57 protein-coding genes (1 of these 57 cut by a window edge) are annotated in these 54883 nt (G+C 63.2%); 36 read left to right on the forward strand and 21 right to left on the reverse strand.

All coding sequences use genetic code 11. The features are described from left to right. The 5 genes from CXK91_RS07425 to CXK91_RS07445 all read left to right on the forward strand — a co-directional run. The coding region (locus CXK91_RS07425; RefSeq protein WP_146048122.1) for a type VI secretion system Vgr family protein at window positions 1–929 on the forward strand (929 nt) is incomplete at its 5' end. Between the two features lie 3 nt (window positions 930–932). Then, entirely contained in the window at window positions 933–1754 is an 822-nt protein-coding gene (locus CXK91_RS07430) for a DUF4123 domain-containing protein (RefSeq protein ID WP_103455546.1), read from the forward strand. Then, the gene (locus CXK91_RS07435; protein ID WP_103455547.1) at window positions 1751–5524 is read left to right on the forward strand and encodes a hypothetical protein; all 3774 of its coding nucleotides are present in this window, start codon (window positions 1751–1753) and stop codon (window positions 5522–5524) included. The genes CXK91_RS07430 and CXK91_RS07435 overlap by 4 nt, the downstream gene beginning before the upstream one ends. Window positions 5525–5675: 151 nt before the next feature. Beyond that, window positions 5676–6581: a hypothetical protein gene (locus tag CXK91_RS07440; RefSeq protein WP_256055746.1), complete on the forward strand. Its 906-nt coding sequence runs from the start codon at window positions 5676–5678 to the stop codon at window positions 6579–6581. 9 nt (window positions 6582–6590) lie between these two features. Then, entirely contained in the window at window positions 6591–7559 is a 969-nt protein-coding gene (locus CXK91_RS07445; RefSeq protein ID WP_256055747.1) for a hypothetical protein, read from the forward strand. 145 nt (window positions 7560–7704) lie between these two features. Here the strand turns inward: CXK91_RS07445 and CXK91_RS07450 are convergent, their stop codons facing one another. The 6 genes from CXK91_RS07450 to CXK91_RS07475 form a co-directional block, all read right to left on the reverse strand. Then, window positions 7705–9660 carry a DUF4105 domain-containing protein gene (locus CXK91_RS07450; protein ID WP_103455549.1) on the reverse strand — a complete coding sequence of 652 codons (1956 nt, stop codon included), beginning with the start codon at window positions 9658–9660 and terminating at the stop codon, window positions 7705–7707. Further along, window positions 9657–9977: a DUF2388 domain-containing protein gene (locus CXK91_RS07455; RefSeq protein WP_103455550.1), complete on the reverse strand. Its 321-nt coding sequence runs from the start codon at window positions 9975–9977 to the stop codon at window positions 9657–9659. The genes CXK91_RS07450 and CXK91_RS07455 overlap by 4 nt, the downstream gene beginning before the upstream one ends. 43 nt (window positions 9978–10020) lie before the next feature. Then, the gene (locus CXK91_RS07460; protein ID WP_103455551.1) at window positions 10021–10317 is read right to left on the reverse strand and encodes a DUF2388 domain-containing protein; all 297 of its coding nucleotides are present in this window, start codon (window positions 10315–10317) and stop codon (window positions 10021–10023) included. A 120-nt stretch (window positions 10318–10437) separates the two neighbouring features. Beyond that, complete coding sequence (locus CXK91_RS07465) at window positions 10438–10755, reverse strand: DUF2388 domain-containing protein (RefSeq protein WP_103455552.1); 318 nt, start codon at window positions 10753–10755, stop codon at window positions 10438–10440. A gap of 116 nt (window positions 10756–10871) precedes the next feature. Further along, on the reverse strand, window positions 10872–11072 hold the full coding sequence (locus CXK91_RS07470; RefSeq protein ID WP_103455553.1) for a DUF1127 domain-containing protein: 201 nt from the start codon (window positions 11070–11072) through the stop codon (window positions 10872–10874). Between the two features lie 163 nt (window positions 11073–11235). After that, window positions 11236–12036: an AraC family transcriptional regulator gene (locus CXK91_RS07475; protein WP_181003929.1), complete on the reverse strand. Its 801-nt coding sequence runs from the start codon at window positions 12034–12036 to the stop codon at window positions 11236–11238. An 87-nt stretch (window positions 12037–12123) separates the two neighbouring features. Here CXK91_RS07475 and CXK91_RS07480 point away from each other — a divergent pair, with 87 nt between their 5' ends. Further along, a complete protein-coding gene (locus CXK91_RS07480; protein WP_103455555.1) occupies window positions 12124–13113 on the forward strand; it encodes a bile acid:sodium symporter family protein in 990 nt (329 codons plus the stop codon). Window positions 13114–13233: 120 nt separating this feature from the next. Continuing rightward, complete coding sequence (locus CXK91_RS07485) at window positions 13234–13824, forward strand: NAD(P)H-dependent oxidoreductase (RefSeq protein WP_103455556.1); 591 nt, start codon at window positions 13234–13236, stop codon at window positions 13822–13824. Between the two features lie 72 nt (window positions 13825–13896). On the opposite strand, the gene CXK91_RS07490 is transcribed toward CXK91_RS07485, so the two are convergent. From CXK91_RS07490 to CXK91_RS07500, 3 genes are read right to left on the reverse strand one after another with little or no spacing between them, the layout of a single operon-like run. Then, a complete protein-coding gene (locus CXK91_RS07490; protein ID WP_103455557.1) occupies window positions 13897–15333 on the reverse strand; it encodes an NAD(P)(+) transhydrogenase (Re/Si-specific) subunit beta in 1437 nt (478 codons plus the stop codon). A 3-nt stretch (window positions 15334–15336) separates the two neighbouring features. Beyond that, on the reverse strand, window positions 15337–15654 hold the full coding sequence (locus tag CXK91_RS07495) for an NAD(P) transhydrogenase subunit alpha (RefSeq protein ID WP_003284152.1): 318 nt from the start codon (window positions 15652–15654) through the stop codon (window positions 15337–15339). Between the two features lie 13 nt (window positions 15655–15667). After that, on the reverse strand, window positions 15668–16789 hold the full coding sequence (locus CXK91_RS07500) for a Re/Si-specific NAD(P)(+) transhydrogenase subunit alpha (RefSeq protein ID WP_103455558.1): 1122 nt from the start codon (window positions 16787–16789) through the stop codon (window positions 15668–15670). Between CXK91_RS07500 and CXK91_RS22575 the strand changes: the two genes are divergently transcribed. The 10 genes from CXK91_RS22575 (at window position 16782) to CXK91_RS07545 (ending at window position 24957) form a co-directional block, all read left to right on the forward strand. Next, window positions 16782–16991: a hypothetical protein gene (locus CXK91_RS22575; protein WP_146048123.1), complete on the forward strand. Its 210-nt coding sequence runs from the start codon at window positions 16782–16784 to the stop codon at window positions 16989–16991. The two genes, CXK91_RS07500 and CXK91_RS22575, sit on opposite strands and share 8 nt — an antisense overlap. Before the next feature lie 318 nt (window positions 16992–17309). Then, window positions 17310–18824: a type II secretion system ATPase GspE gene (gene gspE, locus CXK91_RS07505; RefSeq protein ID WP_103455559.1), complete on the forward strand. Its 1515-nt coding sequence runs from the start codon at window positions 17310–17312 to the stop codon at window positions 18822–18824. Window positions 18825–18980: 156 nt separating this feature from the next. Beyond that, complete coding sequence (gene xcpS, locus CXK91_RS07510) at window positions 18981–20195, forward strand: GspF family T2SS innner membrane protein variant XcpS (protein WP_103455560.1); 1215 nt, start codon at window positions 18981–18983, stop codon at window positions 20193–20195. 5 nt (window positions 20196–20200) lie between these two features. Beyond that, the gene (gene gspG, locus CXK91_RS07515) at window positions 20201–20635 is read left to right on the forward strand and encodes a type II secretion system major pseudopilin GspG (RefSeq protein ID WP_103455561.1); all 435 of its coding nucleotides are present in this window, start codon (window positions 20201–20203) and stop codon (window positions 20633–20635) included. 3 nt (window positions 20636–20638) lie between these two features. Beyond that, window positions 20639–21208 carry a type II secretion system minor pseudopilin GspH gene (gspH, locus tag CXK91_RS07520; RefSeq protein ID WP_103455562.1) on the forward strand — a complete coding sequence of 190 codons (570 nt, stop codon included), beginning with the start codon at window positions 20639–20641 and terminating at the stop codon, window positions 21206–21208. Beyond that, window positions 21205–21621: a type II secretion system minor pseudopilin GspI gene (gspI, locus tag CXK91_RS07525; protein WP_103455563.1), complete on the forward strand. Its 417-nt coding sequence runs from the start codon at window positions 21205–21207 to the stop codon at window positions 21619–21621. Before gspH ends, gspI begins: the two co-directional genes overlap by 4 nt. Beyond that, window positions 21621–22334: a type II secretion system minor pseudopilin GspJ gene (gene gspJ / locus CXK91_RS07530; RefSeq protein WP_103455564.1), complete on the forward strand. Its 714-nt coding sequence runs from the start codon at window positions 21621–21623 to the stop codon at window positions 22332–22334. The genes gspI and gspJ overlap by 1 nt, the downstream gene beginning before the upstream one ends. Beyond that, complete coding sequence (gene gspK / locus CXK91_RS07535; protein ID WP_103455565.1) at window positions 22331–23305, forward strand: type II secretion system minor pseudopilin GspK; 975 nt, start codon at window positions 22331–22333, stop codon at window positions 23303–23305. Before gspJ ends, gspK begins: the two co-directional genes overlap by 4 nt. A gap of 3 nt (window positions 23306–23308) precedes the next feature. Beyond that, window positions 23309–24442, forward strand: a complete 1134-nt coding sequence (gspL, locus tag CXK91_RS07540) for a type II secretion system protein GspL (RefSeq protein ID WP_103455566.1) — start codon at window positions 23309–23311, stop codon at window positions 24440–24442. After that, complete coding sequence (locus CXK91_RS07545) at window positions 24442–24957, forward strand: type II secretion system protein M (protein WP_103455567.1); 516 nt, start codon at window positions 24442–24444, stop codon at window positions 24955–24957. Before gspL ends, CXK91_RS07545 begins: the two co-directional genes overlap by 1 nt. Window positions 24958–25022: 65 nt before the next feature. Here CXK91_RS07545 and CXK91_RS07550 read toward each other — a convergent pair whose 3' ends face one another. From CXK91_RS07550 to CXK91_RS07560, 3 genes are all read right to left on the reverse strand, one after another. Further along, window positions 25023–26426 (reverse strand): aminoacyl-tRNA deacylase and HDOD domain-containing protein, encoded by a 1404-nt coding sequence (locus tag CXK91_RS07550; protein ID WP_103455568.1) that lies wholly within the window; start codon window positions 26424–26426, stop codon window positions 25023–25025. Window positions 26427–26501: 75 nt separating this feature from the next. Continuing rightward, on the reverse strand, window positions 26502–28574 hold the full coding sequence (gene recG, locus CXK91_RS07555; RefSeq protein WP_103455569.1) for an ATP-dependent DNA helicase RecG: 2073 nt from the start codon (window positions 28572–28574) through the stop codon (window positions 26502–26504). Between the two features lie 4 nt (window positions 28575–28578). Beyond that, window positions 28579–29499: a hydrogen peroxide-inducible genes activator gene (locus CXK91_RS07560; protein WP_103455570.1), complete on the reverse strand. Its 921-nt coding sequence runs from the start codon at window positions 29497–29499 to the stop codon at window positions 28579–28581. 134 nt (window positions 29500–29633) lie between these two features. Between CXK91_RS07560 and CXK91_RS07565 the strand changes: the two genes are divergently transcribed. The 4 genes from CXK91_RS07565 to CXK91_RS07580 all read left to right on the forward strand — a co-directional run bounded on the left by CXK91_RS07565 (window position 29634) and on the right by CXK91_RS07580 (window position 33495). Then, the gene (locus tag CXK91_RS07565; RefSeq protein WP_103455571.1) at window positions 29634–30494 is read left to right on the forward strand and encodes an SDR family oxidoreductase; all 861 of its coding nucleotides are present in this window, start codon (window positions 29634–29636) and stop codon (window positions 30492–30494) included. Between the two features lie 181 nt (window positions 30495–30675). Beyond that, entirely contained in the window at window positions 30676–31848 is a 1173-nt protein-coding gene (locus CXK91_RS07570; protein ID WP_103455572.1) for a zinc-dependent alcohol dehydrogenase, read from the forward strand. A gap of 66 nt (window positions 31849–31914) precedes the next feature. Beyond that, a complete protein-coding gene (locus CXK91_RS07575; protein ID WP_103455573.1) occupies window positions 31915–32433 on the forward strand; it encodes a transcriptional regulator in 519 nt (172 codons plus the stop codon). A gap of 129 nt (window positions 32434–32562) precedes the next feature. Beyond that, complete coding sequence (locus CXK91_RS07580; protein WP_103455574.1) at window positions 32563–33495, forward strand: AEC family transporter; 933 nt, start codon at window positions 32563–32565, stop codon at window positions 33493–33495. A gap of 103 nt (window positions 33496–33598) precedes the next feature. Here the strand turns inward: CXK91_RS07580 and CXK91_RS07585 are convergent, their stop codons facing one another. Continuing rightward, entirely contained in the window at window positions 33599–34546 is a 948-nt protein-coding gene (locus tag CXK91_RS07585) for a methyltransferase (protein ID WP_103455575.1), read from the reverse strand. Window positions 34547–34569: 23 nt separating this feature from the next. Continuing rightward, on the reverse strand, window positions 34570–35991 hold the full coding sequence (locus CXK91_RS07590; RefSeq protein ID WP_103455576.1) for an iron-containing redox enzyme family protein: 1422 nt from the start codon (window positions 35989–35991) through the stop codon (window positions 34570–34572). A 190-nt stretch (window positions 35992–36181) separates the two neighbouring features. Here CXK91_RS07590 and CXK91_RS07595 point away from each other — a divergent pair, with 190 nt between their 5' ends. Both CXK91_RS07595 and CXK91_RS07600 read left to right on the forward strand, forming a co-directional pair. Next, window positions 36182–36391, forward strand: a complete 210-nt coding sequence (locus tag CXK91_RS07595; protein ID WP_103455577.1) for a hypothetical protein — start codon at window positions 36182–36184, stop codon at window positions 36389–36391. A gap of 166 nt (window positions 36392–36557) precedes the next feature. After that, entirely contained in the window at window positions 36558–36899 is a 342-nt protein-coding gene (locus tag CXK91_RS07600) for a PilZ domain-containing protein (protein WP_103455578.1), read from the forward strand. Between the two features lie 24 nt (window positions 36900–36923). On the opposite strand, the gene CXK91_RS07605 is transcribed toward CXK91_RS07600, so the two are convergent. The 7 genes from CXK91_RS07605 to CXK91_RS07640 all read right to left on the reverse strand — a co-directional run bounded on the left by CXK91_RS07605 (window position 36924) and on the right by CXK91_RS07640 (window position 44093). Further along, the gene (locus tag CXK91_RS07605) at window positions 36924–39020 is read right to left on the reverse strand and encodes a flagellar biosynthesis protein FlhA (protein WP_103455579.1); all 2097 of its coding nucleotides are present in this window, start codon (window positions 39018–39020) and stop codon (window positions 36924–36926) included. Then, window positions 39017–40159 (reverse strand): flagellar type III secretion system protein FlhB, encoded by a 1143-nt coding sequence (gene flhB / locus CXK91_RS07610; protein WP_103455580.1) that lies wholly within the window; start codon window positions 40157–40159, stop codon window positions 39017–39019. Before flhB ends, CXK91_RS07605 begins: the two co-directional genes overlap by 4 nt. Then, on the reverse strand, window positions 40152–40931 hold the full coding sequence (gene fliR, locus CXK91_RS07615; protein WP_103455581.1) for a flagellar biosynthetic protein FliR: 780 nt from the start codon (window positions 40929–40931) through the stop codon (window positions 40152–40154). Before fliR ends, flhB begins: the two co-directional genes overlap by 8 nt. Window positions 40932–40952: 21 nt before the next feature. After that, window positions 40953–41225 carry a flagellar biosynthetic protein FliQ gene (locus CXK91_RS07620; RefSeq protein ID WP_014595416.1) on the reverse strand — a complete coding sequence of 91 codons (273 nt, stop codon included), beginning with the start codon at window positions 41223–41225 and terminating at the stop codon, window positions 40953–40955. Between the two features lie 908 nt (window positions 41226–42133). Beyond that, the gene (fliP, locus tag CXK91_RS07630; protein WP_058063368.1) at window positions 42134–42889 is read right to left on the reverse strand and encodes a flagellar type III secretion system pore protein FliP; all 756 of its coding nucleotides are present in this window, start codon (window positions 42887–42889) and stop codon (window positions 42134–42136) included. Next, window positions 42886–43257, reverse strand: coding sequence for a flagellar motor switch protein FliN (gene fliN, locus CXK91_RS07635; protein WP_103455583.1), 372 nt, complete (start codon window positions 43255–43257; stop codon window positions 42886–42888). The genes fliP and fliN overlap by 4 nt, the downstream gene beginning before the upstream one ends. Beyond that, a complete protein-coding gene (locus CXK91_RS07640; RefSeq protein ID WP_103455584.1) occupies window positions 43254–44093 on the reverse strand; it encodes a FliM/FliN family flagellar motor C-terminal domain-containing protein in 840 nt (279 codons plus the stop codon). The genes fliN and CXK91_RS07640 overlap by 4 nt, the downstream gene beginning before the upstream one ends. Window positions 44094–44527: 434 nt before the next feature. Between CXK91_RS07640 and CXK91_RS07645 the strand changes: the two genes are divergently transcribed. The 13 genes from CXK91_RS07645 to CXK91_RS07705 all read left to right on the forward strand — a co-directional run. Then, window positions 44528–45910, forward strand: a complete 1383-nt coding sequence (locus tag CXK91_RS07645) for a sigma-54-dependent transcriptional regulator (protein ID WP_103455585.1) — start codon at window positions 44528–44530, stop codon at window positions 45908–45910. A gap of 20 nt (window positions 45911–45930) precedes the next feature. Then, entirely contained in the window at window positions 45931–46251 is a 321-nt protein-coding gene (locus CXK91_RS07650) for a flagellar hook-basal body complex protein FliE (protein WP_103455586.1), read from the forward strand. 20 nt (window positions 46252–46271) lie between these two features. Continuing rightward, window positions 46272–47948, forward strand: a complete 1677-nt coding sequence (fliF, locus tag CXK91_RS07655; protein WP_103455587.1) for a flagellar basal-body MS-ring/collar protein FliF — start codon at window positions 46272–46274, stop codon at window positions 47946–47948. Continuing rightward, complete coding sequence (locus CXK91_RS07660) at window positions 47920–48987, forward strand: FliG C-terminal domain-containing protein (protein ID WP_103455588.1); 1068 nt, start codon at window positions 47920–47922, stop codon at window positions 48985–48987. The genes fliF and CXK91_RS07660 overlap by 29 nt, the downstream gene beginning before the upstream one ends. 1 nt (window position 48988) lies before the next feature. Further along, window positions 48989–49687, forward strand: coding sequence for a flagellar assembly protein FliH (fliH, locus tag CXK91_RS07665; protein ID WP_103455589.1), 699 nt, complete (start codon window positions 48989–48991; stop codon window positions 49685–49687). A 3-nt stretch (window positions 49688–49690) separates the two neighbouring features. Continuing rightward, on the forward strand, window positions 49691–51025 hold the full coding sequence (fliI, locus tag CXK91_RS07670) for a flagellar protein export ATPase FliI (RefSeq protein ID WP_103455590.1): 1335 nt from the start codon (window positions 49691–49693) through the stop codon (window positions 51023–51025). Continuing rightward, window positions 51022–51447, forward strand: coding sequence for a flagellar FliJ family protein (locus tag CXK91_RS07675; protein WP_103455591.1), 426 nt, complete (start codon window positions 51022–51024; stop codon window positions 51445–51447). The genes fliI and CXK91_RS07675 overlap by 4 nt, the downstream gene beginning before the upstream one ends. 190 nt (window positions 51448–51637) lie before the next feature. Beyond that, window positions 51638–51913, forward strand: a complete 276-nt coding sequence (gene flgM / locus CXK91_RS07680) for a flagellar biosynthesis anti-sigma factor FlgM (protein WP_103455592.1) — start codon at window positions 51638–51640, stop codon at window positions 51911–51913. Then, window positions 51910–52350 carry a flagella synthesis protein FlgN gene (locus CXK91_RS07685; RefSeq protein WP_103455593.1) on the forward strand — a complete coding sequence of 147 codons (441 nt, stop codon included), beginning with the start codon at window positions 51910–51912 and terminating at the stop codon, window positions 52348–52350. Before flgM ends, CXK91_RS07685 begins: the two co-directional genes overlap by 4 nt. A 369-nt stretch (window positions 52351–52719) precedes the next feature. Beyond that, complete coding sequence (gene fliD, locus CXK91_RS07690) at window positions 52720–53988, forward strand: flagellar filament capping protein FliD (protein ID WP_103455594.1); 1269 nt, start codon at window positions 52720–52722, stop codon at window positions 53986–53988. Beyond that, window positions 53988–54383 carry a flagellar export chaperone FliS gene (fliS, locus tag CXK91_RS07695; RefSeq protein WP_015278795.1) on the forward strand — a complete coding sequence of 132 codons (396 nt, stop codon included), beginning with the start codon at window positions 53988–53990 and terminating at the stop codon, window positions 54381–54383. The genes fliD and fliS overlap by 1 nt, the downstream gene beginning before the upstream one ends. Further along, the gene (locus tag CXK91_RS07700) at window positions 54367–54687 is read left to right on the forward strand and encodes a hypothetical protein (RefSeq protein WP_103455595.1); all 321 of its coding nucleotides are present in this window, start codon (window positions 54367–54369) and stop codon (window positions 54685–54687) included. The genes fliS and CXK91_RS07700 overlap by 17 nt, the downstream gene beginning before the upstream one ends. A 143-nt stretch (window positions 54688–54830) precedes the next feature. Then, on the forward strand, window positions 54831–54883 hold the start of the coding sequence (locus CXK91_RS07705; protein WP_256055748.1) for a flagellar hook-length control protein FliK. 967 nt of this gene lie beyond the right edge of the window; 53 of the gene's 1020 nt are visible here — the first part of the coding sequence; it begins with the start codon at window positions 54831–54833; the stop codon falls past the right edge of the window.

The raw sequence follows: 54883 nt of genomic DNA on the forward strand, positions 1-54883 counted from the left end.
ACGAGTACGGCCGCGTGCGCGTTCAATTCCACTGGGACCGCGAAGGCCAGGCCGACGACAAGACCAGCTGCTGGCTACGCGTCAGCTCGAGCTGGGCCGGCGACCGCTATGGCGGCATCGCCATCCCGCGGGTCGGCATGGAAGTGCTGGTCACCTTTCTCGAAGGCGACCCCGACCAACCGCTGGTGACCGGCTGCCTGTACCACAAGGAACACCAGGTCCCCTACGACCTGCCGGCGAACAAAACCCGCACGGTGTTCAAGACCCTGAGCTCCCCAGGTGGTGGCGGTTACAACGAGCTGCGTATCGAAGACCGCAAGGGCGCCGAACAGATCTACATCCACTCCCAGCGCGACTGGGACGAGAACATCGAGCACGACCGGAAGATCCGCGTCGGCCACGAACGCCACGACACTGTCGAGGCCAACAGCTACAGCGAATTCAAAGCCGAAGAACACCGCACCACCCACGCTGACCGTAAGACCGAAGTCCGCGCCAACGACCACCTCACCGTCGGCAACAGTCAGCACCTGAAGATCGGCACCGGGCAGTTCATCGAGGCAGGCAATGAAATTCACCTCTCCAGCGGCTTGAAAGTAGTCCTCGAAGCCGGCAGCGAACTGACCTTCAAGGCAGCCGGCAGCTTTATCAAGCTCGATGCCAGCGGCATCACCATGGTCGGGCCTTTGATCCGGATGAACTCGGGGGGAAGTCCGGGTAAGGGGGCCGGTGCGGCGCCGGTGTTGCCGGGGCAAGTTAGGGCGGCAGATGCGGATGTGCCTGGGGCTGTGCTTGAACATCGACTGAAGCAAGCGAGATTCAGCCATACACCGCTAATCGAGTTGTGTCAGAAGCCTCGGGGCGGTACGCCAATGCAATGCCCGCTGACCAACTGTCCTTGTCGTCATGCCGCCCAGTTAGGGAGCTGATTGATGTCTGTACAGATACTCGCAGGGCTTCCCAATCTTTCTACCCCACTCTTCATGCTGCTCGAATTGGATGAGCCCCTGCTGCAGCGGATTTACCAGCTAGAGCCTGATCCACGACCGGAAGCTCTGTTTGCCAATACCGAGCTGGGCGCTCATGTCGAACAAGGACCTTGGCTAATACAACTGGCGCCGGATAGCCCCTCGTTGTCGGCGTATCGCCAAGCGCCGGAGCAATGGCCTGGCGTGTTGTTGAGTTCCGGGCGGCCAGTTGATGAGCTGTTGGCTCATCTGCGCGCGATGCTGGTCGTGCAGTTTGAAGGTGAGCGTAAGGGGATACTGCGCTATTACGATCCACAGGTGGCCAGTTACCTTTTCGCGGCTACCGAGGCCGTTATCACTTGGCTAGGCCCCATCGAGCAGTTGTTCTGGCATGGCGCCACCTGGGCAGACCGCAGCGAGCACATCAGCCATTGGCGCAGCCTACGGAGCGAGTCGACCAATCATGGGGCGCCGCCGAAAGGCAAGCTGATACTCGACAGAATGCAGATTGCTGCTCTCGAACGGCAGCAACTAGAGGCATTTGCCTATGAGCGCTGGCAGGAGCATTCACAGGCTGAGTTCAACCAGGTTTTGGGCTATCTGCAGCAGGGTCTTGCCTCTGGGTTCGACGACGAGAAGAGCCTGGGCGCATACCTCGAAGCCCGGCTCACTTATCCCCAGCACCTAAGCCATCCCCAAATCGCATCGGGCCAGGTGCAGTTTCGTCTGCAGCAACTGCAATCCTGGCTGGAAGCCACACCAGCCCCCTCGGAGAGTCAAGGATGAATGCCAAAGTAGGGAGTCTGTCCGGCAATCCGGCCTGTGAAGCTGGCAAGCTGATCGTCGAAGTGATTGGCAAAGATCACCCACCGGAACAGCGAGTGGTGATCTATGACGAAACCGATCATGAGCTGCAGGAGTGGCTAACCCAGCAGGTCAAACAAGAGCTTGTAGCTGATTCTCGGCGGAGCAGCACCCTGCATATCTGGGATTGGCAGCAGCAACCCAAGCGCCATCTCTGGCTGGAGATCGAAGCAGAGCGCGGCAGCCCCATCCGCGTGCCGCTGATGGATGACACACGCGCTACCCCGCGCCAGCGTGAGCGGCAGTGGAACTGCATCGTCCCTGCAGTACCCATGAGCACGATGCTCGGTATCAGCGCCAACCACCAGCATCGTGAATACCCCGTGCATGTGCGCCCCGGCTTCATCTACCTGTTCTATCGCGGCAAAGTGTGGCGTGAACTGGAGATTCGTCAGGCTGAGGGGCAGGTGACTTATCACGACGTACGCCTGAGTGACTTTCGCAATGGCGACCGCTTTCGAGATGGCGCCCGCACGGCCAGTGGCAAAGGGCTGAGTGAGATTTGGCTGCCAGCCAGATGGAACAACCGCGCGGCCCCGGATATCGAGATAGGTTATGCCGAGGTGCAATGGCCTGCCGTTCGCCTGAACGCTATGGAGCGCAATGCTCGCCTGCGTCGCGCCCGCTGCAATCGCTTAGGCCTGGCCGTGGCCGAACGCAGCTTCGGTAACACCACTTACCGGGCTTCCAGCCAGCAGCAGGCCTTCTACCTGCAAAATGTCCCCGCCCATCGTCCGCGTGAGCCCGCCCGCGAATGGTTGTTCGATCAACCGCTCAAGTATCTGCACGATCTGAGCGGCCAGTACCCCGTGCAGAGCCAGCAGTATGCTCAGCAGGTTCATCAACGCCACGAGCGCGGCGAATCCAACCCAGGACCAACGCATCCACAGCAAACGCAGGATGACCTACGCCCGGAGACAGGCGCCTGGGCCGTTGAGCTGGGCGACACGCTACAGAACCTCCAGCATGTCTGCAGCGCAACCAACGAACGTGAACACTGGCAGGCCGCTGCGGCTGAAACCGACATGCTGGCCACGGTCAAAAAACGCCATATCGCCGGTGTACTGGTGGTAGATGGCCTCTACCGCATGCGCCACCTGCTGGCGCGCACCAACCAGGCCCAGGCAGTGCTGCAGCTTTGCGCGCAACGGGCCACCTTCCATCCCCATCATGCCTCGGCATTGTTGATTCAGCGGATGATGGTTCCACCCCATATCGGCGGGCAAAGCAACCCGCTGCACCGCTTCATCAGCCAGGTCAGCCAAGAGGGGCGCCAACAGATCGACCTGTGTTCGGGCCAGCATGCTCGCCAGTTGGCCATGACCTGCCTCAAAGCCGCCCAGGACAACCTCGCCGCCTGGCTGGAGCAGGCAGCCAACCAGCATGCGCTGGGCGACCATTTCTGCCTGGAGGGGCTCGACTACGCCGGCGCCTTCCAGCTTTGCAGCCAGCTATTCGTCTGCCTGGCGCGCACGGCCGATCAACAGGATCCATTCCTGGCGGCAGGCGATGCACCCCGCAGAAGCGCCGGTAGAACGCTGCTCTGCAAGATTGCGCAAAGCGCCAGCCAGCCTCTACATCGCATGCTGTGGCCAGAGGCGGACGACGACACCCTGCTCAAGCCCTATCAAGCGGTGCAAACACCGAACAACGGCGAAGGCCATTATCGTGCCGAAGCGTTGAACCAGGTGGCGCAGCTCAATGCACCGCCCGGCGAAGAGCCGGCGACCCTGGAAGGCAACACGCTCGCAGGATTGATGCAACAGCCGGACTTCCTGCTCCTGCCTTCCGCCAAAAGCGGCGCCGCCGCACTGATAAACGTATGGGAGAACCTGACCAGCGCCCAGAAGGAGGCGCAAAAAGGGTTGACCAGCGCCAGCGCAGGACACCAACAGGCTACGACTGAGAGCAGGCGCAGCCGGGTGGAGGCGCATGACCGTGAGGGTGACCTGCGCCACGAGCAAGAGCGCGGCAATGTGCTGAAAGAGGAGCTGGGCAAGGAAGCATTCCCTGCCAAGTACCGAATGTATACCAAGGACCTGCAACTGCTGCGCAGCATGCTGCAGCAGGACTTCGGCGACATGGTGTTCGTGCCCCATAACGCCGTGAACCAGGAGAAATACTACTTCTTCGGTTTGAGCGACCTCCCGGTGTCACCACAGCAAGCGCGGCAGATCTTTGGCAAGCTTTTGAATCTGGAGGGAAGGCTGCTGGGCCTCAGCGATGAAGTCAGGGCCAATAGGGCCGGCATCGACCAGTTCGTAGAAGAGCTGCTGCTATTGGCCATCCCCAAGAACCACCGCACCGCCCGCCTGATACGAGAACTGAACCGGCAGATTGCGGAAGAACTGCGTATCCAAAACGACCTTCAGCAGGCGCGGGAGCGCCGGGAAGCCGCCCGTAGCCGCCTGAGCGAAGCCAACAATACCCTGAAACAGGCGCAAGAGCGGCTGGCCCAACAAGAGCGCGGCTGGCGCCGAAGCTCACGCGGCGTGCCCAGCTCTAAGGCCTTTCCCGCTGGTGTGTTGATTCTGGAGGTTTTTAATGTGCAGGCGGAGTTCGAGGCTAGAGATGCAACAATAAGAAATAAAGGTGAATCTAGGTCTGCTGTGGGACTAATCAGTGCAGCAACTGATTTGCTATTAGCCATGGAGTTTCTAGCCAATAAAGTCGCGCACAACCACCCACGAGTTCAAACATTTCAAAAGCGGATAGTTGATAGGGTGCTCTTCAACCCTGGGTCAGGCCTGCAAAAACTCTTTGGCGGTCGACTGGTAAGCGTGACCGGCAAACTGGCCTTCCAAACCTTTGCCGGCACGCTCTTCATCGGTATCAGCATTTACGACGCCATGCACGAAGCCAGCCTGGGCGATGATGCCGCCTGGGGCTACGGGCTGATGGCCGTGGGCGGCCTGGTCGGGGTAGTTGGCGGCTTCTTTACCGCCAGCGGCGCCACCTTCCTGGGCCTGGGCCCGGTTGGCTGGACTACTCTGCTGCTGATTCTGGCGGGTGGGGCGCTGGTGTGGTGGCTGGACGACAGCCCCATTGAGGAGTGGCTGACCAACGGCCCCTTCGGCAGTAACCGCAGCGCCAAGGTGCCCCACCTCTGGAACGACCCACAGGAGGCCTTCTACCGCCTGGTCAGCCTGTTTGCCGGTATTCGCATCCGCATCGGCGCCAACCCGGAGCAGGCACGCCACAGCGGCGCCATGGGCCTGCTCGACCCCGCCGAATACCATGCGATGCGCCGCGCCAATACCCTGGTGCGTATCGAAAGCAACCTGCCTGGGCTCGCCACCACCTTGGGCAGCGCCAATATCCATGCGCTCAGCCAACTGCGTAGCAGCAACCATCGCCTAAGCCCGAGGGATATGATGCAATCCAGCAGCCATAGCCTGAGCCCCATCCAGCCCCTGGCTCAGCGCCTGTACCCCGATGCCCTGGAACTGTTCTACGAGGTACCGGTTTCGCAGAGCATGCCGCGCACGCCCCCCCATCGATGGCAGACTTACACGCTGGCCGTACGCGCGCAGATAATCGTGCAAGGTGAGAATCAGACTTGGGTGTTTCCGGCGCCAGCGCCGACCGATGTCCTGCGTTACGACTCTGAACGGCATCGCGAACCCGTTTTCAGCCAAGCCAAACAACCCTTCTGGGCCAATGAACAGACCCACCCGGACAGCCAGCCGTAAGGATGCCCCCATGACTGCCCACTACAGCCCCAGCGCCTACCAGCCAGAGCGCATTCCCGACCAGCCGGCAGCGGTCAAGCGCAGTTGGTTGTTCCGCTTTGGCAGCTCGCGCCTGCCCTGGGGCCATACCGAGGATATCGTGCCCCATAGCATGCTGAGCCAGCCATCACCTGCCGGCCTGCGAGATGTTGAACGCTATGAGTCCGCGCTGGAAACGGGGGCGAAAAAGCGCCAGGCATACGAAATGCTGGATTACCACCAGATCATCGATCACGAACGCTATCGACATGCGTCACTCTCCAAACGCAGCCTGTTCTGGTTTTATCTATGGGGGGGGGGACGCTTTGTTTTTTGGGTGATGATGATTATGTCGCCTATAAGCTGGCTGCTTGTGGCTGATGCTCATCCAGAAGGTTTTACTCAAGGCTTAATTAGTGTTGTTCTAGAGACAGCGCCTTGGTTTTTGGGAGTTCCCCTAGCCTGCTGGGCCATAGGCTCCCTAGTCGTCCACAAGCTTACCAACTGGGTCGTTCGCCCTTCCAAAGGTCCGCTCTGGGAGCTCAACCGCCGCACCGGCATCGTTACGTTCTTCGATTACGACAATATGGGTGAGTACAAACGCAGCGGCACTATCGGTGAGTTCACCTGCCCCTTTTATGAGTTCGATGCCTATATCAGCAGTGGTCCTGACCGCCAGGGGTTGATCTGGCATCAACTGCATCTGGTGCATCGCTATCACGACCTGGCCATCGACCTCAGCCCCATCGTTTCCAAAGACTCCAGCATGGCGCCGCACTTCGCCGCCTGGGATTTTCTGCAGAACTACATGGACATCAGCCGCCCCCTGCCGGATATCCCGCTGTTTGAGCAGCACCGCGCGAACGACCCGGTAACGGCAGCGCATGACCGCCGCACGGGCCGCCCCGAGCGCTACTGGCGTGATATGGACGATGAAACCTGGGAAGCGCAACTGACGCAGAATCTGGGCCGCGTCAATGCCTATGACATCACCGGCCGCCTCAACCTGATGGATCGCCATGTGCGTTATGCCGATTGATTGCACCCTATGACTGCCCATTACAGCCCCAGCGCCTACCAGCCGGCGCGCATTCCCGACCAGCCGACAGCGGTCAAGCGCAGTTGGTTGTTTCGCTTTGGCAGCTCGCGCCTGCCTTGGGGCCATACCGAAGATATCGTGCCCCATAGCATGCTGAGCCATACATCCCCCGCCGGTCTGCGAGATGTTGAACGCTATGAGCACGCGCTGGAAACAGGGGAGGAGCAACGAGAAGCCTACGAACTGCTGGATTACCACCAGGTCATCGATCACGAACGCTATCGACATGCGTCACTCTCCAAACGCAGCCTGTTCTGGTTTTATCTGTGGGGAGGGGGGCGCTTTGTTTTTTGGGCTCTTCTGGTTCTACTTCCTTTCGCGTGGTCTGTAGATGCCTATCACAATCCTTCAGGTTTCCTATCAGGGTTCTGGGCTGTCGTACTAGAAACAGCACCATGGTTTTTAGGTCCCCCCCTCGCCTGCTGGGCCATAGGCTCCCTAGTTGTTCACAAGTTCACCAACTGGGTCGTTCGCCCTTCCAAGGGGCCGTTATGGGAGTTCAACCGCCGCACTGGCATGGTCACCATCTTCGATTACGACAATATGGGCGAGTACCAGCGCAGCGGCACCATCGGTGAGTTCACCTATCCCTTTCATGAGTTCGATGCCTATATCAGCAGCGGTCCCGACCGCCAAGGGCTGATCTGGCATCAACTGCATCTGGTGCATCGCTATCACGACCTGGCCATCGACCTCAGCCCCATCGTGCCCAAGGACTCCAGCATGGCTCCGCACTTCGCCGCCTGGGATTTTCTGCAGAACTACATGGACATCGGCCGCCCGCTGCCGGATATCCCGCTGTTCGAGAAACACCGCGCGAACGACCCGACCACGGCGGCACATGACCGCCGCACGGGCCGCTCCGAGCGCTACTGGCGTGATATGGACGATGAAACCTGGGAAGCGCAACTGACTTAGAATCTGGGCCGCGTCAATGCCTATGACATCACCGGCCGCCTCAACCTGATGGATCGCCATGTGCGTTATGCCGATTGATTGCGGCCGACCGGGGAGGCTCCATAGCCCGTCCTATAGCTCCCGGTAGGCCTATCGGAACCATCATCTACGGCAACTCCAACCCACCCCCAGCCTTGTGCAACCCGCGCAGATGCTCGCCGATTTGCGCCAGGTTCCCTTCGATCGCTTCCAGCTCCTTCCTCCGCTCATCGCCCAGCAGCACCCGGACTTCCTGATCCAGCTCTTCACTCAGCTGATTCAGGCGCAGTTGGCGTTGTTCGCTTTCGCGTTCCAGGCGGGTCCATTCGCTGAGCTGTGGCAGGCCGTAGCCGTCGCCATCGAGCAGTTCGGCGGGGCGGCTGAGGTAGCCGCTGTTGGCGAGGATTTCCTGCAGGGCGCCGTCGGCTTTGTTCAACGTGGCATCCCGACCGCGGCCGCCGAGGTAGCGGTTCTTCAGTTCGTCCTGGGCGAGGAGTAGCTGGCGGCGCAGCGCGGCCTGTTCGACTAGCAGCAGGGCGGCGGAGGCGCGTAGATCGGCGCGGTCGATCCATTGCTGACGGTCGGCGGCACTGAGTTCCAGCCACTGTTCGACGCTGTCCTGCGGTAGACCGAGGCGCTCCTTGAGGATGGTGAACATGGCCTGGTAGCGGTCGCGATAGGAATCGAAACGATAGCCCAGGCGCAGCGCTTCACGTGTGTCGTCGAGGACACTGGCGTCGGCCAGGCCTCGGTGGATCAGCACCTCCAGCAGCCCGTTGGGCATGATGCTGTCCAGCGCGACCAGCTCTTGGCGTGCCGTGCCGGTGCGCAGCAGCTTGAGGGTTTCCACCGCGCAGTTGTTGGACAGGAAATAGTAGTCGCCGTCGTAGCTCCAATGCAGCTCGGCGCTGCGCTCGACCAGTGCGCGAATCTCCTCGCGCTGCAGTTTCAGCGGCACCGAAGCCAGCCCGCGCAGTTCCACCTTGGTGTATTCGTCGATCACCTGGCCCAACGGCAGAATGAACAGGCGAGAGGGATAGACGCCGGTAAGGCCGTCCCAGCTGGACAGTTGCACATCGTCGACGAAGGCACGGAAGGACAGCACCAGATGATGATCCAGATCCAGTCGGCAATCGGGACCTGGCTCGCGACTAGGTGCGCAGATCACCAGGCGCAGCATGCTGTGGCCCCAGCGACTGACCCAGGCATCGTTGGCTTCGGCGAACAGGTAGTCGACCTCATAGACCCGCTCGGGATCGAGGCTCAGCAGCGGCGTGCGGCCGAACTCGCGACCGGCGTTCAGAAACGGATAGTCGTCGGCGCAATCGGCAGCGTTTTCTGGTGCCCAACTGAAGTGGTCGCGCAGGTAGCGTTGCAGGGAGGGGCGGCGACAGGCGTAGCTGGGGTCGAGCAGGAAATACTCAAGGTTAACGGCTACGAATTCCAGCGGGCTGGTTAGCTCGTACGGGTCGGGACTGCGTACCAGTTGAGCGTTGTCGTGTTCACGCAGGCCGCGCTTGCCGACCCTTTGCGGCCAGCCGGCCAGATCGAGCAGGCGGGGGTCATCACTGAGGGTGAAGCGCCGGCCGGTCTGCCCGCGGCAGTGGTCGGGCAGGCCGATCAGCCCTAGGTTGCCGGCACGCTGGCGGCATTGGCCCTGTAGCAGGTGCTGCTCGGGCGACCATAGGCGAGCGCGGTCGTATAGATGCGCTACTTCGTGAACGACCGTGGCGAGTAGCTCGCGGCGTACCGTGCCGTGGGGACGATTGGTCTTCTCGCTGGCAGCGCTGCCGTCGGTAAGTGCCGGTAGCAGGCGCCGATTGAGCTGAAGGCGATTGCCGCCGGCGCGGCCATAGGCCTGCTCCGGCAGATCATCGCGCCACTGCACTCGAACTTCGCGGTCGAGGCTCTGCACCAGGCGCGGGGGCAGTGCGGCCATGGCTTCGTCCAGCAGCGCCTGGCTGGCTGCGCGTTGCTCGGCGTCCAGCGTGCGTGAGTCGAGGGCCAGTCGCAGCTCGCCATGAGCTGCGATGCTGGCCAGGCTCAGGCAGCTCGCCAGCAGCCAGGCGCCGAGGCGGGTCACAGCGCGAGGATGGCTTCGGCCAGTTGCAGGTCGCTGGCGCCACGCGCTGCGGGGAATTCGCTGCGCAGCGTGCCAATCGCTGCCTCCAGATGGGCACCGCGGATTTCGCCAGCACTGGCGACGAAGCTGGCGGCGTCTTCACGGGCTTCGACGACGACTTTCATGTCGCTGATGCGGCTCGTCACGTCGGAGGTGAAGTTGATGCTGCGGTCCAGGGCACGTACGACGATGTTGCTGGTGGCGACCAAGGTTTGCGCCTGGGCAGTGCCCGCGATGACGGCCAACGCCAGCGGGACGGCGAGCAATAGCTTGTACATGGATGAATCTCTCACGGGTCGGGGCACTGGCAAGCCGGTGCGGTTATTGGACGAGGATCGCTTCGGCCAGCTCCAGATCGCTGGCGGCGAGCTCCGGATGCTCCTGGCGCAGGCGCGACATGGCGGCCTGCAGGCGTGCCGCGGCATGCTGGCCTTCGCTGGCGACGAAGCCGGCCGCATCATCGCGGGCATCGGCGATCAGCTTGTTGTCGAAAGGCGCGCTGGTCAGCTGGCTACTGACGTAGCTGGTCTTCACGACGCCCGCGGTAGTGACATCGAAGGCGTGTGCCGAGCCGGTAATGAAAGCGATGCACAAAATGGCGATGGAAAACGAACGCATGTGAACCCTGTTACCGAGTAAAACGGCGCCAAGGCTAGCGAAACGCTTTCTCCAGAGCCAGTGTCTGGTTGCATCCGCAGGTTTCGACAGCGCTTATGCACTGTCGCAGATATCTTGGAGTCAGAGGGCGAGGATGGCCTGTGCCAGTTGCAGATCACTGGCGCCAAGCTGTGGCTGCTCACTGCGAATGTGCCGCAGTGCAGCCTCGAGATGAGCGCCGCGCAGATCGCCTTGGCTAGCGACAAAGCGCGCAGCATCGTCGCGGGCATCGAGCACCAGCTTATCGTCGCGCAGGGAAGAGGTGAGGTCCGAGGTGGCATCCACGGTATTGATCAGGCCGCCGACCACCATATCGGTGGTGGCGGTGAAGCTGGCAGCCGAGGCGCCACCGCTAAGCAGAAGACCGGCGGCGAAAAGGGGAAGCAGGATTCGGGACATGGCAGATCTCCAGTAGTGAGGCTCTAGACCGCGCCATGGGTGTGGCGTTCCCGCTGCTACGGCCTGGCAGCACGCAGCATAGTCCGAATCTGTATGCGAGGTAGATCGAGGTTGGCTCAGCGCCAGAACGGTTTCTCCAACTCCGCCGCGCGCATGCTGTGGCTGATGCCGACGTCAGCCAGCTGGCGATCGTCGAGCTGCGCCAGCTGCTGACGGGTACGGCTGTTGCGGTGCCAGCGGCGCAGCGCTTGCAGCATCTGCTGCCAGTGGTGCCTGACGCGGGTGACGACATAGGGACGGGGCAGCGTGCGGTCCATGGCGCGTTCCTTCCCGGCGTGGCCGGGTGCGGGTTATGGGTACACAGGATCGCGTGCGCCGCCAGAGCGAAACAGCCACAGGGATTCTCGATTGTGCCGGTGCAGTTTTCCTGTGAGTGCGACTGTATCGGTCGCATGCACTCCAACTGTTTCGGCGCTGGGTCTACTGGCGCGGTAGGCGCGAAAGAGCGCCCGGTGTGGTGCCGAACTGTTGGCCGAAAGCGGCGATGAATGCCGAGGTGGATTCGTAACCGCACGCCAGCGCAACGTCGGTAACCGGCTGACCTTGCTCCAGCAGGGGAAGGGCGCTGAGCAGGCGTAAACGCTGACGCCAGGCGCGGAAGCTGAGGCCGGTGTCGCGTTGAAATTGGCGGGTCGGGGTCTTCTCGGAAACCTGTAGGCGTTCGCTCCATTGCACTAGGTTGAGTGAAAGATCGGGTTGCTCATAGAGCGCCTCGCAGACCTGGCGAAGACGGGCGTCGCTGGGCCAGGGCAGGGAATAGCCGATCGCTGGCGCTGCGCGCAGCTGATCGAGCAGCACCGCGGCCAGTCGGCCGTCGGCACCCTGCTCGTCGTACTCCACCGGTAGCGCACCAAAGGCGCGGATCAGCTCGCGCAGCAATGGGCTGACGGCCAGCACCTGGCAACGGGAGGGCGCCCACGCCACGGCGCGATAGTCGATGTACAGGCTGCGCATCTCGGTGTGCGGTGAGCTGATTACCTCATGGAGCAAACCCGGGGGGATCAGAATGGCGCGTTGCGGCGGAGCTAGGAAGCGCCCGCGGTCGGTGTGCACCCGCAGCACACCGCTGATGGCGTAGGACAGCTGCGCCCAGGGGTGGCTGTGCCTTGGGGTGGTGGTCCGCTCAGGCAGGGATTCGCTGCGGGCGAACACTGGGCGTGGCAGCGCTTGCATTGTGGGAATGCTGCGTCGCGCAAGACCGTTTTGTCCTTTTCGCGACATTTGTTTGGCCAATGGCGTTAGTCGGTTATTCGAGTCGACAGTAGACTCGCTGGCAACTTGCCGCAAGCCACGCAATCAGGAGCGCATATGGCCAGACCTCGCCTGCTACCGGACAACTTCACACTCGCGCTGCTGGGCGCTGTAGCCATCGCCACGCTGCTGCCAGCGCGTGGGCAGGGCGTGGTGGTGTTCGAGTGGATCACCAATCTGGCGATCGCCCTGCTGTTCTTCATGCACGGCGCCAAGCTCTCGGGCAGCGCGATCCTCGCAGGCATGGGGCATTGGCGTCTGCATCTCCTGGTTTTCGGCTGCACCTTCGTGCTGTTTCCGCTGCTCGGGTTGGCGCTGCGCCCGCTGCTGACGCCGATGATCGGACCAGAGCTGTATCTGGGCATGCTCTACCTCTGCGCATTGCCGGCGACGGTGCAGTCGGCCATCGCCTTCACGTCCCTGGCGCGCGGCAATATTCCCGCTGCGGTGTGCAGTGCGGCGGCTTCAAGCCTGATCGGCATCTTCCTCACGCCGTTGCTGGTGCTGTTGCTGATGGGCGCGCAGGGCGAGGGTGGCTCGACGCTCGATGCCATCGGCAAGATCGTCGTGCAGCTGCTGCTGCCGTTCATTGCCGGGCAGATTGCGCGGCGCTGGATCGGCGACTGGGTTGCGCGCAACAAGGGTTGGCTGAAGAACGTCGACCAGAGTTCGATCCTGCTGGTGGTCTACACGGCGTTCAGCCATGCGGTGGTCGAGGGCATCTGGCACGAAGTGCCACTGCCCCAGCTGCTCGGGCTGGTGCTGGCCTGCTGCCTGCTGCTGGCGTTGGTGCTGTTCATTATCTGGCTGATCGCACGCTGGCTGGGCTTCGATCTGGAAGACCGTATTACCATCCTTTTCGCCGGATCGAAGAAGAGTCTGGCGACGGGGATCCCAATGGCGCAGGTGCTATTCGCAGGCGGTGCATTGGGGACGTTGATCCTGCCGCTGATGCTGTTCCACCAGATTCAGTTGATGGTCTGCGCGGTGCTTGCGCAGCGCTATGCGTCGCGGCCGGACGCTGCCCCTTTGGTGAAAGTGAGCTGAGTGGATGCCAATGGGTAGAGGATTCGTGACTGCTACGCAAAGATGATTTGCCGACTGCGGCCTGGGAGGCCCGCACGGCCGCGGTTAAGCTGCGCGCCATTCTGTTGCTGAGGCATTCCCATGAACAAGATTCTGCTACTCAACGGCGGCAAGGCCTTTGCCCACTCGGCCGGCCAGTACAATGCCACGCTGCACCAAGTGGCGATTGAAACCCTCGCCGCCGCGGGCTTTGAGATCAAGACTACCGAGATCGACGCTGGCTACGATGCGCAGGAAGAAGTCGAGAAAATTCTCTGGGCCGACGCACTGATCTACCAGATGCCCGGCTGGTGGATGGGCGCGCCCTGGACCGTGAAGAAATACCTCGACGAAGTGTTCACCGTCGGCCACGGCAGCCTCTACGCCAACGACGGTCGCACCCGCTCCGATGCATCGCAGAAGTACGGCAGCGGCGGCCTGCTGCACGGCAAACGCTACATGATCTCCGCCACCTGGAATGCCCCGCAGCAGGCCTTCGACGACCCCAGCGACTTCTTCGCCGGCAAAGGCGTGGACGCCGTCTATCTACCATTCCACAAGGCCCACGAGTTTCTCGGCATGCAGGGTCTGCCGACTTTCCTCTGCGTCGACGTGATGAAGCGGCCGCAGATCGAGGCGGATGTCGCGCGCTATCGCCGGCATCTGGGCGAGGTGTTTGGCTTCACGGCCTGAGCGCTTCGGCCAGCAAAGAAAAACCCCTCGCGGCATCGGCCGGGAGGGGTTTTTCGGTTCAGCGGTTGCGGCTCAGTCGACGGCCTTGACCATATCCTCGACGACCTTCTTGGCGTCGCCGAAGACCATCATGGTCTTGTCCATGTAGAACAGCTCGTTGTCCAGACCGGCATAACCGCTGGCCATGGAGCGCTTGTTGACGATGACCGTCTTGGCTTTGTAGGCCTCGAGAATCGGCATGCCAGCGATCGCCGACTTCGGATCGGTCTTCGCCGCCGGGTTGACCACGTCGTTGGCGCCGAGCACCAGCACCACGTCGGCCTGGCCGAACTCGGAGTTGATGTCGTCCATCTCGAACACCTGCTCGTAAGGCACCTCGGCCTCCGCCAGCAGCACGTTCATGTGGCCCGGCATGCGCCCGGCGACCGGGTGGATCGCGTACTTCACGGTCACGCCCATGTGCGTCAGCTTCTCGGCCAGTTCCATCAGCGCGTGCTGCGCGCGGGCCACCGCCAGGCCGTAGCCGGGAACGATGATCACGGTGTCGGCGTTGGTCAGCAGGAACGCGGCGTCGTCGGCCGAACCGGACTTCACGTTGCGCTCAAGCTGCGCGCCCGCCGGGCCGCCGGCATCGGCGTCGGCACCGAAGCCGCCGAGGATCACGTTGAAGAACGAGCGGTTCATCGCCTTGCACATGATGTACGAGAGGATCGCGCCGCTCGAGCCCACAAGCGAGCCGGCGATGATCAGCATCGAGTTGTTCAGCGAGAAGCCGATACCGGCGGCCGCCCAGCCCGAGTAGCTGTTGAGCATCGACACCACCACCGGCATGTCCGCACCGCCGATGGGGATGATGATCAGCACGCCGATGACGAACGCCAGTGCCACCAGGATGGCAAAGGCGGTCAGGTTGCCGGTGAAGGTGTAGACCAGGCCCAGGCCGAGGATCGCCAGGCCGACGGCCAGGTTGACCATGTGCTGGCCCTTGAATACCACCGGGGCACCCTGGAACAGGCGGAACTTGTACTTGCCGGACAGCTTGCCGAAGGCGATCACCGAACCGGAGAAGGTGATGGCACCGATGGCCGCGCCGAGGAACAGTTCCAGGCGATTGCCCACCGGAATCGCGTAACCCATCTGCTCGACGATACCCAACGACTGCGGCTCGACCACCGCGGCGATGGCGATGAACACCGCGGCCAGGCCGATCATGCTGTGCATGAAGGCGACCAGCTCGGGCATCTTGGTCATCTCGACGCGCTTGGCCATGATGGTGCCGACGCTACCGCCGATCAGCAGGCCGACGAGCACGTAGCCGATGCCGGCGGTGGCCAGCTCGCTGCCGAGCTTGAAGATCAGGCCGACCGTGGTGAGCATCGCCAGCCCCATGCCGATCATGCCGAACAGGTTGCCGCGTCGTGAGGTGGTGGGGTGGGACAGCCCCTTCAGTGCCTGGATGAAGCACACCGAGGCGACCAGATAGAGCAGGGTGATCAGGTTCATGCTCATGGCTTACTTGCCCTCCGCCTTGGCCGCACTGCGGTCCTTCTTCTTGAACATTTCCAGCATGCGGCGGGTGACCAGGAAGCCCCCGAACACGTTGACCGCGGCCAGCGCCACGGCCAGGGTGCCCATGGCCTTGCCCAGCGGGGTGACGGTGAGCGCGGCGGCCAGCATGGCGCCGACGATGACGATCGCCGAGATCGCGTTGGTGACCGCCATCAGCGGGGTGTGCAGGGCCGGGGTGACGTTCCAGACCACGTGGTAGCCGACGTAGATCGCCAGCACGAAGATGATCAGGTTGTAGATGCCGTCTGAAATCAGATCCATGTTCGCGTCTCCCTTAACCGTTGGTCCGCACGACCTGGCCGTCGCGGCAAATCAGGCACGCGGCGACGATGTCGTCTTCGAGGTTGAGCTGGAACTGGCCGTCCTTGTCGATGACCAGCTTGAGGAAATCCAGCAGGTTGCGGGCGTACAGCGCCGAGGCGTCGGCCGCGACCAGCGTCGCCAGGTTGGCGTGGCCGACGATGGTCACACCGTGGCGCACCACCACCTGATCGATCTCGGTCAGCGGGCAGTTGCCGCCATGGCCCGCTGCCAGGTCGACGATCACCGAGCCGGGCTTCATCTGCTCGACAGTGGCTTCCTGCAGCAGCGTCGGCGCCTTGCGGCCCGGAATCAGCGCGGTGGTGATGACGATGTCCGACTGCAGCGCACGCTGGTGCACCGCCTGGGCCTGACGCGCCATCCACGAAGCCGGCATCGGCCGCGCATAGCCGCCAACGCCTTCGGCGCATTCGCGTTCCTCGTCGGTCTCCAGCGGCACGTCGACGAACTTGGCGCCGAGCGATTCGATCTGCTCCTTCACCGCCGGACGCACGTCCGAAGCCTCGACCACTGCACCCAGGCGCTTGGCCGTGGCGATGGCCTGCAGCCCGGCGACACCGGCCCCGAGGATCAGCACGCGTGCGGCCTTCACCGTACCGGCAGCAGTCATCAGCATCGGCATGAAGCGCGGGTAGTGATGGGCGCCGACCAGCACCGCCTTGTAACCGGCGATGTTGGCCTGCGACGACAGCACGTCCAGGCTCTGCGCCCGGGACGTACGCGGCGCGGCTTCCATGGCGAACGCAGTGATGCCGCGGGCGGCCATGCGCGCGATGCATTCGTTATCGAAGGGGTTGAGCATGCCCAGCAGCACGCTGCCGGACTGCATCTGCGCCAGTTCCGCATCGTCCGGCGCATTGACCTTCAGCACCAGCTCGGCGGCGAAGGCCGCGGCGGCATCGCCGATGGTTGCGCCGACCGCTTCATAGGCGCTGTCCGGCACGCTGGAAAGCAACCCGGCGCCGCTTTGCAGCGTCACCCGGTGCCCTTGGCCGATCAGTTTCTTGACGGTTTCCGGGGTTGCGGCGACGCGCGTCTCCCCAGAGTGGGTTTCGAGAGGAACACCGATGTGCATTGTTGTTGTTCTCCTGCGTGATCATGACCAGTGCTGCGGCAAGGCGCGCACCGACGTGTTTTTCACCCGCACGCTGCTCTGGCGAACGGGGGTGGAACAATTGAAGCAGGCCGGACGATGCGCAAGAACGGATTGCCCGGCGGGGCATTCTGCAAGCCTTGAAAAAATCAAACAACTGTTTCAATCAAACGATTGTATTTGACGCGTCGGTCGCAGGATGACTACCTGTTTCCGGCGCTTCGCTGCAGATTGCGTCCTGTTTGGCTCTGCGTGCGCCCGAATTGTGTGTGTCGGACACGCGGCGCGTCTGCATCATGAATGACGCACCATTGACGCGATATTCGTCAGCGGTGCCAAGCGCCTCCGACCTTGGTGCCGAATTAAGTCGTCATGCAGGAAAAACGCGCGCACGTTGAAATGTCATCCAATCCTTGTAGTCCAACTAGGCTGGTTAGACCCGATTGGAGTGTTTCGAACGCGGTGACGTCGGGTCGCTGCGTATCGCTGGTGGAGCTGCACGATGCCCGAACTCGATGTAAACGAAGTCACGACGCTGCTCGAACAGCCGGCCCAGCGGCGTCTGCCGTTCGCCTTCGCGCGGCGACATGGCGTGATTCTGCTGGAGCGTGGCGGCGAGATGCGCCTGGGCCTGCGCGAGGGCGCCGCGCTGACGGCGGTGCAGGAGGCGCAGCGGGTGGTTGGCATGCGCCTGGCGATGCAGTGGCTGCCCCAGGCGGATTTCGATCAGGCGCTCGGTGCGGCCTATCAGCACGACTCTTCCGCGGCGATGTTGATGGTCGAGGGGCTGGGCAATGATCTCGATCTGGCCAGCTTGGCCGACCAGATACAGGAAACCGAAGACCTGCTGGAGCAGGAGGACGATGCGCCGATCATCCGGCTGATCAACGCCATTCTCGGCGAAGCGATCAACGAGAACGCCTCGGATATCCATATCGAAACCTTCGAGAAGCGCCTGGTTATCCGCTTCCGCGTCGATGGCATCCTCCGTGAAGTGGTGCAGCCCAAGCGCGAGCTGGCGGCGCTGCTGGTGTCTCGGATCAAGGTCATGGCCAAGCTGGACATCGCCGAGAAGCGCATTCCGCAGGATGGGCGCATCTCACTGCGGGTCGGCGGGCGTGAGGTCGACATTCGCGTCTCCACGCTGCCTTCGGCCAATGGTGAGCGGGTGGTGTTGCGTCTGCTCGACAAGCAGGCCGGGCGGCTGACTCTGAAGCATCTGGGCATGAACGAGCATGACCGCGAGCAGCTGGAGCATGCGGTGCGCAAGCCCCACGGCATCATTCTGGTCACCGGGCCCACCGGCTCGGGCAAGACCACCACGCTCTACGCGGCGTTGACCACCCTCAACGACCGTACGCGCAATATCCTCACCGTCGAGGATCCCATCGAATATCACCTCGAAGGCATTGGCCAGACCCAGGTCAACACCAAGGTCGACATGACCTTTGCCCGCGGCTTGCGTGCGATTTTGCGCCAGGACCCGGACGTGGTGATGGTCGGCGAGATCCGCGACCAGGAGACCGCGGACATGGCGGTGCAGGCCTCTCTGACCGGCCACCTGGTGCTCTCGACGCTGCACACCAACAGTGCCATCGGCGCCGTCACGCGTCTGGTCGACATGGGCGTGGAGCCGTTTCTGATTTCCTCCTCGCTGCTCGGCGTACTGGCCCAGCGCCTCGTGCGGGTGTTGTGCAATGACTGCAAGCGCGCCTATGTCGCCGATACCGCCGAGTGTGCGCTGCTGGGTGTGAGTCCCGACAATGCGCCGACGCTGTATCACGCCGAAGGCTGCGAGCAGTGTCGCGGGCTGGGGTACCGCGGGCGTACCGGCATCTACGAACTGGTGCTGTTCGACGATGCCCTGCGCACCATGGTCCACACCCGCGCCAGTGAGCAGGACATGCTGCGTCACGCTCGGGTCTTGGGCTCGAGCATTCGCGACGACGGCCTACGCAAGGTGCGCGAAGGCGTGACCACCATTGAGGAAGTGCTACGGGTGACGCGTGAGGAGTGAAGGGATGAGGTTGTTTTCGGCTCGCCTGGAGCGGCATTTGCAGCTTGACCGCAGTGGCGCGATCACGCCTTTCACGGGCAAGGCCGCTCCCACGGCCGCGCGCTGCCCATGTAGGAGCGGTCTCGACCGCGAAGCGCCAGCGCTGGAGCTAGCCTGATGGCCGCTTTCGAATACCTCGCACTCGACCCGCGCGGTCGCGAGCAGAAGGGCCTGATCGAGGCGGACAGCCCGCGCCAGGCACGTCAGCTGCTGCGCGAAAAGCAGTGGGCGCCGCTGGAGGTGAAGCAGGCCAAGTCCAAAGAAGATGTCAGTCGTGGCGGATTCAACTTCGGCCGAGCCCTGTCGGCGCGGGATCTGGCGCTGGTCACCCGGCAGCTGGCGACGCTGGTCCAGGCCGCGCTGCCCATCGAGGAAGCCCTGCGTGCCGCAGCGGCGCAATCCACTTCGGCGAAGATCAAGTCGATGCTGCTGGCGGTGCGCGCACGGGTGATGGAAGGCCACAGCCTGGCTGCGGCGCTGCGCGAATATCCGTCGGCCTTTCCCGAGCTGTACCGAGCCACGGTAGCGGCGGGGGAGCATGCCGGTCATCTGGGGCTGGTGCTCGACCAGCTCGCCGACTACACCGACCAGCGTCAGCAGTCGCGGCAGAAGATCCAGCTGGCGCTGCTCTATCCGGTGATCCTGATGGTCGCCTCGCTGGCCATCGTCGTGCTGCTGCTCGGCTACGTGGTGCCGGACGTGGTCAAGGTGTTCGTCAACACCGGACAGGAACTGCCGGCGCTGACCCGCGGGCTGATCGCAACCAGCGACGTGGTGAAGAACTGGGGCTGGCTGATCGTGCTCGGCATCATCGCCGCGTCACTGGCCATGCGTGCGGCGTTGCGCGATCCGGCGCTGCGCCTGCGTTGGCACGCGTTCATCCTGCGGGTGCCGCTGATCGGTCGGCTGAGCAGGGCGACCAACACCGCGCGCTTCGCCTCGACCCTGGCGATCCTGACCAAGAGCGGCGTGCCGCTGGTGGAGGCGCTGTCCATTGCTGCCGCGGTGATCGCCAACCTGCGCATTCGCGAGCGGGTGGTCGAGGCGGCGCAGAAGGTTCGCGAAGGCAGCAGCCTGACCCGCGCGCTGGATGCCACCGGCGAATTCCCGCCGATGATGCTGCATATGATCGCCAGCGGTGAGAAATCCGGTGAACTGGACCAGATGCTGGCGCGTACCGCACGCAATCAGGAGAACGACCTCGCTGCCCAGGTGTCTTTGCTGGTCGGCCTGTTCGAACCGTTCATGCTGGTGTTCATGGGGGCTGTGGTGCTGGTCATCGTGCTGGCGATCCTGATGCCGATCCTTTCTCTCAACCAACTGGTGGGGTAATAACAATGAAGTTGCAACGACGCACGCAAGGGGGCTTCACCCTCATCGAAATCATGGTGGTGGTGGTCATCCTCGGCATCCTTGCCGCGCTGGTGGTGCCGCAGGTGATGAGCCGGCCGGATCAGGCCAAGGTCACCGTGGCCAAGGGCGACATCAAGGCGATCGCCGCCGCGCTGGACATGTACAAGCTGGATAATTTCGCCTACCCGAGCACCCAGCAGGGGCTCGATGCACTGGTGAAGAAGCCCTCCGGCAACCCGCAACCGAAGAACTGGAACCGCGATGGCTACCTCAAGCGCCTGCCCAAGGACCCATGGGGCAACGACTACCAGTACCTGTCACCGGGAACGCAGAGCCAGTTCGACCTGTATTCCTACGGTGCCGACGGCAAGCCCGGGGGTAGCGACCTCAATGCCGACATCGGCAACTGGGACCTGTAAACGATGCGGCGCCGCGCCCGCGCCTTCACGCTGATCGAGCTGCTGGTGGTCATCGTCCTGCTGGGCATTCTGGTCAGCGTGGCGGTGCTCAGTGTCGGCGGTTCGAGCACCTCGCGCGAGCTGCGTGACGAGGCGCGCCGCCTGGCTGCACTGATCGGCGTGCTCAGCGACGAGGCGGTGCTCGACAGTCGCGAATACGGCCTGCTGGTAAACAGCGAAGGCTACCGGGTGCTGCGCTACGACGAGACGGCCACGCGCTGGCTGGAGGTTGATCGGCGCAAGCTGCACAAAGTACCGGAGTGGATGCGCCTGGACCTGGAACTGGATGGCACGCCGCTGGAACTGGTGGCCCCGCAAAAGCGTGAGGACGACCGCGCCGGATTGTCCCGCGGTGGCGAGCGAACAACTCGGAGCGCACCGCGGCTGGAGCCACAGCTGCTGATCCTTTCCAGCGGCGAGCTTTCGCCGTTCAGCCTGCGCCTGTCCGAACGCCAGCAGCGCGGCGGTGGCTGGCTGGTCACCAGCGACGGCTTTCGTCTGCCTGAGGCGAAAGTCATCGAGGATAGGCGATGAGCAGACGCTCGGCCAAGGTCGGCCGTGGCTTCACGCTGCTCGAAGTGCTGGTGGCACTGGCAATCTTCGCCGCCGTTTCGGCAGTGGTACTTACCGCTGCCGGACGCAGCCTGACCAACGCCGCGCGCCTGGAAGAGCTGACCCTGGCCGGCTGGATCGCCGACAACCGCATCAGCGAACTGCAGCTGCAGCAGATTCCCCCTGCCATAGGCCGCGCAACCCAGGAGCTGGATTACGGCGGCCGCCAGTGGCAAACCCTCAGCGAAATAGAGACCAGCGCCGACCCCGGCCTGCTGCGGGTGACCGTTTGGGTTGCGCTGCAGACGCCGCGCGGGCGCAGCGGATCGCTGCAAGAGCGTGCCGTGACCAGTCTTACCGGCTTCATTGCGGTCGGCCCCGGAGTCACGCAGTGATGGCCGCGCGCGCAGGCGCCAGCGCTGGCTTCACCCTGCTTGAACTGCTGATCGCCATCGCTCTGTTCGCACTGCTCGGGCTGGGCACCTACCGCATGCTAGAAGCGGTGCTACGCAGCGACGAGGCGGTGCGCGCCCAGGAATTACAACTGCGCGAACTGAGCCGTGCCGTGTGGGCCTTCGAACGCGACCTGCAGCAGGTGATCGGCCGGCCGATTCGTGATGGCTTCGGCGACGAGCGCAACGCCTTCATTGGCCAGCTCAGCGGCGAGGATGGCGCACCGGTGCTGGAGCTGACCCGCGCCGGCTGGCGTAATCCCACCGGGCTGCGCCGTTCGAATCTGCAACGAGTGCGCTGGCGCCTGGCCGGACAGAATCTCGAACGCGTCTACTGGGTGGTGCTGGACCGCGACGTCGACAGTGAGCCGCGCGTGCAGCGCGTGTTGGAGAACGTGCAGGGGCTGCAGCTGCGCTATCTGGACGAGGAGGCGGTGTGGCACGAGGAATGGCCGCCATTCGACTTCGGTCGCGGCAGTCCGGAGGATGCAGCGGAGCGCCTGCCGGTCGGCCTGGAACTAAGCCTCGAACACGCACGCTACGGTCGGATTACGCGCCTGCTGCGGCTGCCGGATGCCGCCGAGCCCGCGACGCAGCAGGCATTGCCCGGCGCCGAGGGCGTGCCCGAGCCGTTCGAAGGGGAGATGCCGCAATGAGGCGCGAGCGCGGAGTCGCCTTGATTACCGTGCTGCTGGTGGTGGCCATCGTTACCGTCGTCAGCGCGACGATGGTGGCGCGCCAGCAGCTCAGCATTCGCGCCAGCAGCAATCAGATGCAGGCGCGCCAGGCCTGGCACTACGCTCTGGGTGGCGAGGCGCTGGCGCGGGCCATGCTTGCCCGCGACCTGCGGGCCGGCGCCAATGGCGAGACGGGGAACGCGGTCGATCACCTGCTTGAGCCCTGGGCGCAACCGCTACCCGCCTTCGAGATCGATCAGGGTGAAATCCTGGTGCGTATCGAGGACCTGGCCGGGCGCTTCAATCTCAACGACCTGCTGCGTGACCAGCAACCCAATGCGGCTGCGGTCGAGCAGTTCCGCCGTCTGCTGCTACGCCTGCATATCGTCGCGCCCTACGCTGAGCGCCTGCTCGACTGGATCGACCCGGACCAGCAGCCGAGCGGCGAATATGGCGCCGAAGACAATGCATACCTCGCCCTCGACCCGCCGTATCGCAATGCCGGACGCCGGCTGTACGACCTGTCAGAGCTGCGCCTGCTGCTGGACATGCGCGAGGAGGACTTCCAGCGACTGGCTCCCTATGTAGCAGCGTTGCCGCCGGGCGTGCCGCTGAACGTCAACACGGCGAGCGCAATGGTGCTCTCAAGCCTGAGCGACAACCTCAGCCTCGGTGCTGCCGAGTCGCTGGTCGAGCTGCGCCGTGCCGCGCCGTTTCGCAACAGCGCGGCATTCCTCGCGCAGCCGGCCATGGCCGGAACTACGCTGCAGGGCACTGCGCTGGCGGTTGGCAGTCAATTCTTCCAGGCCACCAGTGAAGTGCGCGTGGGTGATCGCCGGCTGGCACTGGTCAGCTTGCTGCAACGCGAGCAGGACGGCAGCGTGCGCGTGCTCGCGCGAAATCTTGGCCAGCCTGCCCGGCTGGCCCGCTCATCCGACGGAGAACGCTAGATCATGGATTGCCTTTTTCTGCCCGCCGACAGCCCTGTCAGCCTTGCTGCCGATATGCGCGTCTATTGGCTGCCCAAGGACGGCCCAGGCCGCTGGCAGCCCCTGGCCGATTGCACTGGCGGCAGCGGCGCGGTCAGCCTGATCCTGCCGGCAGAAGTCTGCAGCTTCTTCGCCGTTACTCTGCCAACGCGCAAGGCGCGCTGGATTCAGCAAGCGCTGGCCTATGCCGCCGAGGAGCTGCTCGCCGAGAACGTTGACGATCTGCATCTGGCTTTGGGCGAGGCGCTGCCGGACGGCCGTCTGCGGGTAGTGGCGATCCGCCGCCAGCTGTTAGCCGGCTGGCTGGGGCAGTTGCGCGAAATGGGCCTGCTGATCGTCGCGATCCACGTCGATGCCGACCTGCTGCCTCGCGAGGCAACGCAGTTGCTGTTCATCGGCGAGCGTGGCCTGCTCGGTGGCGTTGGCGAAACGCGACTGGCCTTCGCCACTCAGGATTGGCCGCAGCTTTCCGGCCTTTGCCCGGCGCCCTGGCATGCCCAAGGCAGCACGACCGAGCCGCCAGTGCCGTTGGACGGCTACCGACAAGTGGACGACCCCTACGGCTTTCTCGTCGCTCAGCGCGTGGCCGCGATCAATCTCGCCCAGGGAGATTTCGCCGTAGAGGTCGGCAACACTGGCCTCGGCTACTGGAAGCCGCTGTTTGCGGTCGTCGGGCTGATCCTTGTGGTGCAGCTGGGTTTCAACCTGGGCCAGGCCTGGTATTTCCAGCGCCAGGGCGATGCCTATGCCGACGCCAGCCTGGCCCTGTATCGCGAGCTGTTCCCCGAGGATGTCCGCATCGTCAACATGCGAGCGCAGTTCGACGATCATCTGGCTCAGGGCCGAGGCGGACAGGCCGGCTTTCTGCGCCTGCTCGACCATGCTGCCGCAGCGCTGGAGGACGGCATTCCGGTAACCATCGGCCAGCTTGATTACAACCAGGATCGCGGCGACTTGGCGCTGCAGGTACAGGCAATGGATTTCGCGACCTTGGAAACGCTGCGTCGTCGGCTGGGTGAAGCCGGCCAGAACGTGCAGTTGGGTTCGGCCAGTCGCGAAGGTGACGGTGTCAGCGCCCGCGTGGTCATTGGAGGCTGATGATGAATCTCAAGCAACAACTGGCCGTGCGCCTTGCCGACTCTCCGCTTTGGCAGCGCTGGCAACGCCTGGCGCCCCGTGAACGCGCCTTGCTGAGCCTACTCGGCGCCTTCCTGATCGCGGTGCTGTTCTATATCTGGCTGTGGCTGCCGGCGCAGCGCCAGGCAGCCGATGCGCGTGAGTACTATCAGGCGCAGCGCGAGCTGTATGCCTACATGGAGCAGAACACTGAGCTGGCGCGGCAGATGGAACGCAGCAATCAGGTCGAGCTGGCGCCGGAGCAACTGCAGGGGGTGATCACCGAGAGTGCGCAGCAGGGCAATCTGCTGATCGAGAGCTTCGACAATGGCAGCGACGGCAGTTTGCAGGTGAGCCTGCCCGGCGCCTCTTACGCACTGCTGCTGCGTTGGTTCGATACGCTGCAGGGGCAGGGCGTAAGCGTCGCCGACGTCAGCCTGGAGCGCGCCGGTGAAGGTCTGGTGAATGCGCGAGTGAGCTTCCGTGCCGGAGGTTAATGGCACCTCGGAGCGTTTCCGCCGTCGGGTCGGCGCTCTCCAGCGCAGACCCGGCGGCGTGGCTATCAGTGTGGCTGGTTGAATTGCATCGCCAATGCACGCAATGCGGCCTCGGCGGCAAGCACCTTGGAGATCGCATCATCGGCTTTTTCTCGGGTGATACCGAGTCGATCGAACAGTTGCTGCGGCACATCAATGACCGGCTCGCCGCCGATGCCACGGCTGCGCAACAGGCGCACGGCCAGACAGACCAAGTTCGGGTAAGCGGAGTGCTCGCCTGCGTAGCTCGGATCGCTCTGAAAGCGCAGGGCGGCGGCGAGTTCTTCCGGCATTCCCCACAGGCGCATCAGCCACGCGCCGATCTGCTCACGGGTGATGCCCAGCAGGTGCTGCTCGACATGGCTGTGCGAAAGATGCGGATTGGCTTCCAAATGCCGACAGATGAGCGAGAAATGCGGCGGGAAGACGTGGGCCAGCACCAGATAGCCGAAGCTGTGCAGCAGCCCGGCGAGGTAGCTAAGGCCGGGCTCCGGGCGCTGCTCTCGGGGAATGGCACGGGTCAGCCCTTCGATCACGGCGGCGGTGTAGATTGCCTGCTGCCAATAAGGTGTCGCGTCCTGCGGCTTGTCATTGGGCAAACTCAGCGTCTTGCCCAGCGCGAGACCCAGCGCAAGGTTGATGACAAGATCGAAGCCCAGCACGCGAACGATGGCGTCTTCTACCGAGCGAATGCGTCCTGGCGCAGCGTAATAGGGTGAAGCTGCCCAGCTGATTACCTGCGCCGCCAGGGCAGGATCGGTTTCCACCACACCGGTGATGTCGTCGACGGTTGCGTCGGGATTGACCCGCAGCTTGATGATCTTCTGCGCCGTGTGCGGCAGTGGCGGTATTTCGATGGTTTCTTCCAGGCGCTTCTGGATGCGTCGTGCCGTGAAGCTCTGCACCGCTAGGCTGATCTCCTTGCGGTCGTCATCCGGACGGTCCAGGTTCGGCTGGATGCTGCTCAGCGGTACTGCGAAGCTACCGGCCGTGGCCTTGCTCAGCATGCGCTTGAAGTCGCCACTGCTTACCTCTACCAGCAACCCGGGTTGGCCGGACTCGACCAGCAATCGCGGTTGTTGCAGCAGACGCTCTTCGTACAGGCAGGGTGAACTGGTCAACGGCGGCAGGCCGGGCAGACGGCTCAGCTGATGCTTGCCGAGCATTCGTGCCAGTCGCTCCGGCTTCACCGCAGCCAGCTCGCGGCCGGTGAGTTCGGCCAAGCGCGCGAGGTCGAGCAGATGGTCCTGGGGGAATAGCAGCAGCATGGCACCGATGCTGTCGTCCAACAGCACTGCCTGAACCCGCTGGGCGGCGGGGAAGTTGGGCCGATCGCGCTGGATCTGGTAGCTCACACCGAGGTCTTTCAACAACTTGGTGATTAGCAGAGGCAGTTCGGAGCAGCTTTCGGTGTCGACAGCAGAATTCATATGCGGACCCGTTGTAATGACCTGCCCGAGTATAGCGAAGGCGTCAGGCGTGGACGTTGTGGCGACGAATGGTTGTCATACCTGGCCGTATTCCTGGCCATGACGCAGCCAACGCTCAAGCAGCGGGCTGACGTGTTGCGGCCAGCGCGCCAGCAACTCCTGCGCGGCATCACGCACGGCCGGCAGCAGTTCGGCATCGCGCATCAGGTCTGCGACCTTAAATTGCAGGAGGCCGGTCTGGCGTGTGCCGAGCATTTCGCCGGGGCCACGTAGCTCCAGATCCTTCTCGGCAATCAGGAAGCCGTCGCAGGTTTCGCGCATGATCGCCAGCCGTTCGCGACCCAATTGCGACAGTGGCGGATGGTACAGCAGCACGCAGTGACTTGCCGCACTGCCGCGGCCGACCCTTCCGCGTAGCTGGTGCAGCTGGGCGAGACCCAGACGCTCTGGGTTCTCGATGATCATCAGACTGGCGTTGGGCACATCGACGCCCACCTCGATGACGGTGGTGGCGACCAGTAACTGCAGTTCGCCGCGCTTGAACTGATCCATCACTGCGGCTTTCTCGAGCGGCTTCATGCGCCCATGGATCAGCCCGACGCGCAGCCCGACAAGCGCCGCCGAAAGGTCCTCGAAGGTGGTTTCCGCGGCCTGGCAGGTGAGCTCCTCGGATTCCTCGATCAGGGTGCATACCCAATACGCCTGGCGCCCCTCGTTGCAGGCGATGCGTACCCGTTCAATCACTTCGAGGCGGCGGCTATCGGCGATTACCAGGGTGTTTACCGGCGTGCGGCCCGGCGGCAGCTCGTCCAGGATCGAGGTATCGAGATCGGCGTAGGCGCTCATCGCCAGGGTCCGAGGGATCGGCGTGGCGGTCATGATCAGCTGGTGCGGGCAGAGTCGCCCGTCGATGCCCTTCTGACGCAGGGCCAGGCGCTGCTGCACGCCGAAGCGGTGCTGCTCATCGATGATCACCAGCGCCAGGCGCTTGAACACCACCTCGTCCTGAAACAGTGCGTGGGTGCCGACTACCATCGGGCAGCCGCCGGCTATCTGTTCCAGCGCGCTGGCGCGGGTCTTGCCCTTGAGCTTGCCGGCCAGCCAGGCAACCTTGATATCGAGCGGTTCGAGCCACTTGGTGAAGTTGATGAAGTGCTGTTCGGCGAGGATCTCGGTCGGCGCCATCAGTGCTACCTGGTAGCCGGCTTCGAGCGCCTGCAATGCGGCGAGGGCGGCGACGACTGTCTTGCCAGCGCCGACGTCACCCTGCACCAGCCGCAGCATGGGCTCGTCCTGAGCCAGGTCGTAGGCGATCTCGGCGCCGACGCGCTGCTGAGCCCCGGTGGGGGCGAAGCCGAGATTGGCCAGAAATTGCTTCGGAAGTCGCTGTGCCGGCGGTAGCGCCGGGGCCTGTTGGGCCCGAACCCGTTCGCGCAGGCGCTGCAGCGACAGCTGATGGGTCAGCAATTCCTCGAACGCCAGGCGGTGCTGCGCCCAGTGCCGGCCTTCAGCGAGTTCTTCCAGATTGGCGTCGGCCGGTGGCCGGTGCAGGTAACGCAACGCCTGATCCAGCGGGCCGAGGTGATAATCACGGGCCAGTTCCGCGGGCAACCAGTCCGGCAGACTGTGCGGGCCGAGACGGCTCAGTGCCTGCTCGCTGAGATTGCGCAGGCGCTGCTGGGTCAGGCCTTCGGTGGTCGGGTAGATCGGCGTCAGCGTCTGCTCAACGGGCGCTGGTTCGCCGGTCAGCGCGCGGTATTCGGGGTGGTAGATCTCCAGTCCCGAGGCCCCGGGACGTGCCTCCCCATAGCAGCGCAGCTGAGTGCCGCGCTTCATGGCTTCCTTTTGGGCCTGGCTGAAGTGGTAGAAGCGTAGGCTGAGCGTGCCGCTGCCATCCTGCAGGCGCACCAGCAGACTGCGCCGCCGCCCCATGACGATATCGGCGCCGGATACGATGCCTTCGATCACCGCGTCCTGCCCCGGCCGCAGTGCACCGATGGGCACCACACGGGTGCGGTCCTGGTAGCGCAGCGGGAGGTGGAAGAGTACGTCCTGCAGGGTTTCCAGGCCGACCCTGGCGAGCTTCTCGGCCAATGCGGCGCCGACGCCCTTGAGCGCGGTGACCGGAGTGGTCGCCAGTTCGCTCATGGTCTCAGGCTTTCGCCGACGGCGGCTTGCCTACCGAACACAGACGGATCGAGTCGGCGAGGATTTCAATGGCCTTGGGCCGCGGAAAGCTGGCGCGCCAGGCGATCGCCACGGTGCGGAACGGTACCGGCGGCGTCAGCGGGCGAATCTCCAGCACGCCGGGGGAGTAGTGGTGGCTCTCCACCGCCGAAAGCGGCAGGATCGATACACCCAGGCCCGAGGCGACCATGTGGCGGATGGTTTCCAGCGAGCTGGATTCGACCGTGGTGTGGCTCGGCGCCTCGCCTTTGCGCGTGGTCGGGCAGGCTTCGAGCACCTGATCGCGGAAACAGTGGCCTTCGCCCAGCAGCAGCAGGCTCTTGTCGTTGAGCATCTCGGCGTCGATGGTTTGCTTGGCGGTCCATGGATGGTCGGCCGGCATCAGCACGTAGAACGGCTCGTCGTAGAGCGGCTTGGTCAGCACATCCGCTTCCTGGAATGGCAGCGCAACGATGATCGCATCCAGCTCGCCGGTGCGCAGCTTGTCGCGCAGGATGTGGGTGAAGTTTTCTTCGATGTACAGCGGCATGTCCGGCGCCACGCGATGCAGCTGCGGAATCAAGTGCGGGAACATATATGGGCCGACGGTATAGATGGCACCAACCTTGAGTGGCGCGGCGAGCTGATTCTTGCCCACCTGGGCCAGCTCGCGAATGCTCTGCGCCTGCTCCAGCACCTTTTGCGCCTGTGTGACGATGCCTTCGCCGACCGGTGTCAGGCGCACTGCACTCTTGGTCCGCTCGAAGATCAATACGCCGAGCTCGTCCTCGAGCTTCTTCACGCCAACCGAGAGGGTCGGCTGACTGACGTGGCAGCGTTCAGCCGCGCGGCCGAAGTGCTGTTCCTGGGCAAGCGTGACGATATAGCGCAGTTCGGTCAGAGTCATAGTCAGTATCCATCAAGGTGCCTGCAAGCATAGCCTTTTGCGCAGCTTAGAACCAACCAGCCGGCCCGGCTTCGAAAGTCGGTACACTTCGTTTCATACGGCCCGCGCGGCGGGTACAACTGAGGGAGCAGAACATGGGCAAGCGCCTTAGCGTATTGATCGCAGGCTGCGGCGACCTTGGCAGTCGTCTCGGCCTGCAACTGAGCCGGGAGGGCTGGACGGTGTACGGCCTGCGGCGCAATGCCGCCGAGCTGGCGGTGCCGATTCTGCCAGTCAAGGGTGATCTCGCCGATCCGACTTGTCCGCGCAGTTGGCCCAACGGCGGTCTGGACTATCTGGTTTATGCCGCATCCGCCACCGAGCATGATGAGCCCGGCTATCGACAGGCCTATGTAGAGGGCCTGCGCAATGTGCTCGGCTGGTTGCAGCAGCGCGGCCAGCAGCCCCGGCGGCTGCTGTTCGTCTCAAGCACCGGTGTCTACGCCCAGCGCGACGGCGAATGGATCGACGAAGCCTCGCCCACTGAACCTGGTGGCTTCACCGGAAAGGTGATGCTCGAGGCCGAACAACTCGCCCTTGGCTGTGGCGTGCCGGCCACCTGCGTACGTATGGGCGGCCTGTACGACCCATCGCGGCCCTGGCTGCAGAATCAGGTGCGCGCCGGTCTGCGTGTCGAGCGTGAACCACCGCAATACAGCAATCGCATCCATCGCGACGATGCCGCGGGGCTGCTGGCGTTCCTGCTGCAGGCCGACGCCGGTGGTGCTGAGCTGGATGATTGCTATCTCGGTGTGGATGACGATCCGGCACCGCTACACGAGGTAGTCGACTGGCTGCGCGAACTGCTGGGTGTCACTCAATGGGCCGAGCAAAGCATGACCCGTCGCGCCGGCAGCAAGCGCTGCAGCAATGCTCGTGTCCGTGCACTGGGCTGGAAACCCAGGTTTCCCAGCTATCGTGACGGCTACGCCGCGCTGGGTCGCAATCGGCACTAGATCTTTGCCATCGGCGTGGGCGCAGCTGGCATGCAGCCCGTCGGTAAACGGGCAACTCTGGTGCGGCGCTGCTTACTAAATCCCTGACAGCACGCCGCACCGGCCACAGGAGAGCTACAGCGAGGCAGCAAAGGGAGAATCACCGAGACGGCGTTTCCGAAACCCGACCAGGAGATTGTCCATGAGAGCCCTTCGCTGGCACGGCAAGCACGATATCCGCTGCGACAACCACGTTCCCGATCCCTCCATCGAAGACCCGCGCGACGCCATCATCAAGGTGTCGTCCTGCGCCATATGCGGCTCTGACCTGCACCTCTACGACGGCTTCATGCCGGGCATGCAGCACGGCGACATCATGGGCCACGAGTTCATGGGCGAGGTGATGGAGGTAGGCTCGGCGAACAAGAAGCTCAAGGTCGGCGACCGCGTGGTGGTGCCCTTCACCATCGTTTGTGGCGAGTGTGACCAGTGCCGGCGCGGAAATTTCTCGGTGTGCGAGCGCACCAACCGCAACAAGGACATCGCCGACAAGGTCTTTGGCCACACCACCGCCGGGCTCTATGGCTACACCCACCTCACCGGCGGCTATGCCGGTGGCCAGGCCGAGTACGTGCGGGTGCCCTATGCCGATGTCGGGCCGGTGGTGATTCCCGAGGGGCTGACCGACGAACAGGTGCTGTTCCTGGGTGACATTCTGCCTACCGGCTGGCAGGCTGCGGCGCAGTGCGACATCCAGCCCACCGACACGGTGGCGATATGGGGTGCCGGCCCGGTCGGCCAGTTCGCCATCCGCAGCGCGGTGATGATGGGCGCCGAGCAGGTCATCTGTATCGACAACGTGCCCGAGCGGCTGTCGATGGCCCGCGCCGGCGGCGCCATCACCATCAACTTCGATGAAGAAAGCGTGCTCGAGCGGCTCAAGGAGCTGACCCGCGGCAAGGGGCCGGAGAAGTGCATCGACTCGGTGGGCATGGAGGCGCACGCCGCGCGTTCGATCGACTCCATGTACGACCGCGCCAAGCAGGCGCTGATGCTCGAGAGCGACCGCCCGCACGTGTTGCGCGAGATGATCTACGTCTGCCGCCCGGCCGGCATCATCTCGATTCCCGGCGTCTACGGCGGGCTGATCGACAAGATCCCGTTCGGCGCGGCGATGAACAAGGGGCTGACCTTCCGCATGGGCCAGACCCACGTCAATCGCTGGACCGATGATCTGCTCAGGCGCATCCAGGAAGGTGAGATCGACCCTTCATTCGTCATCACCCACAGCGTCAGCCTCGAGCAGGGTCCGGAGATGTACAAGACCTTCCGCGACAAGCATGACGGCTGCATCAAGGTCGTTCTGAAACCCTGAAGCCTGCAGATCGCCGATCCCTAAAGTAGGGATCGGCCGAGCTACGTTATCGAGCGAGGAGCCTTTATGAGCATTCCACGTCAAGTCACCCGGCCCAACCAATCCGCCCGCACGCTGGCACGGGGGCTGGGCTGGTTCAGCATCGGTCTGGGCGTCGCCCAGCTGGTGGCACCACGGCAGGTCGCGCGCTTTATCGGCATGTCCGGCAGCGAAGGATTGGTCCGAGCCTGCGGACTGCGCGAGATCGCCACCGGCGTCGGCATTCTTCTGGCGGATGATCCCAAGCCCTGGATCTACGGCCGCATCGGCGGCGATGCGCTGGACCTGGCCGGTCTCGGCTGGAGTATCGAGCATGGCAACGAGCCGGCCAATGCGGCGATCGCTGCCGGCGCGGTGGCCGGCATTACCGCGCTGGACCTGAGCTGCGCCAAGGCACTGGATGCCGAGCGGGTGCCGGTGGTCGAGTGGGACTACAGCGACCGCAGCGGTTTCCCAGGCGGCACTGCGCAAATCCGAGGCAGTGTCGAGGCTGAGTTCGCCGCCGCACGAGCCGAGCCCAACGGCTATTCGCCGTCGGTTCACTGAGCTGAAGCTCGGGGTCGACCGGGCGCTGCCTGGTTGGCCCGAGCGCGGCAATCCGTCGCATTTGCTATGGTGGCCGGCCGTTTTGGTCGCAGGCTCCGTGCCGCGCCACCAGCTTGCAGATGAGAGTCCATGTCTTCAGTCGTCAATGTCGTCCTGCCCGTCTTTGCGCTGATCCTGCTCGGTTACCTGTGCCGCCGTAGCGGGCGGATGGGGCCGACCGGCGCCTCCGAACTCAACCGTTTCGTCGTCTGGCTGGGCCTGCCGGCGCTGCTGTTCAGCGTCATTGCTACCTCTACCTGGGAACAGCTCTGGCAGCCCGGCTTCATCGCCGTGTTCGCCATCGGCTGCCTCGGGGTGTTTGCCTTCACCCTTGGCTATCGCATGCTGCAGAAGCAGCCGCTGGTCGATGCCAGCCTGGATGCGTTGGGCGCGTCCTATGCCAATACCGGCTATGTCGGGATTCCGCTGTGCATGCTGGTGCTCGGCGATGAGGCATTGCAGCCGGCGATGGTCGCCTCCATCGTGGTGGTCTGCGTGCTGTTCGCCATCGCCCTGGCCTGCGTCGAGAGCGGCATCCATGCCGGGCAGAACGTGTTGCGCACGCTGGGCAAGGTAAGCATTGCGCTGGTGCGCAATCCGCTGGTGATCGCGCCCATGCTCGGTGCGCTCTGGGGAGCGAGCGGTCTGCAACTGCCGGTGCCGCTGGCAACGTTGCTCAAGCTGCTGGGTGCGGCCGCGGCGCCCTGCGCGCTGGTCTCGCTGGGGCTGTTTCTGGCCCAGCCACAGCCGGGAGGCAGGGTGCAGGGCGTGTGGCCGCTGGTGGGGCTGAAGCTGGTGGTGCAGCCGCTGATCACCTGGTATCTGGCTTTTCAGGTGTTCGAGCTGCCAACCCTGTGGGGCTATTCAGCACTGCTGCTCAGCGCCCTACCCACCGGGACCGGCCCCTACATGCTTGCCGAGTTCTACGGTCGGGAAGGTTCGCGGGTCTCACGGGTGGTGCTGCTGTCGACGCTGGGCTCGCTGATCACCCTGTCGCTCATTCTGGTGCTGTTGCCGGTCTAATATGCGCACTCACTTGCGCGTGGATAAGCCTGCGGCGTTATCCACCCTACGCCTGGCCGATCGTAGGGTGGAAAACCGCGAAGCGTTTTCCACGCGGGAACGTTCAGCTCGCCGCCCGCGTCACTTCCAGCACCACCGCGGCGATGCGATCACATTTGACATAGGCGCCACCAAGCAGCTCCTCGCCAAACACGTCCGGGTCGACTTCACGATAGCTCCACTGCAGGTCGGTACGTTCCAGGCGCTGGCGTACTTCCGTGAGGAAGGGGTCCTGGTTGTCGATCATGGCGACCCCGGTATACAGCAGCAGCGTGCCGCCTGGGGCCAGGTGGCCGAGCGCAGCATCCAGAATCGCCAGCGACAGGCCGGCGCCGAGTGGTCCGCCACCGTGGCGGTAGGCGCGCTGGTCGGCATCCACCAGATACGGAGGATTGGCCAGGACCAGATCGAATTCTCCCTCGGCGGCGCTCAATAGATCACTGTGCTCGGTGCGCAGGTTGTCTGCGCCAGCCAGTGCCGCATTGATGCGGGTCAGGCGCAGCGCCTCGGGGTTGATGTCCACCGCCAGCACTTCGGCGCTTGGCCGCGCCAGGGCCGTGAGAATCGCACCTGCACCCGAGCCACAGCCGATGTCCACCACGCGCCGGATTTCGCCGGCATGCTGATTAAGATGGTTGCTGATGGCGCTGGCGAAGCGGTAGGTGTCCGGGCCGAAGAACACTGCATCGCTAGCTTCGGTGGGAAATGCCGAATGCAGGAACAGCTGGCCGTCGAGGCTGGACAGGCGTACCCCAGATCTCCAGCGTGAGCCATAGGGCTCCAGTACATCGGCTTGGTCCATCAGGCTGAACAGCGGCGGTGGCAAAAGCTCGTGCTGAAAAGGCCGGCTCCAGCCGAACACTCCTGGCAGATCATCGGCAAGGGCATTTTCCGGGCGCTGATTGACCCGTTCATGGGTCAACGGCGTGGGGGTGATGAAGTGATAGCCGCGATCTCGCAGGGCTTGGCCCAGATGCAGCAGGGCGCGGTCCTGCGCGGTTTCCATGGTCATCATTGCTTTCCTTGATTGTGCCGTCAGTTGAACAGACCGCTGAACAAGCGCGTAGCCAACAGGCCGGCAGCGCTGTGGTGTCGCTGGGGGGCAATTAGCGGCAGCAGCAGGCGCATGCGCGCGGCACGATCGGGAAGGCGCGCGACCTGCTGCTCGAGCAGTTGCAGTTCTTCATCGAAATCGTTGCCAGGGGCGAGTTCCGTCGACTGCGGGCCGGTAGCGCCTTGTGGCGCGCGGCGAGCGTTGAAAAGCGCCTGCCGCTGCAGAAGCGCGCCGCGTGGGCTGCGCTTGCCGTCGGCCTGCCAGTCGCCGGCAATCCAGTCGTGGATGGTCTGCTGCTCGTAGGCGCTGAAGACGCCGAACATCGGCGCCTGTTCACCGGTAATCAGCTGCCAGAAGCGGCTTTCCTGCGGATCGTGGCCACGCTTGATCCAGCCGCGCTTGTCCAGCACCGCGAGAAACTCCTCGACGTCGTCAGCCAGCCACTGGTTGACCGTGCGACCTTCGAAACGGCAGTAGTCGGAGTGCACGAACTGGCCGACCGCGGCCTTCTTCTCGAAAATGCGCTGCACCTCGCGAGACAGATCGAAGTCGCCGATCACCGAGACGGTGCTGGCGCCAAGGTCATTGAGCCGGTAGCCATCACGCACCCGACGATAGAAATCCGCGCTGTCGCCGACGAGCGGCAAGGCGTCCAGCACGCCTTGAACGGCCTTTTTCGCATGGCCGTTGTCGGCGTTGTCCACGGTGACGTGCAGGGTGAAGTAGTAGGGGTCGATACCCAGCTCGGCCAGCTCGTAGGAACTGATCAGCAGATGCAGGGGCAGCTGTTCGTAACCCAGATTGAAGCCGATCACTTCAGGCAGGAACTGCTCGGCGTGCTCGGCCAGGGCCAGCTGGATGGCGCCTTGGATGAAATGGTCGTCGTCGAGATCCTGCCAGTCGTCGCAGCCCTGACTGGCTAGCAATTTGCGGTAGAGCACCACATGGTTCTTTTCCGGCAACCCTTCGCCGAGCTCTTCCAGATAGGTCTGGATCAGCGCGGTGAAGCGGGCATCGTCCCAACGCTGTAGCAAGCCATACAGCCACGCCCCATCGACCAGTTTGGTCGGTGCCACGCCCCGCAGGAAATGCAGGGCATGGGCCTTGTTGGAGAAATAGCGGCGTGCAGCACCGGCCCGACGCTGGTCCAGGTAGGTCTGGTAATGGCGTCCGACTTCCTCGGTGCGCTGCATGACCCAGGCTTCCAGATCGGCCGGATTTTCGGGCAGATCACAGGGCAGCGCGGCCGCAGCCTCAATTTGCCCTCGCAGGTAATCGGCAGCTGCATCGCGCGATTGCTCATCGGCCTCGCGGAACAGCGCGAAATAAAGGGCTCGTGATGGCTGAACCGTCTCCGGGGTGGCGGCTGGCGTGAACGGCAGGCTGCGAGAAGAGAGTTGCATAATTATGATCTGTGGCAGTTCTAGTTAACTTTTGGCTGCTGCGCGCTTGGAATAGTTCAGCTGCACCGCTGAGCGGCCATTGGTCCAGAAAGCCGCCGTTGCGCTGCAACTTCCATAGGCGTTGCTCTTCCTAATCGAAAGACGCTCCGCATCGTGCAGAGCGTCGTGGCGCGCAATCGAGGAGCAGCTGATGAACCAGAATGAACAGGGTCGCGAAAGCGTCGAGTCCATCGATCAGACCGGCGACGCACATGAGCAGGACCCGGAAACCACCTCTACTCAGGGCGAGGTGGCCGGCGGTGACGAAACCGATGTACCGGGCGGTGCCTATAACGTGCCGCCAGCGGTTACCGAGGAGGTGAGCGACGACTCGTCTCGCTCGGATGGTTCGTCACAATAAGGCGAGGGCGATCCGCTCTACGCTGATGCAGTCGATGCTGTGCGGATGATGTTCGGACTTAACTTTGCTGCGGTTTAGGTCGCCTGCTGGCTTTACACCTGCCAGCTTCCGCGGCCGCAGCCTTCCGTGCTGCGGCGGAGACGATCCATTTGCCCGAGCAACGGACATGCGCCAGCACAGACGCTTCAGCTTTCGCCACATAAGCAGCATTCAGGTCACCAATCGCTTGAATGGCGAGCCCATGGGCTATGTCGTCGATTTATCGCTGGGCGGGCTGCGCCTGGTTTCCAGCCAGCCGCTGGCTGTAGGCGGGTGCTACGAGATGGTGCTACACATGCCGGAGCAGGGTGAGCGGGTGCGACAGATCGAGGCTGTGGTGATCTGCCAGTGGTCGCGCAAGGATTCACGCAGAGACAGCTTTGAAATGGGCTTCGCCCTGGATCGGCCGTCGGCGGACTTCGCTGCCATGGTGGCCAATCAGCTGCCGCGCCGCCGCAGGATCTACTGACTCTCCCTGCGGCGACGCCGTTGCTTAACCCAGCGTACCGAGGATGTTCACACCGACGCGGTCGGGAATCTCGTTCTGCGACAGCACGTGCAGGCCCGGGCTGAAGACCCGTGCGTAGCGCGACAGCAAGGGGCGCAGCTGGGGCATCACGGTCAGGATCGGTGGATGGCCATCCTTGCGCAGTTTTTCCTTCACCACCGGCATGCTGTTCTGCAGCTGGTTGAGCAGGCTCGGCTCCACCGGGATATTGTCCAGGCTTACCTGGCCGGCTTGCTGGGCGATGGCGAGCGCATTGAGCAGGGTGTTCTCCAGCGCGTTTTCCAGCACGAACACCGCCAGCTCGCGACGATCTCCGGCAATCATCGATACGATGCTGCGACGCAGCGCATAACGCACGTCGGCGGCCAGTAGCACGGGGTCCTTGGTGGTCTCGCTGCATTCGAGGAGGGTACTGGCGATGGTTTCGATATCGCGCAGCGGCACTTCCTCCAGCAGCAGTTGGCGGTACACGCGCATCTGCTGGGTGTAGCTCAGTGCGTTCTTGAGGCTTTCGGCGAGTTTTGGGGCTTGCAGGGTCAGACGCTGCATCAGGTGCTCGACGTCGTCGTGCTTGAACAGATCGGGCAGATGCTCGCGGATCACCTTGTTCAGGTGCGTGGCGATAACGCTGGCGCAGTCGATTACCTGATAGCCGAGGTTCAGCGCGCGGGACTTGTCCGTCGGCTGAATCCACACCACCTGCATACGGTAGGCTGGATCGGTGCCGAGGATGCCGTCGATTTCGCCATACAGCTCAGCCGACGGGATCGCCATCAGCCGGTCGGCATGCAGTTCGGCACCGTCGATCTTCTCGCCGTTGATGTAGATGTCGTACTGCGAGGCCTTGAGCCTGAGGCTGTCGCGGATCTGCACTTCCGGCAGCAGAAAGCCCAGATGCTCGGACAGTGTCTGGCGCACGCCGCGTACCCGCGCCGGCAGCGGCGCACCGGACGCTTCGTTGACCAGCCCGACCAGCTTGTAGCCGAGCGATACCGACAACCGCTCGACCAACGGAATGTCTTCCCAGGCCAGCGATTGCGCCCGCTCCTTGTCCATTGCCTGGCCGAGCTGCTGAATCTCCTTGAGATCGGCGCCGGCGGCCGGCGGCTCGTGCAGCGAGACGCGCCAAGCGATGAAGCCGATCAGCGCGGCGAAGCCGAGGAACGCCAGGTGCGGCATGCCCGGCACCATGCCGAGCACGAAGAGGATGCCGGCGACGGTGTACAGCGAGGCGGGGTTGGCCAGCAGCTGGCGCTGGACCTGGCTGGTGATGTCGCTGGATTCGTTGATGCGGGTAACGATGATCGCCGCAGCGGTGGACAGGAGCAGCGCCGGAATCTGCGCAACCAGGCCGTCACCGATGGTGAGCAGCGCGTATTGCTTGAAGGCTTCGCCGGCAGCCAGGTCGTGGACGAATACACCGATGGCGAAACCGCCGAAGAGGTTGATCAGCAGGATCAGAATGCCGGCAATGGCATCGCCACGGACGAACTTTGAAGCCCCGTCCATCGCACCGTAGAAGTCGGCTTCCTTGGCCACTTCCTGGCGCCGCGCCTTGGCATCTTCCTGGGTCAGCAGGCCGGCGTTGAGGTCGGCGTCGATGGCCATCTGCTTGCCCGGCAGGGCGTCCAGGGTGAAGCGCGCGGTGACTTCCGAGATGCGCTCGCCGCCCTTGGTGATGACGATGAAGTTGATGATCATCAGGATCACGAACACCACCAGGCCGACGATGAAGTTGCCGCCGATCACCACCTCGCCGAAGGCCTCGATCACCTTGCCCGCGGCGCCCGTACCCGAGTGGCCTTCGAGCAGCACCACGCGGGTCGAAGCGACGTTCAAGGTCAGGCGCATCAGCGTGGTGACCAGGATCACCGTGGGGAACAGCGAGAAATCCAGCGGGCTCTTCGACGACACGCTGACCAGCAACACCAGCACTGCCATGGCGATGTTGAAGGTGAACAGGATATCCAGCAGCTGCGGCGGCAGCGGCAGGATGATCATCGCCAGAATCGACAGGATGATCAGCGGAATGCCGATCCGGCCACTGCGGAATGTGGGCGTGAGTTTCTGAATCAGGCTCATGAGCGCGCTCGGTTGAACAGTTCTTCGGGGATGTGGATGTTGCTGGCCAGCGCCGGCTTGCTTTCCCGGCGGCCCTGTTTCCAGGCCTTGAGCTGGAGGATGTAAGTCAGCACGTGAGCCACGGCGGTGTAGAGCGGCGCCGGGATCTGCTGATTGACCTGGGTGCTGTAGTAGATCGCGCGGGCCAACGGCGGCAGCTCGATCACCTCGCGCTGATTGGCCTGGGCCATCTTGCGGATGTACAGCGCCATCTCATCAACGCCACGGGCGATCACGAACGGCGTTTCGGCCTTCTTCGGGTCGTACTTGAGCGCCACGGCATAGTGGGTCGGGTTGACGATCACCACGTCGGCATCCTTGATCACCTTGGTGATCTGCCGTTGTGCCAGTGCGCGCTGCAGTTGCTTGATGCGTGCCTTCACCTCAGGGCGGCCTTCCTGGTTCTTGTGCTCTTCCTTGCGCTCCTGCTTGGTCATGCGCATTTTTTTCAGGAAGAAGAAACGCTGCAGCGGGATGTCGATGAAGGAGAACAGCACGAACACCAGCAGCAACGAAATCGCCAGGTCGAAGGTCAGCGAGAAGGCACCGCCGATGGCGTTGAAGATATCGGTGCGCTGCAGTGCAATCAGCCTCGGCGCCGCGTAGTAAAGCTGCCAGGCGGCGATGCTGAGCAGGGCGGCGATCTTCAGCAGCGATTTGGCCAGCTCGCTCCAGTTCTGGGCGCCGACCATCCGTCCCAGTCCTGTGATGGGGTTGAGCTTGCTGAACTTCGGCGCGAAATTCTTTGCCGAGAACACCCAGCCGCCCGGTACCAGGGCGAAGGCGATGACCAGGATCGGCGTCAGCAGCAGCGGCAGCAGCACGCTGACGAACACCAGCAGGTTGTGCAGCAGAATCACCTGCACGTCATCGATGCCGATCTCGCTCTGCTGGAAGTTGATATAGGAGTAGCTGAAGCTCTGCTGCATGCCGTCGAGAAACACCCCAGCGCTGAGCTTGAGCAGCAACAGCGTGGCGAGCAGCGAAACGGTGGTGGCGACATCCTTGGAGCGGGTGACCTGGCCGTCGTCGCGACTCTTCTTGAGTTTCTGCTCGGAGGCCTCTTCGGTCTTTTCCTGACTGCTGTTCTGCTCAGACATGGCCGCCGCTCCTGAGCAGAACGCCGATCTTGTCCAGCAGGTCGCGGGTCAGGTGCAGGTAGGCCTCGGCGAGGTTCGGCAGGGTCAGGTAGATCAGCGACAAGCCGGCGAGGATCGCCATGGGAAAGCCCAGGGAGAACAGGTTCATCGCCGGCGAGATGCGGTTGAGCAGGCCGAAGCAGAACTGCACCAGGGTCATGCAGAAGACGATCGGCAGGGCGATCAGCAGGGCCGCCGAAATCACCCAGGCCATCGACCAGGCGATGGTCTGCAGACCGTCGTAGAACAGCCCGCTGCCGATCGGCCAGTAGACGAAGCTCTGGTAGATGATGCTCACCGTGACCAGATGCCCGTCGATGGCGAAGAACAGCAGTGCCAGCAGGATGAAATACAGCTGGTAGATGATCGACGCTGAGGACACGCCGTTCATGGGGTCGTTGAACACCGCCATGGACAGCCCGAGCTGGGTCGAGACCACGTCACCGATCAGGGTGAACACGGTGAACACCAGCAACAGCGCCAGGCCCAGCAGCAGGCCCATGGCGATCTGCTCGATGGCGGCCAGCATGCCTGCCAGCGACAGCGGGTCGAGCGTCGGCGGTGTCGGCAAGGCCGCGCCCAGCACCAGGGTCAGCGCCAGCGCCAGGAGGATGCGCACACGCACGCTGATCGCCTTGTGACTGAACATCGGCGCCAGACTGAGCACGGCCATGATCCGGCAGAACGGCCACCAGTAGGCGAGCAGCGATTGCAGGTATTGGCCGGCGTGCATCAGGGGATCGTTGGGCATGATTCAGCCGACCAGGCGACCCGCCTGCTGGAAGGTTTCGATGAACAGGTCGCTCAGCGTACGCAGGATCCAGTGCCCGGCGAACACCAGCATGCCGAGGGTGATCAACAGACGTGGGAGGAAGCTCAGCATCTGTTCGTTGATCTGCGTGGCGGCCTGGAAAATGCTGATCAGGAGGCCGCCGAGCAGGCTCGGCACGATCAGCACGCAGACCACCAGGACGATCACGTGAATGGCGTTGGAAACGATATGGACGGCGGTGTCGGGGGTCAGCATGGGAGCACCTGGGCGGCGATACAGCCGCTACAGGTCGCGGCGAGCTGGTAGTGGCTTTGGCTTCGGGTGTAATGGCTCTTTGTTGTAGTTGGCTGAGGCAGTGGTTTCGCCCTGCTGGGCGACTCACTTTTTTCAGTCGCGAAAAAAGTAAGCAAAAACGCTTGCCCCTCCATCCGGCCCCGGCTGCGCCGGGGTTCCCTCGCTCCGGTGACGCTCCAGGGGCCCGCCGCGAAGGGCCATCCCTGGCCCATCGCGGCTCTCGCGGCATCCATGCCGCTCAACCCCTTCCACGCCACCTGCGCTCGGCCTCCTGAAAGGGGCGACTCGGTCGCGCCTGAAAGGCCGTGCAGCGAAGTGTATGTGCGGGCTTCAAGGGATCGTAGGGTGGGTAACGCGTAGCTTACCCACCGATTTTTGCGCGCAACGTTCGAGACCAATCGCTGTGTCGCTTGCGGTGGAAAATGCTTCGCAGTTTTCCACCCTACGGCGTCCGCCTGCGGGCAAAGCTGCTTTTCCATTGCACGAACTGCCAGGCGACGCGAAAAGCCCCTTTCAGGAGGCCGAATGGAATCCGCGCGGAGGGGAGCGAGCGGCATGGATGCCGCAAGAGGCGTAAAGGGCCATGGATGGCCCTTGTACGCCGGCCCCCGGAGCGGGGATGGAATGAGGGAAGTCGAGCGCAGCGAGACCCGGATGTAGGGGCAAGACCTTTTGGTTCCTTTTGGGGCAACTGCCAAAAGGGACTCGCCCAGCAGGGCGAAACCAATGCGTCGGTCGACTCCGCCAATAGGCCCTGGCCTAGGGAGCCCAAGCCCAGCAGCTTCGCGGCCAAGGTCGCTCTCACAAACGCGCCCTGCCTCCCCATTCTCCAAGCCCCACCGCACGGCCAACGCCTTCATCCCCATCACCTAAAACGGCTGAATACTGGTGGTCAACGTCCCCATCAACAGCGCCCAGCCGTCAACCAGCACGAACACCATCAACTTGAACGGCAACGAAATCATCATCGGCGAGAGCATCATCATGCCCATCGCCATCAGCACGCTGGCCACCACCAGGTCGATCACCAGAAACGGCACGAAGATCATGAAGCCCAGCTGAAATGCAGTCTTCAGCTCGCTCAGCACGAACGCCGGCAGCAATAGCGAGAAGTCCAGGTCGTCGAGGTTCTCCGGCAGCTCTTCGCCGGCCAGCGCCACCATGGTTTCCAGGGAGTTCTTGTTGGTCTGTGCCAGCATGAAACCGGCCAGGCTGCCCTTGGCCGAGTCCAGCGCCTGTTCGAGGGTGATCTCGTCGTTCTGGAACGGCTCGTAGGCCTGGCTGTGGATGTCCTGCCAGACCGGGCGCATCACCAGCAGGGTGACGATCAGGGCGATGCCGATTAGCACCTGGTTCGGCGGACTCTGCTGCAGGCCGATGGCCTGGCGCAGGATGGCCAGTACGATGATGAAGCGGGTGAAGCAGGTCATCATCATCAGCATCGCCGGCAGGAAGCCGAGCAGGGTCATGATGATGAGGATCTGCAGCTTCACCGAGAATTCCTGGCCGTTCTCGGTATCGTTCAGGTTGAACAGGGTGATTTCGCCGCCGGCGGCCTGGGCTGCCAGGGGCATCAGGCCGATCAGCAGCAGGCCGAGCAGGCTCAGGCCGCGACGCAGGTTCATGAGGCGAAGGCGTCCAGGCTGGTGCCGGACAGTTCGACGATACGCAGGCCGTAGTTGCCGTTCATCACCACCACCTCGGCCTTGGCGAACAGGGTACCGTTGACCTTCACGTCCAGCGGTTCGCCGGCCAGCTTGTCGAGCACGATCACGCTGCTGGTATCGCACTCCATCAGCTCCTTGAGGGAGATTTCCGCGGAGGCAACCTCGAGGGTGACGTTCACCGGGATCTTGCCGAAGAAGCTCAGGTCCTGGCGCGGCGCAGGCGCTGCGGCAGGGGCTTCGAGCGCGGGGGCGTCGACGGCATCCAGGCTGAGGTCGCCTTCGTTGATGAGGTTTTCGAATTCGTTATCGGAAAGATGGCCGTTCATTGGGTGTTCACGCTTTCAAGTGAAGTAAGGAACAGGGCCCCGTCCTCTTCGAAGATGGTGCCGCGATAGAGCTTCTGTTGGTTGATGCGCACTTCGTAGCGGTCCAGCGGGCGCAGCATCAGGATGTCGTCGAGCTGTAGAGCGAGTACCTGGGCCAGCGGCATCTGTGCCGACGCCACCACGCAATCGAGGTGTACAGGCAAGTGCTTGATGTGATCGATGGGGTTTCCCGGCATGCGCGCCGGTGGTGGCCCGGCCAAGCGGCTGGTCAGTTCGTCGACCAGATCGGTATCCAGATAGATGTAGATCGAGGAGCGGCTACCGGTGATATGGCTGATGTACTCGTACTCGGCCACATATTCCCAGCTGGTTTCCTCGTAGTCATTTCGATAACTGTCGAGTTTGCCGAATGTCTCGCCGGACAATATCGAGCGGGCAAATATGTCAGTGATGTCCATGCCCAGACGGTTGCGCATTCGCTGTTCTGACGTGCTGATCGGCGGTGTGTCCTGACTTGCCAGGACGGTGCCGCCGTAATAACACTCGAGTGCTTCAGTCAGTAGTGCCCGGTCAATCGAAAATCCAACTTTCCCCATGGCCGACCGGTATATGCAGTCCGGCTCGTCGCTGCGCTCTTCCTGAACATCGATCCGGTTCAGTTCGAGGTTGATTCGATAGTTGCGCAGGAAGTAATCGCCGATCAGGCGCGGGTTCTTGTTGGTCGTTTCCTTAATGTATTGAGGAATCTTGTGGTGATGCCGTCCCAGCTTCTGCGGTTTCAATACAGTCAGGCTTTGGGCGGGCACGCCATGGTGGACTTTTGAGTTGCCAGTCATGTTGTGAACTGTATTTCCTGGAGTCGGTGAACACGGCGGCGATGCCGCTGGCCATTTATGCAGAGCGTTGGCTGGCTGGCACGGGTGTTTTCCGGGCACGGCTCTAGCGTGCCGCCATCCTAGGCCTGGGCGCGTGAGGGGTTAAATCAAGAGATATCAAATGAGCTTTTTTGAGCTCGTCAGGCGTCCATTGATTTCAATTAAGCAGAACTGATTGGGTGATTGAGGCAGCGTCCTGATAGCGTGCGCGCACTTGTTCGGAGTGCCGACGAAAGTGCGCTGGGTCGATTGCGAGTCAGAAGCCAAAAAGACGGCAAACAGTTCCGAAAAATTAAACAGATTTTTTCTTTCGCATTCCGTTGGGCCGCAATTCGAGTAATTGCAGCGGTGCCAGGAAGGCAAGGTGGGTCACATTGAAAAGTATCGGTCAGGCAATGAACTACGCATGCGACGAGCTATTCGATGAATTGCCGGCGAAGAAGGTTGCAATCCTTGGGAGTGCGCAGGAGGCCGCTTGCGACTTTCTCCAGGCCGGGTTGCGCCGGCAGGGCTGCAAAGTTAGTCGCTACGATGCTCTGGATGCACTTGGTAGATCCAAGAACGACCAGTTTTCCCTGATGTTTGTGGTTGTCGGTAGTTTGCCGGCACGCTCCTTATATGCGCAGATAGAAGCGCTGACGCGACGAGCGCCCAATATCAGTGTCGTTCCGGTCGTCGAGTACGCCGACCAGGAAAGGGCGGCGACGCTGCTGGAGCTTGGATGCGTCGACTATCTGCTATCGCCGTTCAGTGAAACCCAGCTTGGCGCGTTGCTGCGTCGACAAGCTTGCGCTGATACGGCGCAGGAGAGCTTCGTATCCTGCTCCCAGGCTGGTCGTCGGTTGCTGGCCATGGCTCAGCGCGTTTCGATGACCCGCGCGCCGATCCTCATCACCGGCGAGACCGGTACTGGCAAGGAGCTGATGGCCCGTTACATCCATCGCTTCTCCGCGGGTACGGACGCACCCTTCATTGCAGTCAATTGCGCAGCGATCCCCGAGCAGATGCTCGAGTCCATTCTCTTCGGCCACGAGAAAGGCGCCTTTACCGGCGCCGTTAGCGCTCAGCCAGGCAAGTTCGAGCTCGCCAACGGCGGCACCCTGCTGCTCGACGAGATCGGCGAGTTGCCGCTGGGGCTGCAGGCCAAGCTGCTGCGCGTGCTGCAGGAACAGCGTGTGGAGCGTTTGGGTGGGCGGCGCGAGATCGAACTGAACGTGCGCGTCATCGCCGCGACCAACCGCGACCTGCAGCAGGAAGTGGCCGAGGGGCGCTTCCGTGCCGACCTGATGTTCCGCCTGGACGTGCTGCCGCTGCACATCAGCCCGCTGCGCGAGCGCAAGGAAGATGTGCTGCCGCTGGCCCGTCGCTTCATCAGCAAGTACGCGCCGCAGGAAGCCCATGACGAGCTGCTCACCGAGGACGCCTGCCGCGCACTGTTGCAGCACGACTGGCCCGGCAATGCCCGTGAGCTGGAGAACACCGTGCAGCGCGCGCTGGTGCTGCGCAACGGGCTGTTCATTCAGCCGCAGGACCTCGGGCTGGCGGCGCCGACCGCCGTACCGGCACGAACCGAGAGGCCGCTGGTGCTCGCCCCGGAGAACGGCAAGGCGGCGCTGCGAGCCAGTGGCAAATGGGCCGAGTACCAGCATGTGATCGACACCATTCGCCGCTTCGACGGCCACAAGACCAAGGCGGCAGCGAGCCTGGGCATGACCTCACGCGCCTTGCGCTACCGCCTCAATGCGATGCGCGAGCAGGGCATCGAACTGAATTTCTGAATGATCGGGGAAGAACAGCCATGAGTTCCATCACTCAGGTACAGCAGGATCTGCTGGGCCGCATGCAACAACTGGCGGGTGTCGCCGAGGGACAGGCGGTCCGTCCGTCGAGCATGGCGACCAATGCGATCAGTAGCTCGTTCGAGGCCGCGATGCGCTCAGTGGATGCCCAGCAACATCAGGCCAGCGCGGCGATGGCGGCGGTCGACAGCGGCAAGAGCGACGATCTGGTCGGCGCGATGGTCGACAGCCAGAAGGCCAGCGTGTCGTTCTCCGCCCTGCTGCAGGTGCGCAACAAACTGACGACGGCGTTCGACGACGTCATGCGAATGCCGCTGTAATCGGCCCAGAGAGCTAAGACGTGCTGCAGAAACTCAAATCCAGGTTGCCCGCAGGTGGGCTGCAACTCGATCCGCGTGTGACGCTGGCCGGTATGGCGGTGATCGCCGCGGCGTTGGCCGTGGCCGTGGCGTTCTATCTATGGCGCGACAATGGCTCGTTCCGCCCGCTGCACGGAGCTGGGGAATCTTTCCCGGCGGCCGAGGTGATGCAGGTGCTCGACGGTGAGGCACTGCAGTACCGCATCCATCCGCAGAGCGGGCAGATACTGGTCCGCGAGGACCAGCTGGCACAGGCGCGCCTGCTGCTCAACGCCAAGGGCGTGAAGGTGGCACAACCGGCCGGCTACGAGCTGTTCGACAAGGAAGAGCCGCTGGGCACTAGCCAATTCGTTCAGGACGTGCGCCTCAAGCGCAGCCTGGAAGGCGAGCTGGCGCGCACGGTCATGGCACTCAAGGGCGTGCAGCATGCGCGGGTGCATCTGGCGCAGGAGGAGAACAGTTCCTTCGTGGTCAGTAAGCGTGCGCCGAGCAAGGCGTCGGTGATGCTGCAGCTGGAGCCGGGCTACGCGCTCACCCACGATCAGGTTGGGGCCATCATCAATCTGGTCGCCAACAGCGTGCCGAACCTCAAGCCCGAGGATGTCGGCGTGGTCGACCAATACGGCGCGCTGCTTTCGCGCGGGCTCAACGTTGGCGGCGGGCCCGCGCAGAACTGGCAGGCGGTGGAGGATTATCAGCAGAAGGCGGTGGGCAACATCGAGCAGGTACTTGCGCCCGTGCTGGGCTTGGGCAACTACCGCATCAGCGTCGCCGCCGATATCGACTTCAGCCAGAAGGAAGAAACCTTTCAGTCCTATGGCGAGACGCCGCGGCTGCGCAGCGAGGTGTTGCGCAACGAGAGCGCGCTCGATCAGCTTGCTCTGGGAATTCCCGGGTCGCTGGCCAACCGTCCCGTGGCGCCGCCGAAGGAAGGCGAGGAGCCCGCGGCCGGCAGAGGCGAAACCAAGGGTGCTACGTCGCTGCGTGAAGAGTCGACTCGCCAAATGGATTACGACCAGAGCGTGGTGCACGTCAAGCACGCCGGCTTCGCATTGCGCCAGCAGAGCGTGGCGGTAGTGCTCAATTCGGCGGCTGCACCAGAGGGCGGATGGACCGACCAGGCCCGCGCCGAGATGGAGGCCATGGTGCGTAGTGCCGTGGGCTTCAAACAGGAGCGCGGTGATCTGCTGACCCTCAGCGTGCTGCCATTCGCCGCTGTCGAACGGATCGACGAGCCATTGCCCTGGTGGGAAAACACTCAGGTGCACGCGCTGGCCAAGATTGCGCTGGCAGGGCTGATCGCCCTGTTGCTGCTGCTCATCGTGGTGCGCCCAGCGGTGCGCAATCTCACCCAGCGCGACGTTCAGGCCCTGCCTCAGGCAGAAGGGCTGGAGGGCAGTCTGGTCGAGCCTGGGGCGTCTGCTGCCCTCGAAGGAGATGCCCGCCCGGCGCTGGCCAGCCCTCGTGAGGCCGGTGGCGCGCACATCTTCGGCGAGCTCAACCCGCTATCGGAAATCCGCCTTCCGGCGCCGGGGTCGGGCCTGGAGCTACAGATCGAGCATCTGCAGATGCTCGCCAAGAACGATCCCGAGCGTGTATCGGAAGTCATCAAGCATTGGATAGGGCGCAATGAAAGAGACCTCAACCCAGCCGGCTGAAGACAGCAAGGCGTCGTCCCGGGAGATCAAGCCGCGGCCGTTGCAGTTGCGCTCGGTCAGCTCACTGGACCAGGCGGCAATCCTCATGCTGAGCATGGGTGACGAGATTTCCGCGGGGATCCTGCGCAACTTCTCCCGTGAGGAAATCATCAGCATCAGTCAGGCGATGGCACGGCTGTCCAACGTCAAGCAGCCGATGGTCTCGGATGTGATCAGCCGCTTCTTCGACGACTACAAGGAGCAGAGCAGCATCAAGGGCGCTTCGCGTTCGTATCTGTCCGGGATGCTCGGCAAGGCGCTGGGCGGCGACATCACCCGCTCGCTGCTGGACTCCATCTACGGTGAGGAAATCCGCGCCAAGATGGCCAAGATGGAGTGGCTCGATCCCAAGCAGTTCGCTGCGCTGATCGCCAAGGAGCACGCGCAGATGCAGGCGGTGTTCCTTGCTTTCCTGCCGCCGGGCATGGCGACCGAGGTACTCGAGTGCATGCCGGCCGAGCGCCAGGACGAGCTGCTGTATCGCATCGCCAACCTCTCGGAAGTCAACAGCGATGTAATCGCCGAGTTGGAGCAACTGATCGACCGCAGCCTCAAGGTGCTCAGCACTCAGGGTTCGCAGGTGCGCGGCGTCAAGCAGGCGGCGGACATCATGAACCGCTTCAAGGGCAATCGCGACCAGATGTTCGAGCTGCTACGCGCCCACAACGAGGAGCTGGTCGGCAAGATCGAGGATGAAATGTACGACTTCTTCATCCTCTCGCGGCAGAACCAGGACGTCCTGCAGACTCTGCTGGAAGTCATCCCGCTGGACGAGTGGGTGGTTGCCCTCAAGGGCGCCGAGCCGGAGCTGGTCAAGGCCGTTCAGGCCGCCATGCCCAAGCGTCAGGCGCAGCAGATGGAGTCGATCAACCGACGCCAGGGCCCGGTGCCGTTGAGCCGTGTCGAGCAGGTGCGCAAGGACATCATGGGCGTAGTGCGCGAGATGTCGGCCGACGGCGAACTGCAGGTCCAGCTGTTCCGCGAACAGACGGTGGAATGAGATGACGGTCAAGGTGATCAAGGGTGCCGACCGCAGTTGGCGGCCGTTCCGCTTTCCGCCGCGGGTGAAGACTCCGGCGCAGACTGCGGCTGATTTGGCCGGTGACCCGGCCGCGCTGCAACGCGCGGTGGCCGATGGCTTTCAGGAAGGCATTGACAAGGGCTACCGCGAAGGGCTGGAGCAGGGCCGCGAGGCTGGGCACCGTGAAGGCTTCCAGCGCGGGGTCGAGGATGGCAAGGCGCTGGGCCTGGAAGAGGGCCGTCTGCAGGGCCGTCGTGCTTTCGACGAGGCGGGTCAACCATTGGACCGCTTGATCGAGGCGTTCGAAGGCTTTCGTCAGGAGTACGAACAGGCGCGTCGCGAGGAATTGCTGGAGCTGGTGCAGAAGGTCGCGCGCCAAGTGATCCGCTGCGAGCTGACCCTGCATCCGACCCAGTTGCTGACCCTCGCCGAGGAAGCACTGAATGCCATGCCGGGTGATCAGGAAGACGTGCGTATCCAGCTCAACCCGGAAGAGTGCGCGCGCATCCGCGAGCTGGCGCCGGAGCGTGCCACCGCCTGGCGCCTGGTGCCGGACGAGAAGCTCGCGCTTGGCGAGTGCCGTGTGCTGACCGCCCAGGCCGAAGCCGACATCGGCTGCCAGCAGCGGCTGGACTCGTGCATGGAAACCCTCGCTGAACACATCACGGCGCAGGGCTGACCGATGGCCCTGCGCGACAGCTTCCGCCTCGACGAGGCCCTGCGCTCGCTGGACAACGTGCAGCTGGCCAAGGTCAGCGGGCGGCTGGTGCGCGTCTCCGGGATGCTGCTGGAAAGCCTCGGCTGCCAGCGCATGACCGGCCAGCGCTGCTATGTCGAGCAGGGCGACGGCAGCATGCTCGAAGCGCAGGTGGTGGGCTTCAACCGCGATATCACCTACCTGATGCCGTTCAAGAAGCCTGTGGGGCTGACTGCCGGCTCGCGGGTGTTCCCGGCGCCGGACGACGCCAAGCTGCATATCGACGAATCCTGGCTGGGCCGCGTGGTCAACGGCCTCGGCGAACCGCTGGACGAACTGGGCAAGCTCGGCGGTCGCGACCCGCTGCCGACCGAGCTGCCCTCGGTCAACCCGCTCAAGCGCAAGCCGGTCAGTGAAGCGCTGGATGTCGGCGTGCGCGCGATCAACGCCACCCTGACGCTGGGCAAGGGGCAGCGCGTCGGCCTTTTCGCCGGCTCCGGCGTTGGCAAGAGTGTGCTGCTGGGCATGATCACCCGGCAGACCAAGGCCGACGTGGTGGTGGTCGGACTGATCGGCGAGCGTGGCCGCGAGGTGCAGGAGTTCGTTCTGCATTCGCTGGGCGAGGAGGGGCTGAAGAAAGCCGTGGTGGTGGTCGCCCCGGCCAACGAATCGCCGCTGATGCGCCTCAAAGCCACCGAGCTGTGCCACAGCATCGCCGCCTATTTCCGCGATCAGGGCCATGACGTGCTGTTACTGGTCGATTCACTGACCCGCTACGCCATGGCCCAGCGGGAAATCGCCCTGGCCCTCGGCGAGCCACCGGCGACCAAGGGCTACCCGCCATCGGTGTTCGGCATGCTGCCGGAGCTGGTGGAGAGCGCTGGCAACGGTGCCAGCGACAACGGCAGCCTGAGTGCCATCTATACCGTGCTGGCTGAAGGCGACGACCAGCAGGACCCCATCGTCGACTGCGCGCGGGCGATTCTCGACGGTCACATCGTACTCTCGCGGCGCCTGGCCGAAGCCGGGCATTACCCGGCCATCGACGTTTGCGCCTCGGTCAGCCGCTGCATGACCCAGGTCGGCCAGCCGGCGCATCTGGGCGCGGCGCGCCAGCTCAAGGAGTGCTACAGCACCTTCGAGAAGATCAAGGAGCTGATCCCGCTCGGCGGCTACACGCCGGGCGCCGACATCAAGACCGATCGTGCGGTGCAGCTGGCGCCGACCATCGAGCGCTTCCTGCGCCAGGATGTGGGCGAAGCCGCCGAGCTGGAAGCCAGCGTTGCCACCTTGCAGAACATCATCGGGAAGCCGCGATGAAACAGCAGATCGAAACCCTTGGCCGGCTGGCCAGCCTGCGCAGCCACCGCGTGCGGCAGATGCTGGGGCGGGTGCAGTACCAGCAGAACCTCTGCCAGCGTTACCGCAACAACATCACCGGGCTGAGCCGTCTGTGCGGATTTTCCGTGCCGATGAGCACACCGCTGCAGCGCGACAATCAGCAGCGCTACAAGGCCACCCTGTACAAGATGGTGGAGCTACAACGCCGCGAACTGGCGGTCGCCGAGCAGGCGCTGGAACGTATTCAGCGTGAGCTGCTGCAGGCCATGCGCAGCGAGAAGGTGGTCGAGCACATGATCGACGACAAGATGCGGCAATGGCAGCAGCTGCTTGCGCAGCAGGAACAGAAAATCCAGGACGGCCTGGCGGCGCAAAGCTGGTGGCGTAATCGGATGGCCTGACGTGTAGCCGGCCTGCGGGCGCTCGGCCTCGGCTCCTTGCCTCGCTTGCGCGCAGAGGGCCAGATCGAGGGTGGATTCGATCGGTGCAGCGGTGCGAAACATACCGTTGTCCATCCTTTGAAAAATAGATTTAAGCTTTTCACCCAAGCGGTCGCCTGTTTGGCATTAACCACCGAGTTGGAACGAAATCATGGAAATCAGCCGGCATTTCAAGCCCGCCCCTGCATCGGCCTCCGAGGCCAGCTCTACCCGGCAACCCCTCACGCGCCCAGCGCCAGAGGCCGCCGTGCGCCAGGCAGAAACTCTGCCGCTCGAGCAAATGCATGACGCTCTGCGCGCCATGCCAGACGTTGATCTGGACCGCGTTGCGGCTATCAAGCAAGCCCTGCAGAACGGCGAAATCTCGACCGATCCGGCCGAGCTGGCGGGTAGCATGCTGGCCTACCATCGTGGAAGCGATGCGTGAATCAGCGAGACAAGCTGCTAGAGATCGTCGCCAGTGATCTGCAGCAGGATTGCGAAGACTATTTGGCCCTGCGCGATCTGATGCAGGCGCTTTACGCATTCCTACTCGAGCGCGACAGCCCGGAAATCGATCGACTCAACCTGCAGATCACCACGCGTGTCGAAACCATCGGTGCGCGAGCCCAGCGTCGGACCAAGGTGCTGGGCGCCTTTCGCCTTCAGCCTGATGCCGAGGGTATGCAGCGTCTGCTGAGCTGCTATCCAGACGAACAAGCCGTGCGCCTGAGTCAGCTATGGCAGCAGCTTGGTGCGTTGGCTAGTCAGTGCCAGCAGATCAATGAGCGCAACGGCAAGTTGCTCGCCATGCATCACGAGATACTCGGCCAGCTGCTGGCCGGCAGTCACGATGCACGGCTCTATCAGCCGCAGATGTATTGAGGTCGCGACGTCGATCCACGTACGGCTTTGCTTCTCTCCTCCGCGCGTTTATGTCGGCTTTAGCCGGCAGACATGCTCGGCGCTTTCAAAACACTCCCGCACACATGGCGCGTGACGCGATAAAGCGTTCAGGCGCCTGCGCCCTGCTGTTTATTTGCACCAAGCCTTAAGTGCTACCCCCCTGACCGTCGCCTTTATAGAGAGATGATCCGCCGTTTTGCCGGGCGGAAACGGTATTTCCTCGTTTCCTCATCTAGCGACCGGGCGGAAGCTCCTCTTCTGCGTAAGAAGAAGAAAAACGCATATAAATCAATTAGTTATGAATTGGCACTCAACTTGCTCTAGAGAGCACAGGAAGGGGATCGGTAAATGGCGATAGATTCAGATTACGTAAAGCAGATGTCGACGCAGCTAGCGACCTATGAAGTTCAGTCTTCGCTGGATCGGCTCAATCGCAACGAAAGCAACTACAAGACTCAGCGTGACGCGCTGAGCAAGTTGCGTACCTCCCTGACGACTTTCAAGTCCGCTGCTTCGGGCCTGAAGACGGGCAGCGCGACCATGCTGGTCAACAGCGCCACCGTCAGCCAGGAAGGCTATGTCACCGCGAATGTGGGTACCAAGGCACAAGCTGGCAGCTATCAGTTCTATGTCGAACAGCTGGCCAGCAAGCAGCAGATTGCCGTGCAAGGGCTGGTCGATGGCAACCTGGGCGGGACGCTGACCCTCAAGGGACAGGCGTTCGAGCTGGGTGGTTATGCCACCCTCGACGAAGCGGCCAAGGCGATCAATGCCACCGCCGACCTGGGTGTGCAGGCGACGCTGGTGCGCAGCAATGGTGAAGTCAGTCTGGTACTGACCAGCGCCGAAAGTGGCACGGCCAATGCCTTCGCGCATTCGCTGACGGGCAGTGCCGCTACGACCACTACTCTTTCCACGGCGGCCGACGCGCGCATTCGCATGGGCGGCAGTTTTGGCGACGGCGGCATCGAGCTGACCAGTTCGAGCAACACCTTCGACAACGTCATCGATGGTGTAAGCCTATCCGTCAACAAGGTTCACACAGCCACCGATTCGGCGCTGACGCTCATCGTGGACCAGGACAAGAGTGCTACCAAAGGCAAGGCGCAGAGCTTTGTCGATGCCTTCAATGCCCTGATGACCAGCTTCGACTCGCTGACCGCCAGCGGCAGTGACAGCAGCGCCCGGGGCGCATTGGCCGGCGACTCCAGCGTCCGTGCTATCGAGAGCCGGCTGAACGCATTGTTGCGGACTGACTTTGGCGGCAACAGCCTGATCAACTTCGGCATCAGCGCCGATCGAAACGGCAAGCTGACCATCGACAACGCACGCTTCGAGGCGGCAGTGGCCAAGAATCCCGAGGGTTTCGAGGCACTGTTCACCGGCAAGGACAACCTGCTCGACAGCATCGACAAGACGGTGGCCAGCTACACCAGCAACACCAACGGCATGCTCAAGAACCGCATGGATACGCTGGACTTGAACCTGCGCCGCATTGACGAGCAGTTCGAGAATCTGCAGCAGCAGTACGACACCTATTACTCCCGCTACCTCAAGCAATACACCTCCATGATGCAGACCATGCAGAACATGGAACAGACCTTCGGAATGTTCTGATGACCTACCTACCCAACGACAGTTATGACAGCTATCGATCGGTGGATCTCGAAGCGCGCGCCGCTTCGGCATCGCCCTATGAGCTGGTGCTGGTGCTGATGGATGGCCTGCTCGACGAGTTGGCCCGCGCGCGTGGCCATATCGAGCACAAGCGCTATCAGCAGAAGGGCGCCTCGCTGGAAAAGTGCATGAACATCCTCAACGGACTAAACGGTGCACTGGATGAGGAAGGCGGCGGTGAGGTGGTGCAAGGCCTGGCGCGGCTCTACGAATACTGCATCTATCGCCTCTCCGACGTCAGCGTGACGCTTTCGCTGGAAGGGCTCGACGAAGTGGTGAATCTGCTCGGGACGCTGCGTGAAGGTTGGGAGGGCGTCAGTGCCGCGCGCAAGTGACGAGCAACGCCTGCAGGCGTTGCATGGACGACTGGCAGCCGCGTTACGCAGCAGCGACTGGCGTGCCGTCGGCGAAGTCGATCAGGCGATTCGGCATTGCCTCGAGCAGCTACCGCGCGCTTCTCAGTCCGAGGCAGTGGATACCGCCAGGCAGCAGCTCAAGCGCTTGCATGGGCAGGCCTTGAAGGCCTGCGCAGAGGAGTGTGAGCGCCTGCGTCTGCTGCTGGTGAATCATCTGGAGTATGCCGAAGGGCGTGCCGCCTACCAACGCATCGACATGTACCAGGCGGGAGACGGCCGGTGATCCAGTCTATTGCAGGTTCGACCACTGCCGCCGCACCGGCTGAGCCGTCGGCACATCCCCTTCGGCCGGTTTCGTTGGGTGGGCATGGGGTATCAGGTTCGACAGCGGGTGCAGCCGAGCTTCCTGCAGGCTTTCGTGGGCGCATGTTGCAAGCGGCTGCGGATCTGCACGCAGATGGCGCGCCGCAACACATGTC

The organism is Stutzerimonas stutzeri, from assembly GCF_002909485.1.
In the GTDB taxonomy this organism is placed as follows: domain Bacteria; phylum Pseudomonadota; class Gammaproteobacteria; order Pseudomonadales; family Pseudomonadaceae; genus Stutzerimonas; species Stutzerimonas stutzeri_AH.

What these genes read in the sequence shown, in the direction of transcription:
- CXK91_RS07430 (WP_103455546.1), top strand. Translation starts at nt 933, where the DNA reads ATGTCTGTACAGATACTCGCAGGGCTTCCCAATCTTTCTACCCCACTC.
- CXK91_RS07435 (WP_103455547.1), top strand. Translation starts at nt 1,751, where the DNA reads ATGAATGCCAAAGTAGGGAGTCTGTCCGGCAATCCGGCCTGTGAAGCT.
- CXK91_RS07440 (WP_256055746.1), top strand. Translation starts at nt 5,676, where the DNA reads ATGCTGAGCCAGCCATCACCTGCCGGCCTGCGAGATGTTGAACGCTAT.
- CXK91_RS07445 (WP_256055747.1), top strand. Translation starts at nt 6,591, where the DNA reads ATGACTGCCCATTACAGCCCCAGCGCCTACCAGCCGGCGCGCATTCCC.
- CXK91_RS07455 (WP_103455550.1), bottom strand. Translation starts at nt 9,977, where the DNA reads ATGTACAAGCTATTGCTCGCCGTCCCGCTGGCGTTGGCCGTCATCGCG.
- CXK91_RS07460 (WP_103455551.1), bottom strand. Translation starts at nt 10,317, where the DNA reads ATGCGTTCGTTTTCCATCGCCATTTTGTGCATCGCTTTCATTACCGGC.
- CXK91_RS07465 (WP_103455552.1), bottom strand. Translation starts at nt 10,755, where the DNA reads ATGTCCCGAATCCTGCTTCCCCTTTTCGCCGCCGGTCTTCTGCTTAGC.
- CXK91_RS07470 (WP_103455553.1), bottom strand. Translation starts at nt 11,072, where the DNA reads ATGGACCGCACGCTGCCCCGTCCCTATGTCGTCACCCGCGTCAGGCAC.
- CXK91_RS07475 (WP_181003929.1), bottom strand. Translation starts at nt 12,036, where the DNA reads ATGTCGCGAAAAGGACAAAACGGTCTTGCGCGACGCAGCATTCCCACA.
- CXK91_RS07480 (WP_103455555.1), top strand. Translation starts at nt 12,124, where the DNA reads ATGGCCAGACCTCGCCTGCTACCGGACAACTTCACACTCGCGCTGCTG.
- CXK91_RS07485 (WP_103455556.1), top strand. Translation starts at nt 13,234, where the DNA reads ATGAACAAGATTCTGCTACTCAACGGCGGCAAGGCCTTTGCCCACTCG.
- CXK91_RS07490 (WP_103455557.1), bottom strand. Translation starts at nt 15,333, where the DNA reads ATGAGCATGAACCTGATCACCCTGCTCTATCTGGTCGCCTCGGTGTGC.
- CXK91_RS07495 (WP_003284152.1), bottom strand. Translation starts at nt 15,654, where the DNA reads ATGGATCTGATTTCAGACGGCATCTACAACCTGATCATCTTCGTGCTG.
- CXK91_RS22575 (WP_146048123.1), top strand. Translation starts at nt 16,782, where the DNA reads ATGTGCATTGTTGTTGTTCTCCTGCGTGATCATGACCAGTGCTGCGGC.
- CXK91_RS07500 (WP_103455558.1), bottom strand. Translation starts at nt 16,789, where the DNA reads ATGCACATCGGTGTTCCTCTCGAAACCCACTCTGGGGAGACGCGCGTC.
- gspE (WP_103455559.1), top strand. Translation starts at nt 17,310, where the DNA reads ATGCCCGAACTCGATGTAAACGAAGTCACGACGCTGCTCGAACAGCCG.
- xcpS (WP_103455560.1), top strand. Translation starts at nt 18,981, where the DNA reads ATGGCCGCTTTCGAATACCTCGCACTCGACCCGCGCGGTCGCGAGCAG.
- gspG (WP_103455561.1), top strand. Translation starts at nt 20,201, where the DNA reads ATGAAGTTGCAACGACGCACGCAAGGGGGCTTCACCCTCATCGAAATC.
- gspH (WP_103455562.1), top strand. Translation starts at nt 20,639, where the DNA reads ATGCGGCGCCGCGCCCGCGCCTTCACGCTGATCGAGCTGCTGGTGGTC.
- gspI (WP_103455563.1), top strand. Translation starts at nt 21,205, where the DNA reads ATGAGCAGACGCTCGGCCAAGGTCGGCCGTGGCTTCACGCTGCTCGAA.
- gspJ (WP_103455564.1), top strand. Translation starts at nt 21,621, where the DNA reads ATGGCCGCGCGCGCAGGCGCCAGCGCTGGCTTCACCCTGCTTGAACTG.
- gspK (WP_103455565.1), top strand. Translation starts at nt 22,331, where the DNA reads ATGAGGCGCGAGCGCGGAGTCGCCTTGATTACCGTGCTGCTGGTGGTG.
- gspL (WP_103455566.1), top strand. Translation starts at nt 23,309, where the DNA reads ATGGATTGCCTTTTTCTGCCCGCCGACAGCCCTGTCAGCCTTGCTGCC.
- CXK91_RS07545 (WP_103455567.1), top strand. Translation starts at nt 24,442, where the DNA reads ATGATGAATCTCAAGCAACAACTGGCCGTGCGCCTTGCCGACTCTCCG.
- CXK91_RS07550 (WP_103455568.1), bottom strand. Translation starts at nt 26,426, where the DNA reads ATGAATTCTGCTGTCGACACCGAAAGCTGCTCCGAACTGCCTCTGCTA.
- recG (WP_103455569.1), bottom strand. Translation starts at nt 28,574, where the DNA reads ATGAGCGAACTGGCGACCACTCCGGTCACCGCGCTCAAGGGCGTCGGC.
- CXK91_RS07560 (WP_103455570.1), bottom strand. Translation starts at nt 29,499, where the DNA reads ATGACTCTGACCGAACTGCGCTATATCGTCACGCTTGCCCAGGAACAG.
- CXK91_RS07565 (WP_103455571.1), top strand. Translation starts at nt 29,634, where the DNA reads ATGGGCAAGCGCCTTAGCGTATTGATCGCAGGCTGCGGCGACCTTGGC.
- CXK91_RS07570 (WP_103455572.1), top strand. Translation starts at nt 30,676, where the DNA reads ATGAGAGCCCTTCGCTGGCACGGCAAGCACGATATCCGCTGCGACAAC.
- CXK91_RS07575 (WP_103455573.1), top strand. Translation starts at nt 31,915, where the DNA reads ATGAGCATTCCACGTCAAGTCACCCGGCCCAACCAATCCGCCCGCACG.
- CXK91_RS07580 (WP_103455574.1), top strand. Translation starts at nt 32,563, where the DNA reads ATGTCTTCAGTCGTCAATGTCGTCCTGCCCGTCTTTGCGCTGATCCTG.
- CXK91_RS07585 (WP_103455575.1), bottom strand. Translation starts at nt 34,546, where the DNA reads ATGACCATGGAAACCGCGCAGGACCGCGCCCTGCTGCATCTGGGCCAA.
- CXK91_RS07590 (WP_103455576.1), bottom strand. Translation starts at nt 35,991, where the DNA reads ATGCAACTCTCTTCTCGCAGCCTGCCGTTCACGCCAGCCGCCACCCCG.
- CXK91_RS07595 (WP_103455577.1), top strand. Translation starts at nt 36,182, where the DNA reads ATGAACCAGAATGAACAGGGTCGCGAAAGCGTCGAGTCCATCGATCAG.
- CXK91_RS07600 (WP_103455578.1), top strand. Translation starts at nt 36,558, where the DNA reads ATGCGCCAGCACAGACGCTTCAGCTTTCGCCACATAAGCAGCATTCAG.
- CXK91_RS07605 (WP_103455579.1), bottom strand. Translation starts at nt 39,020, where the DNA reads ATGAGCCTGATTCAGAAACTCACGCCCACATTCCGCAGTGGCCGGATC.
- flhB (WP_103455580.1), bottom strand. Translation starts at nt 40,159, where the DNA reads ATGTCTGAGCAGAACAGCAGTCAGGAAAAGACCGAAGAGGCCTCCGAG.
- fliR (WP_103455581.1), bottom strand. Translation starts at nt 40,931, where the DNA reads ATGCACGCCGGCCAATACCTGCAATCGCTGCTCGCCTACTGGTGGCCG.
- CXK91_RS07620 (WP_014595416.1), bottom strand. Translation starts at nt 41,225, where the DNA reads ATGCTGACCCCCGACACCGCCGTCCATATCGTTTCCAACGCCATTCAC.
- fliP (WP_058063368.1), bottom strand. Translation starts at nt 42,889, where the DNA reads ATGAACCTGCGTCGCGGCCTGAGCCTGCTCGGCCTGCTGCTGATCGGC.
- fliN (WP_103455583.1), bottom strand. Translation starts at nt 43,257, where the DNA reads ATGAACGGCCATCTTTCCGATAACGAATTCGAAAACCTCATCAACGAA.
- CXK91_RS07640 (WP_103455584.1), bottom strand. Translation starts at nt 44,093, where the DNA reads ATGACTGGCAACTCAAAAGTCCACCATGGCGTGCCCGCCCAAAGCCTG.
- CXK91_RS07645 (WP_103455585.1), top strand. Translation starts at nt 44,528, where the DNA reads ATGAACTACGCATGCGACGAGCTATTCGATGAATTGCCGGCGAAGAAG.
- CXK91_RS07650 (WP_103455586.1), top strand. Translation starts at nt 45,931, where the DNA reads ATGAGTTCCATCACTCAGGTACAGCAGGATCTGCTGGGCCGCATGCAA.
- CXK91_RS07660 (WP_103455588.1), top strand. Translation starts at nt 47,920, where the DNA reads ATGAAAGAGACCTCAACCCAGCCGGCTGAAGACAGCAAGGCGTCGTCC.
- fliH (WP_103455589.1), top strand. Translation starts at nt 48,989, where the DNA reads ATGACGGTCAAGGTGATCAAGGGTGCCGACCGCAGTTGGCGGCCGTTC.
- fliI (WP_103455590.1), top strand. Translation starts at nt 49,691, where the DNA reads ATGGCCCTGCGCGACAGCTTCCGCCTCGACGAGGCCCTGCGCTCGCTG.
- CXK91_RS07675 (WP_103455591.1), top strand. Translation starts at nt 51,022, where the DNA reads ATGAAACAGCAGATCGAAACCCTTGGCCGGCTGGCCAGCCTGCGCAGC.
- flgM (WP_103455592.1), top strand. Translation starts at nt 51,638, where the DNA reads ATGGAAATCAGCCGGCATTTCAAGCCCGCCCCTGCATCGGCCTCCGAG.
- fliD (WP_103455594.1), top strand. Translation starts at nt 52,720, where the DNA reads ATGGCGATAGATTCAGATTACGTAAAGCAGATGTCGACGCAGCTAGCG.
- fliS (WP_015278795.1), top strand. Translation starts at nt 53,988, where the DNA reads ATGACCTACCTACCCAACGACAGTTATGACAGCTATCGATCGGTGGAT.